Here is a 57,303-nt window from a genome sequence, read left to right on the forward strand (position 1 = left end):
CGGTTTTCTCGCCGTGGGGACTTCGAGAAAAGGTACAAAAGCCCGATGAAGGCAGCATCCAAGTTTCTGAGCGCCGCGTCCGCGGTGGCCCTGTCCGCCGCCCTGGTCGTACCAGGTGCGCTCGCAGTGCAGTTCGTTGCCACATCGGCGGCCGAGGCCGCTGTTGTTTCAAGAGTTGAAGTCAGCGGCAATCAGCGTGTCGACGCCGAGACGATCCGCAACTACGTCACGATCAAGCCCGGCAGGCCGTTTTCCAGCGCCGATATAGACGAGGCGGTCAAGGCGCTGTTCGGCACCGGGCTGTTCTCGGACGTCCAGATCAACCAGGTCGGTTCGACGCTGGTCATCAAGGTTTCCGAATATCAGGTCGTGAACCAGGTGCTGTTCCAGGGCAACAAGAAGCTCAAGGACAACGCGCTGGCGGCCGCGGTCCAGTTGAAGCCGCGTGGAACGTTCTCGCAGCAGGCGCTCGATGCCGATGTCGAGGCGGTCAAGGCCGCCTACAGGCGTATCGGCCGCGACGACGCCGCCGTGACCACCCAGATCATGGATCTCGGCGACAACCGCGTGAACGTGGTGTTCAACATCAACGAAGGCGGCCGCACACAGATCGCCGCGATCAATTTTGTCGGCAACAGCGCCTACTCGAGCCGTCGCCTGTCCGATGTCATTTCGACCAAGCGCTCGACCATCCTTTCGTTCGTGCTGCGCGACGACGTCTATGACGAAGACAAGCTCAACGCCGACCAGGAATTGCTGCGCCGTTTTTATTACAATCACGGCTATGCCGATTTCCAGGTGATTTCCGCGGTCGGCGAGCTCGACGAAACCACCAATAAATACACGGTGACCATCACCGTGCAGGAGGGCGAGCGCTACACCTTCGGCGACATCAGCGTCGAGAGCACGATTCCCGAAGTCGACGGCGCATCGCTGCAGTCGGTGGTCGAAACCCACAAGGGCGATGTCTACAACGCCGAGAACGTCGAAGACACCATCATTGCGTTGACCGAGAGGGTCGCCGGTTCCGGCTATCCCTTCGCCCAGGTGACGCCGCGCGGCGACCGCAATTTCGAGAACCACACCATTTCAGTGGTCTATACGATCGACCAGGGCACCAAGGCCTATGTCGAGCGCATCGAGATCCGCGGCAACGACCGGACACGCGACTATGTCATTCGCCGAGAATTCGACGTGAGTGAGGGCGATGCATTCAACCAGGTTCTCATCCAGCGCGCGAAGAAACGGCTGGAAGCGCTCGATTTTTTTGAGAAAGTCGAGGTTTCGACCGTGCCCGGCTCTGAGCCTGACCAGGTGGTGCTGGTGGTCGACGTGGTCGAGAAGTCGACCGGCGAGTTCTCCGTCGGCGCCGGCTATTCGAGCGGTGGCGACACCGAAGGCCCGACCATCGAAGGATCGATCAGCGAACGCAACTTCCTCGGACGCGGCCAGTTCATCAGGCTTTCGGCGGGCGGCGGCAAGAATTCGCGCGACTACAGCTTCTCCTTCACCGAGCCCTATTTCCTCGGGCGGCGCATTGCCGCCGGTTTCGATGTCTTCAACCGGACCAGGGAATACGACGACTACAAGAGCGAGACGCTAGGCGCGACAGTGCGTTTCGGCCTGCCGATCACCGACGACATCTCGACGCAGCTGGCGTATAATATCTCGCAGGAGAAGTACAAGCTCGACGATGATTGCGATCTCCCTGGCTGCACCGTCTCTACGGCTATCCTAAATGGCATTGCGGAAAGCCCGTGGCTCAAGTCGTCGGTCAGTCTCGGCCTGGTCTACAACACCATCGACGACATGAAGAACCCGCATGAAGGCATCTTCGCCAATGTCACCACGGAATTCGCCGGCCTCGGCGGCGACGCCAAATTCGTCAAGGTGACAACGCGCGGCAGCGTCTATCAGACGTTGTCGGAGCAGCTTGATCTGGTTGGTTTGATTTCGGGCGGGGCTGGCCATATCCAGGGCTTCGGCAACGACGACCTGCGCATCTTCGATCATTTCCAGAGCAGCGACCGCATGATCCGCGGCTTCGCCTATGGCGGCATCGGTCCTGTCGACAACCAGGGCTTTGACGACCATCTCGGCGGCACCACCTATTTCAACGCCTCGGCGGAAGCTCAGTTTCCGATGCCGATCATTCCGGAGAGCTTCGGCCTGCGCGGCGCGGTCTTTGCCGATGCGGCGACACTTTATGGCAACGATGTGGCGGGTGTTGATCCATCGACAACCAGCATGGAATGGCGTGCCTCGGCCGGCGTCGGCTTGATGTGGGCGTCGCCTTTTGGCCCGATCCGCATCGACTATGCGATCCCGGTCCTCAAGGAGGACACCGACGACGTGCAGGAATTCAACTTCGGCATATCGTCCCGGTTCTGATCGGCGGGCAACGATACGTCCGGGCCGTAGCGGTCCGGAAGAAAGTAATTCGACACTACGGCGCCGCGTGTCCTCCTGGACGCGCAAAGGACGCTGCAGGACTTTGATTTTGCGCATTATCCTTTCCGAAAATCGATTCCGATTTTCGGGGTCGTGCGCTAGCTGGATATAGCTTCTGGAATGACCGATCCGGTGTTCTTCGCGCCATCACGCCGGTATACGGCTGGCGAAGTCGCGAATCTGACCGGCTCGGTGCTTGTCGATTCCGACCTCTCCGATAGATCGATCGAAGCCTTGGCGCCGGCAAGCGAAGGCGGCGAGCACGCTCTTGTCTTTGTCGATGGCAGACGCAACTTCGCGCTAATGCAATCGCTGCGAGCAGCGGCGGTTCTATGCCCCGCCGAATTTGCCGGCAAAGCGCCGGCGGGTATCGCGGTTCTGATCCATCCGCGCCCGCAACAGGCTTTCGCGATGGTCGGCCGCCTGCTTTTCCCGGCGGCTGCGACACCGGCGCCGATGACCGGCGAAATCGGTATCTCGCCGCATGCCCATATCGATCCATCGGCGCGCGTCGAGGCCGGCGCGATCGTCGAGGCCGGCGCGATCATCGGCCCTCGCGCTTCTATCGGCAGCGGAACCGTCATTGCTCCTCATGCCGTTATCGGTCCCTCCTGCCAGTTCGGCCGCGACGGCTATGTCGGCCCAGGCGCCAGCATCCAGTACGCGCTGATCGGCAACCGCGTCATCATTCATGGGGGCGCCCGCATCGGCCAGGACGGTTTTGGCTTCGTGGCCGGCGCCAAGGGTCCGGAGCGCGTGCCGCAAATCGGCCGGGTCGTCATCCAGGACGACGTCGAGATCGGCTCCAATACCACGGTCGATCGCGGCGCCATGTCCGACACGATTATCGGTCAAGGCACCAAGATCGACAATCTGGTCCAGATCGCTCATAACGTCCGCATCGGCCGCAATTGCATAATCGCCGGCCTTTCGGGTATTTCCGGTTCCGTAACGGTGGGCGACAACGTCACCATGGGTGGCGGTGTCGGTCTTGCGGATCACTTGACGGTAGGGACAGGGGCCAAGCTTGCTGCAAGAAGCGGGTTCATGAGCAACGTCCCCGCAGGCGAGATTTGGGGAGGGTACCCGGCGCAGCCGATGGCGGAAGCCATGCGGGAGATCGCAGCTCTGCGAAGACTGGCCAGGGCGCGCAAATCGGGCGACGGAGGGAAGAGCTGAGATGGTTGCGGCGACAACGCTCGAGGCGGTCGACATATTGGGGCTGATGAAGCTCCTGCCGCATCGCTATCCGTTCCTGATGATCGACCGCATCATCGATATCGATGGCGACGAGTCCGCCACCGGCATCAAGAACGTGACCATAAACGAGCCGCATTTCCAAGGTCATTTCCCGGATCAGCCGGTCATGCCCGGCGTGCTGATCGTCGAGGCGATGGCGCAGACGGCCGGCGCCATCTGCATCCGCAGCCTAGGCACCGAAAAACCGTCGCTGGTCTATTTCCTGACCATCGACAACGCCAAATTCCGTAAACCGGTCGTTCCCGGCGACCAGTTGAAGATCCATGTGAAGAAAATCAAGAAACGCGGCAACCTTCTCAAATTCGCCTGCGAGGCTCTCGTCGACGGCGTCAAGGCCGCGGAAGCCGAGATCTCGGCGATGATGGTCGCGAGCGACTGACGATCGAATGCTTATGAAAATCCAGACAGTCATCCATCCATCGTCGGTCATCGAGGCCGGCGCAAAAATCGGCGAAGGCGTCCGCATCGGGCCATTCTGCCACATCAGCGCCGACGCGGTGCTCGGCGACCGCGTCGAACTGGTCAGCCACATCTCGGTGATGGGCGCGACCACCATCGGTGCGTCGACCAAGGTGTATCCGATGGCGACACTGGGCGCGCCGCCGCAGAATACCAAGCACAAGGGCGGCCGCACCACGCTGGTCGTCGGCGAGAACTGCACGATCCGCGAAGGCGTGACCATGCACCTCGGCACCGATTCCAGCCGCGGCGAGACGACGATCGGTGACAACGGCAACTTCCTTGCCTACGCCCACATCGCCCATGACTGCATCGTCGGCAAGAACGCCACCTTCGCCAATCAGGCGACGTTGGGCGGCCATTGCGAGATCGGCGACAACGTCTATATCGGTGGTCTCAGCGCCGTTCATCAGTTTGTCCGCGTCGGCGACAACGCCTTTCTCGGCGGTTGCTCGGCATTCGTCGGCGATGTCATTCCCTACGCCATCGCCGTCGGCAATCGCGCCAGCCTTCGCGGCCTCAACATCATCGGCCTGAAGCGCGCCGGCCTGCCGCGCTCCGAGATCCACACGCTGCGCAAGGCCTACAAGACGATCTTCGATCGCTCCCGAACCGTCGGCGAAAACATCGAGTTCGCCAAGGCGGAATTCGCCTCGTCACCGACCGCCATGAAGATCATCGATTTCATCGCCAGTCGCGGTAAGCGGCACTATGCCGTCCCGTCGCTCAAGGCTGGCGGCGGCGACGATGCCGATGACGAAGATTGAGGGCACCCGGACGGGCCTTGATCTCGCGCCAGACGCCAGGGTCGGCATCATCGCCGGCGGCGGCAGTTTGCCGGTCGAAGTCGCCAAGGCGCTTGCTGGGCAAGGCAAGTCTCCCTTCGTGGTAATAGTGGCGGGCGAGGTCGACCGGATAGCCGACTTCGACGCCTATGAGCAGGCGACGTTGAGGCTGGAGGATGTCGGCTCACTGCTGCCGACGCTCAAAAATAGTCATGTTACCCATTTGGTGACAGCGGGCCATATCACACGCCGCCCCAGGCTGAGCGCCATGCGCCTCAATCTCGGCCTGCTCGCCTGGGTGCCCAGCCTTCTTGTCGGCGTAACCCAAGGCGACGACACCGTGTTGAAACTGTTCGTGCGAAGGGTCGAGCGCAGCGGCATCAAGGTGGTCGGCGCCCATGAGATCGTGCCGGAACTAGTCGCCGCCGAAGGCGCGCTGACCAAGGCAGCGCCGCGGAAATCCGACTGGCGCGACATCAAAGCGGCCCACGCAGCGGCAATGGCCATCGGCGCGCTGGATATCGGCCAGGCGGCTGTTGCGATCGGCGGCCGCGCCATCGCGCTGGAAGGCATCGAGGGTACCGACGGATTGCTCGATCGAACACGGCAGTTGCGCGGCCATGGCAGGCTGGCCGGCAGAACGCGCGGCGTCCTGGTCAAATGCGCCAAGCCTGGCCAGGAGTTGCGCGCCGATCTGCCCTCCATCGGCCCGCAGACGATCGAGGCGGCGCATGCCGCCGGACTTGCCGGCATTGCCGTCGAAGCCGGCCGCTCGCTGGTTCTCGAAGGCCCGACAGTCGTCGCTCGCGCCAACGCGCTCGGCCTGTTCGTGATCGGCCTGCCTGCTGCGGAGCCGGTGCATGGCGACTGAGCGACCGCTGAAGATCGCCATCGTCGCCGGCGAGGAATCCGGCGACCTGCTTGGCGCCGACATCGTAGAGGCGCTCAAGCGCGTGACCGGCCGCGAGGTCCGGCTCGTCGGCATCGGCGGCCGGCATTTGCAGGCGCTCGGCCTCACGCCGCTGTTCGACGGCGGCGAGATCGCGCTGATGGGATTGAGCGCCATTCTGCGCGATCTGCCGCGCCTGATACGACGGATCAGCCAGACGGCCGGTGCGGTCGCCAATGAAAAGCCGGACTGCCTCATCACCATAGACAGCCCGGATTTTTCGCTGCGCGTGGCGAAAAAGGTGCGTGCCGCCGATCCGGCAATCCCGATCGTCCACTATGTCTGCCCGAGCGTCTGGGCATGGCGGCCGGGCAGGGCGGTGGCGATGAAACCGTATGTCGACCACATCCTCTGCATCCTGCCTTTCGAAGTGAGGGAACTCGCCCGCCTCGGCGGTCCGACCGGCACCTATGTCGGCCATCGCCTTACCCACGATCCGGGCGTGCTCGGCGCCGCCAAGGCGCAAAGCCTGCCGCGCGACCTGTCCGACGATCGTGTGAAGACACTGCTTGTGCTGCCCGGCTCGCGTCGCGGCGAGGTGCGACGGCTGGCCGGCCCGTTCGGCAAGACGATCTCGATCCTGCGTGCTCGCGGACACCGCTTGCGCCTGCTGTTGCCGACGGTGCCGCATGTCGCCGACCTGGTCAGGGCTTCGGTGGCAAGCTGGGACGAGAAGCCGGAGATCATCCTTGATCCCGAGCGCAAATGGCAGGCCTTCGGCAAGGCCGACGCAGCGCTGATCGCATCGGGAACGGTGTCGCTGGAACTGGCGCTGTCGGGTGTGCCGATGATCTCCTGCTACCGGCTCGATCCGGTCATGCGGATGGCCCAACGCCTGGTCACCGTATGGAGCGCCTCCTTGCCCAATCTCATCGCCGACCGCCCGATCGTGCCGGAAAGCTACAACGAATATGTGCGACCGCACTATCTGGCGCGGCAGTTGGAGGCGCTGTTTTCCGACACCGCCTATCGCGCATGGCAGAAGGACGGTTTTGCCGAGGTGGCCAGACGCATGGCCGTCGACAGACCGTCTGGCGACATCGCTGCAGGGGTCGTGATGAGGTGTATCAAGCGGTGAATGGTGAAGTGGTGAATAGTGAATGGTGAATGGTCAAAATCGTGCTTGAGCATAGGCCACAAAGAGACCCTGCTTCACTATTCACTATTCACTATTCACTATTCACTATTCACTATTCACTATTCACCGTTTAGCAATCGGCACGTAGTCGCGTTCCGGCGCACCTGTATAGAGCTGGCGCGGGCGGCCTATCTTCTGGTGCGGATCCTCGATCATCTCCTTCCACTGCGCGATCCAGCCGACGGTGCGGGCGACCGCGAACAGCACGGTGAACATGGTGGTGGGGAAGCCCAGCGCCTTCAGCGTGATGCCGGAATAGAAATCGACGTTCGGATAAAGCTTCTTCTCGATGAAATAGGAATCGGTCAGAGCAATCCTTTCCAGTTCCATGGCGATGTCGAGCAGCGGATCGTCCTTGATGCCGAGTTCGCCCAAAACCTCATGTGCGGTCTTCTGCATGATCTTGGCGCGCGGATCGTAGTTTTTGTAGACGCGATGGCCAAAGCCCATCAATCGGAACGGATCGTTCTTATCCTTGGCGCGGGCGATGAATTCCGGGATGTGGTCGACTTGGCCGATCTCGCCCAGCATGTTCAAGGCTGCCTCGTTGGCGCCGCCATGGGCCGGTCCCCACAGGCAGGCGATGCCGGCGGCGATGCAGGCGAACGGATTGGCGCCGGACGAGCCGGCGAGGCGAACGGTCGAGGTCGAGGCGTTCTGCTCGTGATCGGCGTGCAGGATGAAAATGCGCTCCATCGCACGCGCCAGCACCGGGTTGATCTTGTATTCCTCGCACGGCACGGCAAAGCACATATGCAGGAAGTTGGCCGCGAAATTCAGCTCGTTCTTGGGGTAAATGAATGGCTGGCCGATGTGGTATTTGTAAGCCATCGCCGCGATCGTCGGCATCTTGGCGATCAGCCGCATCGATGCGACCATGCGCTGGTAGGGGTCCGAGATGTCGGTGGAATCGTGATAGAAAGCTGACAGCGCACCGACCACGCCGCACATCACCGCCATCGGGTGGGCGTCGCGGCGAAAGCCGGTGAAGAAGCGCGACATCTGCTCGTGCACCATGGTGTGGCGCGTGACCCGGTAGTCGAAATCGTCCTTCTGCGCCTTGGTCGGCAGTTCGCCGTAGAGCAGGAGATAACAGACTTCGAGGAAGTCGCCGTGCTCGGCCAACTGGTCGATCGGATAACCGCGATGCAAAAGGATGCCGGCATCGCCATCGATGAAGGTGATTTCCGACTCGCAACTTGCCGTCGAGGTGAAGCCGGGATCGTAGGTGAAGGCCCCGGTGGTGCTGTAAAGCGCGCCGATATCGATGACGTCAGGTCCGACCGAGCCGCTTCGCACCTTGAGTTCGTGAGTTTTGCCGCCGAATTCAAGTTTCGCGGTCGACGCATGGGTTTTGCCGCCAAATTCCATTTTTGTCGCAGCTTCGGACATTGCAAACTCCTTTTTGTTTTCTCATGTCGGCAAAGGCAAAATTTCTGCAACGCAACACGTCGAAAGTATCGGAGTTCGCGCGTTTGCGCCCGCAATTGGATTGCGTGCCAAATTGGGCCAAGACCTAATGTTGCACTGCGAAACCCACCTTTCAATGCCAATCTTCTTGGGCGCCAGTTTTGCTAATCGATTTGATCCGCGACGCGCGCCAGGCTTTCCTCGCGGCCAAGCACGGCAAGCACGTCGAACACGCCGGGCGAGGTGCTTTTGCCGGTGAGCGCGGCGCGCAAAGGTTGGGCCACTGCGCCAAGCTTATGGCCGCCGGCGAGCGCATATTCGCGGATCGCCGCTTCCGCCGCTGCGGCCGTCCAATCCCCTGAAATCGCCTTCAGCGCCGCATGGGCGCCCCGCAGGATCTCGCGCGCCTCGCCGCCGAGCAGCGCCGCCGCCTTCTCGTCGATCGGCAGCGGCCGCTCGGCAAACAGGAAGGCGGCACCGTCGACCAGCTCGACCAGCGTCTTGGCGCGCTCCTTCAAGCCGGGCAGGGCGGCCAGCAACTGCGCCTTGCGTGTGTCGTCGAGGCGCGCTGCGATCGCCGGGCCGCCTTCGAGATAGGGCAAGGTGTTGATGAAGATATCGAGCAATTCGGCGTCGTTCATGCGCCGCATATGCACGCCGTTCAGCGCCTCGAGCTTGGCGAAGTCGAAGCGGGCGGCCCCCTTGTTGACATCGCCGATGTCGAACCACGCAATCATATCGGCGATCGACATGACCTCGTCGTCGCCGTGGCTCCAGCCGAGCCGCGCCAGGTAGTTGAGCAGTGCCTCGGGCAGATAGCCCATGGCGCGATAGGCTTCGACGCCGAGGGCGCCGTGCCGCTTCGACAGCTTGGCGCCGTCGGCGCCATGGATCAGCGGGATATGCGCCATTGACGGGACCTCCCAGCCCAAGGCTCGATAGATCACCATCTGGCGGGCGGCGTTGGTCAGATGGTCGTCGCCGCGGATGATGTGGGTGATGCCCATGTCGTGGTCGTCGACGACGACGGCATGCATATAGGTCGGGTTGCCGTCCGAGCGCAGGATGATGAAATCGTCGAGGTCCTTGTTGGGGAAGCGGACTTCGCCCTGCACGCGGTCATGCACCACCGTCTCGCCTTCGGCCGGCGCCTTGATGCGGATCGCGCCCCTGGCGCCAACCGGTGCCTCTGACGGGTCGCGGTCGCGCCAGCGGCCGTCATAGCGGGGAGGCAAGCCCTTGGCCCGCGCACTCTCGCGCATCGCCTCCAGCTCGGCCGGCGTCGCATAGCAGTAATAGGCTTTGCCGAGGCGCACCAGCTCCTCGGCAACCGCGCGGTGGCGCGGCGCGCGCTCGAACTGCGATACCGGCTCGCCGTCCCAGGTGAGGCCAAGCCAGGAGAGCCCATCGAGGATGGCAGCGGTTGCCGCATCGGTCGAACGCTCGCGATCGGTGTCCTCGATGCGCAGCAGCATCCTGCCGCCGGTGTGTTTCGCATACAGCCAGTTGAACAGCGCCGTGCGCGCCCCGCCAATATGCAGGAATCCGGTGGGCGAAGGGGCAAAACGGGTGACGACCTTGTCGGACATGGAACTCCTGGGCAAGCGCAGAAAACGGATGTGGTGCGCGGACTTTCGCGCGTCGCGCGTTCATGTAGCATAGGAGGTCAAGGGCGCAAGGGGCGAACCCTATGGCTGGACCAGGCCGCGGCGTGGACGAGAGCGAGGGCGCGACCGCAAGCGTCAGCGAACGATCGCTGTTTGCCGACGTTCCTCACACTGAGGCGCTACCCGTTTCGCTGCCTGCGTCGCCGCTGAGCATCCAACCTCTTTCGCCGGATCGCCCGGCGCCGATACCGGCTTCAGCACCCGGCCCTGTCATTCGTTTTCGCCGACAGCTCAGCCATCTTTCACCATCCGGTGTCCGCAACAGCGTGGCCGCGGCAGCCGGCCTGGAACTCGACCGGGGCGTCGCCTTCCTGCTGGTGCCGGTTTTCCTGGCATGCGGGGTGATCGTCTATTTTTCGCTTGCCGTCGAACCGGACTTTGCCCAGCCCATCGCCGTCGTGGTCCTTACGGCATTGTGTGCGGCCGTCACGCGCTCACGCCGCAAAACGCACCTGTGCTTCATGGCAGCGTTGCTGTGCGCGCTTGGTGTGCTCGCCGCCAAGGTTGAAACCTGGCGCGCCGGAACGAAGATGCTCGGTTCGGAAATCCAGACCCGGCTGACCGGCCGTGTCGTCAGGCTCGACCAGATGGCGAACGGCCGGATCAGGCTGACCATCGATGTGATGTCGACCGCCCGGCCGACACTGCGTTATGCACCCGAACGTGTCAGGGTGTCGGCACGCAAGATTCCCGCTGAGATGACCGCAGGCTCGGTGGCAACCGGCTATGTGAGGCTTCTGCCTCCGACTGGCCCGGTCAGACCGGACAGCTTTGACTTTTCCTTTGACAGCTATTTCGCCGGTATCGGTGCCAGTGGCTTTTTCCTCGGCAGTCCAAAGATCGTCGTCTCCGAAGATGCACCGTTAACCGCACGCCTTTCTTCGTCGATCGAGAAGGCGCGCGAAACCATCGCCGACCATATCAGGGACAGCATCGGTGGTGCCGAGGGGGAGATTGCCGCTGCGCTGATCGTCGGCGTGCGTGCCGGCATCCCCGAAGAGATAAACGAATCGATGCGGCGCACCGGCATCTACCACATCATCTCCATTTCCGGCCTGCACATGGCGCTTGTCGCCGGCACCGTCATGGGATTGCTGCGCGGCGCCTTTGCGCTGTTTCCCGACTTTTCGTCGCGCCGGCCGGTCAAAAAATATGCGGCTGCTGCCGCACTCGTCTCCATCGCTGCCTATCTGATCTTTTCCGGTATCGTGGTCGCGGCTGAACGCAGCTTCATCATGCTGGCGGTAATGCTTGTCGCCGTGCTGTTCGACCGGGCGGCACTCACCATGCGCAACCTGGCGATTTCGGCCATCGCCGTTATCGTCGTGTCGCCGCACGAGGTGGTCGGCGCAAGCTTCCAGATGTCGTTCGCCGCGACTGCGGCTCTCGTGGGCGCCTATGCCGGTTGGTCCGACTATCGTGCCGACAGGGCCAAGGCGCCGCGACAGCGACGGTCACCGGTCGCTTTCGTCACGCGCAAGCTCGTCGCCGGGGCAGGCACCATCGCAATGACCTCCATCATTGCCGGCAGCGCCACCGCGCTCTTCGCCATCTGGCACTTCCAGCGCGTCTCGCCGCTCAGCCTGTTCGCCAATCTGGCCGTCATGCCGATCGTCACGATCGTCATGTTCCTGGCCGTCCTCAGCGCCTTGGCAATGCCTTTCGGCCTCGACGGCCCTTTCCTCTACATGATGGGCAAGGGCCTGACGGCGATGATTGCAATTTCGGGATGGATATCGGAGCGTTCGCCCGTCGATGCAGTCGGCCTGATTTCGTTGCAATCGGTTCTGCTGGTGACGGTCGCCTTAGTCATCGCCACGATGGCGACGACATGGCTGCGGCTTGCCGCACTTCCCTTTGCGCTCGCCGGCCTGCTGACGATTTCCGAGACGCGCACCCCCGACGTGCTGATCTCGGAGGATGCGCATCTGGTGGCGCTGCCGATCGGCGGCGGCGAACTTGCCGTCAACCGGATGCGTTCGAACGAATTCACCACCGACAACTGGAAACATGCGCTGGTTTCAACAACGATCGTCGAGCCGGAGACATTCGAAAAAGGAGATGTGCGGTTCGACATCGCCGATCCGGCCGACCTGCCGCCGGGAGCGCCTTTCACCTGCACTGCCGGCCTGTGCCTGGCCCGGCATCCGTCCGGCGCGCTCATCGCGCTCGCCGACAACCGCAAAACCGCGCGGCCGGCCTGTGCCTTTGCGGATTTGATCGTCATCGACGATGCCACAGCCTATTACAAACTCTGCCGCAACCCGCTGGTTCTCGTCGTCACCAAACGGCAGCTCGCTCGCATGGGCAGTGCCGCCGTCTTCTTCGATCCGCTATCGGCGAAGACGCGCGCAGAAATCCGTTTTGCCGTCAGACAGCCATACAGGCCTTGGCATGAGCAGCGGCGATTTTCGCGCGAGGCGAGGGGCCTGCCGCCATACCGCAGGGCCGAGAAACCCAAGAAGCCTGCCGTTCAGTAACGCCGGATCAGTCCGACGAGCTTGCCCTGCACCTTGACCCGGTCCGGCCCGAAGATGCGCGTCTCGTAGGCCGGATTGGCGGCTTCCAGTGCGATCGAGGCACCTTTGCGGCGGAATCGCTTCAGCGTCGCTTCCTCCTCGTCGACCAGAGCGACAATGATCTCGCCAGGCTGGGCGGTGTCGGCGTTGCGGATGATAACCGTGTCGCCGTCGAAGATGCCGGCCTCGATCATCGAATCCCCCTTGACCTCCAGCGCGTAGTGCGTGCCGCCGGTGATCATGTCCGGTGGCACCGAGATCGAATGCGTCTGGTGCTGGATGGCGTCGATCGGCACACCGGCAGCGATGCGGCCCATCACCGGTATGGAAACGGTGGCAACGACGTCGTCGTCATTGCCGGCCGCACGCATGCGCGAAGGCGCCGGCTTGATCTGGCGTCCGAGGCCGCCCTGGCCAAGGCTGCCTTGAATGACGCTCGGCGAGAATTTGCGCGCCGCATTGAGGCCCGGCGCGATCGAATCGGGCAGGCGCAGCACCTCCAGCGCGCGGGCGCGGTTGGGCAGGCGGCGAATGAAACCGCGTTCCTCCAGCGCCGTGATCAGCCGGTGGATCCCCGATTTGGAGGCGAGGTCGAGCGCTTCCTTCATCTCGTCGAACGAGGGCGGAATGCCGCTTTCCTTCAGTCGCTCGTGGATGAACATCAGCAGTTCATGTTGTTTGCGTGTTAGCATCGCGACCCCCAACAGAATCAGAAAAACAAACCCAGAACAAACACTATCTGTTCCAGTTGTGTTCCGCAACCATTTAAAGTTTAATGAATGTGTTGACGTTTTGTTCAGCGTAGCATCAGCACGCTGCAGGCGGCGCCCGCTGCGGCCGCGGGAGCGAATGGCTCGCGCACGACCAATCCGTTGGCGTCGGCCAGCATTCTGAGCATCGAGGAATCCTGGACACTGAACGGCGTTGCCTCAAGCGTGCCAGCTTCTTCCTTCACCACCGCGCGTACATAGTCCTGCCTGAGATCGTTGGCCGGCATGGCGGCGCCGAGCCGCGCCTGACGCATGTCCTGGCGAAACGCGCGGCCGCCGAGCCGCGCCAGCAGCGGCTTCAGAAAGAGCTGCGTGCAGACCAGGCTGGCCACCGGATTGCCGGGCAGGCCGATGCAGCGGATGGCGCCCAGCCGCCCGAACATCAATGGCTTGCCGGGCCGCATGGCGATTTTCCAGAAATCGAGCGCCATGCCTTCGCCGGTCAGCACGTCATGGACGAGGTCGTGGTCGCCGACCGAGGCGCCGCCCAGCGTAACGATGACGTCCGCGCCTGCGGCGACGGCTTTTTTCACCAGCGCGGCGATCGCCTCCTTGCGGTCGGGGGCGATGCCGAGATCGAGTGCGCAGGCGCCAACCGAGCGGGCCGCGGCGGCGACGCCATAGGCATTGGAGGAGATGATCTGGTCGGGGCCAAGGTCGCTGCCCGGCGGCAGCAATTCGTCGCCGGTGGCGATGATGGCGACCAGCGGCCGTTTCACCACGCGGACCTGCTGGTGGTTGGCCGACGCCGCCAGCGACAATGCCGCGGGATCAAGCAGGCGGCCTTTCTCCAGCAGCATGTCGCCCTGCAAGAAATCGAGCCCGAGGCGGCGGATGTTGCGGCCTTCAACCGTCGGCGCGGTCACTTCGACCATGCCGCCGCCGAGGTCGCGGACATTCTCCTGGATGACGATGGTGTCGGCGCCTCCGGGAAGCGGCGCGCCGGTGAAGATGCGCACGGCCTGCGCCGCGCCGACTGTTCCGGCAAAGCCTCGTCCGGCCGGCGCTATGCCGATCACCGAAAGTCTCGCGGGCACGGACGCGACATCGTCGGCCCGCACGGCATAGCCGTCCATGGCCGACGCGTTGAATGGCGGCTGGGTGCGGAGCGCCATGAGCGGCTCCGCCAGCACGCGGTCGGCGGCATCCATCAGGGCGACGCTTTCAGCCTGCAAGGGCGCAGCATCCGCAAGCAGGTGCTCGAGCGCCTCGGCGACCGCAAGCAGCGCCATTATTGGCCTGCCCCCTGGGCATCCGCCTTGTAGTCGCCGGATTTGCCGCCGGTCTTTTCCACCAGCCTGATGCCGGAGATCGCCATGCCGCGATCGACCGCCTTGGCCATATCATAGATGGTCAGGCAGGCGACCGAGACGGCGGTCAGCGCTTCCATCTCGACGCCGGTCTTGCCGGTGACACGGGCCAGCGCCGTGACCTTCAGGCCGGGCAGCTTCGCGTCAGGTTCGATGTCTACCGATATCTTGGTCAACAGCAGCGGATGGCAGAGCGGGATCAGCTCATGCGTCCTCTTGGCCGCCATGATGCCGGCGATGCGCGCCGTGCCCAGCACGTCGCCCTTCTTGGCATCGCCGTCGAGAATCATTTTCAGCGTTTCGGGCCGCATCGAGACAAGACCTTCGGCGATTGCCGTGCGGGTCGTCTCCGCCTTGTCGCCGACATCGACCATATTGGCTTCGCCTTCCGCGCCAAGATGGGTGAGGGCGGCCGACATCGTCAGGTCACCCTGGAGCGACGTGCGTCCGTTTGGACGCACAAACTACACTCTGACGCTTTGTATCTATGCATCATGCTCTCCGAACATCGATTGCGATTTTCGGGCAGATGCATTGGCGGGCGCCTTGCCCGTCAAAAGCAGGTGCGTCGCAGTGGCCACGTCCTGTTGCCGCATCAGGCTCTCGCCGACGAGGAAAGTGCCAATGTCGCTCCGTTCCAGCCTGCGGCAGTCCTGGTGCGAGAAAATACCGCTCTCGCTGACCAGCAGCCGGTCGGCCGGCACCATCGCCGCGAGCCGCTCCGATGTCTCGATGCTGGTTTCGAACGTCCGCAGATTGCGGTTGTTGATGCCGATCAGCCGCGACGACAGTTTCAGCGCGCGTTCCGTCTCGGCCTCGTCATGCACCTCGACCAGCGCGTCCATGCCGAGCTCGAACGCCGTCGTTTCGAGTTCCCTGGCCACGGCGTCATCGACGCTCGCCATGATGATCAGGATGGCGTCCGCGCCCCACGCACGGGCCTCGAACACCTGATAGGGCTCGAACAGAAAATCCTTGCGCAAAGCCGGCAATGTCACGGCGCTGCGCGCATCGGTGAGGAATTCAGGCGCCCCCTGGAAAGACGGCGCATCGGTCAGCACCGAGAGGCAGGCAGCCCCACCTTTGGCATAGGCCGTGGCCAGCGCCGGCGGATCGAAATCGGCGCGGATCAGGCCCTTGGACGGGCTCGCCTTCTTGATCTCGGCGATCAGCGCGAAACTGCCGGATTTGCGTTTGGCTTCAAGGGCCGAGAGAAAGCCGCGTGGTGCGTCGGCATCCTTTGCCCGCGCCTTGATTTGGGCAAGCGGCACCCGCGCCTTCGCCGCCGCGATCTCGTCGCGCTTGTAGGCTTCGATCTTGCGCAGGATATCAGACACGGCGCTATCCGTTCGAAATCTCGACCAGCCGGTCAAGCACCTTTAGCGCCCGGCCGCTGTCGATGGCTTGCGCCGCCGTCGCCATGCCATCGGCAAGCGTCGTCGCCTTTCCCGCCACCACCAGTCCGGCGCCGGCGTTCATCAGCACCGTATCGCGAAAGGCACCGGCAGCGCCGCCCAGCATGTCGCGCAGCGCCTGGGCGTTGTAGGCGGCATCGCCGCCGCGCAATTCGTCCTTGGTATGCCGCTTCAGCCCGACCGCTTCCGGGGTCAGCGTAAAGCTGCGGATCTCGCCGCCGACCAGTTCGGCGACTTGGGTTTCGCCGGTGGTGGTGATCTCGTCATAGCCGTCGCCATGGGCGACCCAGGCGTGGTCGGCGCCCAGTGCCTTCAACGTCTCGGCCACCGGCATGATCCATTCCGGCAAGAAGACGCCAACCATCTGCCTGACGACACCAGCCGGATTGGAGAGCGGGCCAAGCAGGTTGAAGATTGTGCGGGTGCCGAGCTCGGCGCGGATCGGGCCGACATGCTTCATCGCCGGATGATGCGCCGGTGCGAACATGAAGCCGACGCCTGCGTCGTGGATGCAGCGGCCGATCGTTTCCGGCGGGATGTCGAGCTTGACGCCAAGCGCGGTCAGCACGTCGGCGGCGCCGGTCTGCGAGGACAGTCCGCGATTGCCGTGCTTAGCCACCGGCACGCCGCAGGCGGCGATGACGAACGCGGATGCGGTCGAGATGTTGACGCTGTGCGAATTGTCGCCGCCGGTGCCGACGATGTCGATGGCGCCAGCCGGCGCGTCGACGCGCAGCATCTTGGCGCGCATGGTGGCGACGGCGCCGGAAATCTCGCTCACAGTCTCGCCGCGCACGCGCAGCGCTATCAGGAAGCCGCCGATCTGGCCGGGCGTAGCGTCGCCCGACATGATGATGTCGAAGGCATCGCGCGCTTCCTCGAAGGAAAGGGAGCTACCAGCGGCGACCTTGGCGATATGGGTCTTGAGCGCGCTCATCTGGTCAGGGCTTGGGCAACGGCGGTTTGGTCGATGCGAACGTCATATTGCGTCTGCAGCTGCGCCACCAACTGGTCGAGCAGGTCGTCGGACATGCCGGCGGTGAACGATTTCTGCTCGTCGTCCGGCACCGAGCTGGCGTCGGCTCCGGCAGGCTCGAACACTTCGGCAATCCTGAACAGGATCTGTCCGTCGCCGGTGGGCGAGGGGATCAATCCGGTCCCGCCTTCGCCTTCGCCGAACATCGCAGCCGCCCCTTCCTTGCCGAAATCGGCGTCGTCCGCCCCGCGCTTGACGCCGCGCTTGGTCTGCTTCTCAAGCTTGAGCTCGCTCGCGATCACGTCGAGCGTAGTGCCGGCCTCGAGACGCTTTTCGAGCTCCTGCGCTTTTGCGGTGAGCCGCTTGGTCGTTTCCGCCGCCGTCCAGTCGGCCACCACCTTCTGGCGGACTTCATCCAGCGTGCGGTCGCGGGCCGGCGTGACCGAATCCACCTCGTAGAACACGAAGCCGTTGTTGGCAGTGGTGAGGTCGGGATTCTCGGTGCCGGGTTCGGCATCGAACACCGCCTTGATCAGCTCCGGCGATTCCGGCAGATCCTTGACGATGGCGCCGTCCGGCCTCAGGCCGGTGCGATCGATCGCGTCGACGGTGACGACCTTCAGCTTCAGTTTTTCGGCCGCTTGCTCGAGCGTGCTGCCCGAAGCGCGGCTGTCTTCGTAACTGTCATGCACGTCGAGCAGAATGCGGCTTGCCTCGCCCAGCGCCAGGTCCTTGCGGATGTCGGCGGCCACTTCGGCCAGCGGCTTCACCACTTCGGGCTTGATCTCGGTGACGCGCAGCAGCACCGGACCGAAGGCACCCTGAACGACCGGGCTGACTTCGTTGACGTTGAGCGCAAACGCCGCATCCGCCACCGCCTTGTCGGCGATCTTGTCCTTGGACAGCGTGCCGAGCAGCGTGTCGGCCTGCGTCTTGCCCTCGGCGGCGACGAGTTTGTCGAAGGTCGCGCCGGTCTTGAGTGAATCGAGCGCGGCCTTCGCGGCATCGGGCGTTTTGAACACGAGCTGTTCGATGGTGCGCGTTTCCGCCGTGGTGTAGCGCCCCTTGTTCTTGTTGTAGTCGTCGCTGACCTGCTGGTCGGTCACGGCACTCGCATCCATGATGTCTTCCGGCTCGAGCCTGACATAGGAGAATTTGCGGTATTCGGGCGCCGCATAGGTCTTCTTGTTTTCCTCAAAATAGGCCGAAAGCGTAGTGTCGGATGGCGCTTCGATCGGCTCGACCAGCGATTTCGGCAACGTCAAATAGTCGATGGTGCGGTCTTCGCCACGATAGAGCGCGACCGCCTTCAAGAACGTATTCGGGGCCTTGAGGCCGTCCGAAACCGCCTCGACGATCTGCTGGCGCACAGCCACCTGGGCGCGATTCCTGAGATAGTCTTCCGGCCGCATGCCGACCTGTTGCAGTATGTATTCGAAAGTCCTTCTGTCGAAGTTGCCGCCGGGACCCTTGAAGGCCGGGTCTTCATGCGTGAGTTGGGCCAGCCGGTCCTTGGACAGCCCAAGCCCGAGCTTGCGGGCCTGCTCATCGAGGACTGCCCCCGACACGAGTTGCGCCAGCACCTGGTTGTCGAGGCCGAGTGCCGTCGCCTGCTCGCGGCTGATGCGCTGGCCGAATTGCTGCGACATCACGCTGATCTGCCGGTCATAGGCCAGCCGATACTCGTTGATCGACACTTTGGTGCCGCCGGCCGTGACAACCGCGTCGTGGCCTGCAAAACCACCGACCATCTGTCCGGAAATGCCCCAGACGGCGAAGCTCAACACCAACAATATCAGCAGCGCTTTCGCGATCCAGGTCCCCGCGGCGCTTCTCAAGATACCAAGCATGGTCACTTCCGATTTTTTCGCGCATTTTCGCATGCGCCGAGTCTGAAACAAGCGCAATAGCGTCCTTCCGGCCCACTGTCGATTGCTTTGTGGGCTGAGTTTGGTAGTGAGGAGGCAGCCGAATATTGCCCGGAGAAGCAAATCCCATGACGCCTGGAATCCGCCCGCTGGTCGCTGGCAACTGGAAAATGAACGGCACCAGCGCCTCACTCAACGAACTCAGGATGATCGGCAACGGCTTCATGAGCGGGCTCGATGCCGAGACCGAAGCGCTGGTCTGCGTTCCGGCGACGCTGCTTGCGCATGCCGCGGAGATCTTGTCGCGCACGCCGGTCCGGGCCGGGGGCGAGGATTGCCACAGCAAGGAGAGCGGCGCCCATACCGGCTGTATTTCGGCCGAGATGCTGAAAGATGCGGGCGCCAGTCACGTCATCGTCGGCCATTCCGAACGCCGCGCCGATCAAAACGAGGACGACGCCATTGTCCAGGCAAAGGCGTCCGCCGCGTGGCGCGCCGGGCTGGTTGCCATCATCTGCATCGGCGAGACGAGAGCCGAGCGCGAGGCGGGCGCCACGCTCGACGTGCTGTCGCGCCAGGTCGCCGGCTCGGTGCCGCCGAATGCAACGGCATCGAATACCGTCATGGCCTACGAGCCGGTATGGGCGATCGGCACGGGGCTGACGCCGACTGCCGCCGACGTTGCTGAGGCGCATGCGCATATTCGCGAAAAACTGTCGGAAAGGCTTGGCGGCGCGGCGGCGAAGATGCGCATCCTCTATGGCGGCTCGGTCAAGCCGTCGAACGCGGTCGAACTGCTTGGCGTAAAAAATGTCGACGGCGCGCTGGTCGGCGGCGCCAGCCTGAAGGCGGCGGACTTTCTCGGCATTGCCGAAGCCTATCGAAATATCTCCTAAAGCGCGTCGCGTTTGGCCGGCCTAATGCGACGCGCTTTAGGTTGTTGTTTTTACGCATGTCGTTATCGCAAAACCGCTGCACAACGTCGGGTCAGGCCCAAGGGCATGCTTTTGCGCGACTTGCTTTAGCATCGAAAGGCTGTCGGGCACTTCGGATACTGTGCCGCAGCGGAAAATGTTGCAACGGCCGCATTGCTTCCCATATTCCGGCCACGGGCTTGGAATTGCCGTCAAAGCATTGTATTGAGCCGCCTCCAAATCACCGGTCGTATCAGCGGCCGCGCAAGGCTTTGCCAGGATAAATTATGGAAACCGTACTGATCGTCGTCCACCTCATGGTCGTGCTCGCTCTTGTCGGCGTGGTGCTGCTGCAGCGCTCCGAAGGCGGCGGCCTCGGTATCGGCGGCGGATCGGGCTTCATGACCGCACGCGGCGCCGCCAACGCGCTGACGCGGGCGACGGCGATCCTGGCGGCGGCGTTCTTCGCCACCTCGCTGACCTTGTCGATCGTCGCCCGGTACGGCGAGAAGCCGATCGATATTCTCGATCGCGTGCCTGTGACGAACGGTGGGGGCGGCGTGCTCAACCAGTTGCCTGGCACCACGACGCCGACACCGCCGTCCGGCAGTACGGCGCCAACACCGCCTTCCGGCAATGATGCCGCAGCCCCGGCCCCCGCCGCACCGCCAGCGGCGGGAGCGACCACGCCGCCGGCCACAAACGGCGCTACCCCGCCAGTAACACCGCAGGTTCCAAACCAGTAATCAGCAGACGTCCGGCGCCGCGATCTGTTGTTGTTTGAACACAGTCGCGGCAAATGCCGCACGATCACGAGGATTCGACCGGGCGCGGCACGCCAGGGCGCTTGAGGCGTCTCCGATTAATCGATTATAGATTGCGCGCGGCACATTCGGGGTCCTTGGGGGACGCCGGGCGACGCCGTGGCAACAAGCATTGAACGATCGGATCTTCGCCATGCAGCTTCGCAGCTTCATTTTAGCCGGCCTTTGGGCCGTGCTCAGCCTTGGTGCGCCCGCTTACGCGGCCATGCCGGCGGGCAATTCGGCCCCTAAATCCGCAGTCACAACTGACGTCGTCTACGTCGCCGCCAAAAGCGACACGGCGCAACTCAAGCTCCTCAAGAAGAAAAAAGACCCGAGCGCGGCAGATCTTGCCCAGATCAGGAAGATCGAAGCCAAGATCGCGGCTGACAAGCAGTCTGCTCGAGTAAAGGCGATCGAGGCAAGGAAGCTGGCGATGCGCGAGGCGGCCAAAGCCAAGTCGGACTTGGAACGGCAGGCGTTTCTTGCCAGGAAGGGCCTCGTCAAGAAGGATAAGTCCGCTGGCAAGGCCAGGCTGGCCGATGCCAGGCCGGTCAAGATCATCGACCCGATTCAACCCATCGCCGCAATCCAGTCGGCCGAGGCAATTCCCGCCGAGGCCATGAACGTCGCGCTGACCGGCAACAACGGCGAATTGCGCAGCGAGCCGGTCGGACAGAAGCCCCAGCGCGTCGGGCTGTTCGCCGGCCTGTTCGGCGGCACGTCCTCGTCGATGTCGCTGCTCCCCGAGACCCGCGCCCTCGATGCCGCGCTCGCCAGCAAGGAAGCCAGGAAGCAGTTCAAGGTGAAGCCGGAGTTCGTGCCGCAAGAGGTCGAGTTCACCGGCTATAGCCCCGGCACCATCGTCATCGATACGAGTGCGCGCCGCCTCTATCTCGTCGAATCCTCCTGGACCGCCCGCCGTTATGCGATTGCGGTCGGTCGTGACGGCCTGCAGTTCAAGGGCACGGTCGCCGTCGGCGACAAGCAGGAATGGCCCCGCTGGATCCCGACGCTCGACATGCAGAAGCGTGAGCCGAAGAATTACGGCCGGTACAAGGACGGCATGCCCGGCGGCGGCGATAACCCGCTCGGCGCGCGCGCCATCTATCTCTACGACGGCAAGAAGGACACCCATCTGCGCATTCACGGCACCATTGCGCCGCAGTCGATCGGGACGAACTCCTCCAACGGCTGTTTCCGCATGATCAACGAGCACGTCATGGACCTTTATCGCAGAGTGAAAGTGGGCACCAAGGTCGTCATCATCTGACGCCTTGACGGGTCAAACAAAAGGGCCGGCCTCGCCGGCCCTTTTGTTTTGGTTCGAGCATCACCAGGGCGCCTTCTTGGGAAAAAGCCTTCGCGGCGGTTTTTTCTCTGGCGGAATCAATTCGGCCGCGTTAAGCGATGACTCCCATGGCGCGATATGTATTCATCACAGGCGGCGTGGTTTCCTCACTCGGAAAAGGCATCGCTGCAGCGGCCCTTGGGGCTCTCTTGCAGGCGCGAGGCTATCGCGCGCGCATCAAGAAGCTTGATCCCTATCTCAACGTCGATCCCGGCACGATGTCGCCATACCAGCATGGCGAAGTCTTCGTGACGGATGACGGCGCCGAGACCGATCTCGATCTTGGCCATTATGAGCGCTTCACCGGCCGCTCGGCCAACCAGCAGGACAACATCACCACGGGTCGCATCTACAAGAACATCATCGAGCGGGAGCGACGCGGCGATTATCTTGGCGCCACCGTGCAGGTCATTCCGCATGTCACCGACGAGATCAAGAATTTCATTCTCAACGGCAATGACGATTATGACTTCGTCCTGTGCGAGATCGGCGGCACCGTCGGCGACATCGAGGCGATGCCGTTTCTGGAGGCGATCCGCCAACTTGGCAACGACCTGCCGCGCAACAACGCCGTCTACGTGCACCTGACGCTGATGCCCTATATTCCAACGGCGGGCGAATTGAAGACCAAGCCGACCCAGCATTCGGTCAAGGAATTGCGCGGCATCGGCATCGCGCCCGACATCCTGCTGGTCCGCGCCGACCGCCCCATCCCCAGGGAAGAGCGCCGCAAACTGTCGCTGTTCTGCAATGTGCGCGAGAGCGCCGTCATCCAGGCGCTCGATGTGCCGCACATCTACGACGTGCCGATGGCCTATCACAATGAAGGACTGGATTCGGAAGTGCTCGCCGCTTTCGGCATCGATCCGGCGCCGAAGCCGCGGATGGAGCCCTGGCAAGCGGTGTCCAAACGCATCCACAACCCGGAAGGCGAGGTGACCATCGCCGTCGTCGGCAAATATACCGGCCTCAAGGACGCCTACAAATCGCTGATCGAGGCGCTGTCGCATGGCGGTCTCGCCAACCGCGTCAAGGTCAAGCTCGACTGGATCGAGAGCGAGATATTCGAGAAGGAAGACCCGGCGCCGTGGCTGGAAAAGGTCCACGGCATTCTGGTCCCCGGCGGTTTTGGCGAGCGCGGCGCTGAAGGCAAGATCCTTGCGGCGAAGTTCGCCCGCGAGCGAAAAGTGCCGTATTTCGGCATCTGCTTCGGCATGCAGATGGCCTGCATCGAGGCAGCGCGTTCGCTGGCCGGCGTCAAGCATGCCTCGTCGACCGAATTCGGTCCTACCGAGGAACCGGTCGTCGGCCTGATGACGGAATGGCTGAAAGGCAACATGCTGGAGAAGCGCAGGGAAACCGGCGACCTCGGCGGCACCATGCGGCTCGGTGCCTATCAGGCGGACCTCGCCAGGGGCTCGAAGATCGCCGAGATCTATCGCGACACGCAGATTTCCGAGCGCCACCGCCACCGCTACGAGGTCAATGTTGACTACAAGGAGCGGCTCGAGGATTGCGGCCTGGTTTTTGCCGGCATGTCGCCGGACGGCGTGCTGCCGGAAACAGTCGAATATCCCGACCATCCCTGGTTCATCGGCGTGCAATATCATCCCGAGCTGAAAAGCCGGCCGCTTGACCCGCACCCGCTGTTTGCCAGCTTCATCGAGGCGGCGGTGGAGCAGAGTCGCTTGGTCTAAATCGACAGGCTATCGTGAGATATCCGGGCTAGCATGCAAACCTACGTCGCTTTGCTTTACAGCATCGTCCTGGGCGAGGGGCGGCGCGTCGTCATGTCCGATCTCAGGGCCATGACAGAGGGCCTGGGCCTGAACAACCCGCGCACGCTGGTGGCGACCGGCAATCTGGTTTTCGAAACGAAAGAAACAGAGATTGCCGCGCTGGAGCGCCGATTGGAGACGGCGTTCCAAAAGACCTTCGGCCGCCATGTCGACATCATCGTGCGCCGCGCAGATGACTGGTTGAAGCTTGCGGCCGGCAACCCGTTTCCCGCCGAATCGGCTGCCGCCGCGGATCAGGTAGCGGTGCGCGTGATGCGCAAGCCCGTTCCCGCTGAGGCCGTCGCGGCGCTGGAGGCCTATATCGGCAAGGATGAGCGGATGCAGGCCGTCGGCGGTGACATCTGGATCTTCTTTTCGCGCGAGACGCCAAGCTCGCGTCTTGTGGCGGCGATAAGCCATAAACGGCTCGGCATCGGCACCTCGCGCAACTGGAACACCGTGCACAAATTGGCCGAGATGGTCGGGGCATAGATCTCCCCCCAAACAAGGGGAGACTTGTGTCAAGCCTTCGCGTGCCGGCTCCGGCGGAACTCGCCGTCTTCCCTGTCGAGCGCCTTCACGCGAGGGAATTGGCAACTTGGCCCAAAAGGCATTCAATGACAGTCGCGCCTATCGGCGCGTAACGGTTGATCGCTTCGCTTGTCACGTTTGGTGATTCGATTTCGGTCGAGTGATGTGAAAGACTTCGTTTTTGGCCCGACTTTTTTCACCATCGGGCCCTGTTTGCCGGAAACCACATGGTCAACAGTAAATTTAAAAGGTTCGATCAGGCACATAGCGATCGACCGGGAGGAAACAATGGATCGCCTGCAATTCTTTACGCCTGTGCGGATTTCGCGCGGGCAGGAAAGTCCTGCCGAAGAAATTGATAGCGTAGCCGAAGCGATGGAGTTCTTGCGTAGATGGCCAGTCGGCCGGCGTGGGCCAATCTACCAATGCGCGGTGAATTGCTGCTCCGCGGCTCTGGCGGGCAGGATGTCGGCAGAGGAAGCAAGGAAGGCTTTTACCGGCTTCGCCCGCATCACGCGCTTGCTCGACGACGACATGGCTCTGCCGATAGGCGGCGGCAATGTTCATAGCGTGCATGCGCTGAGGCGATGAACGTTCCTATTTGGCCCCTGTCGACCGGGCCGGCCGTGATGATCCTCGTCAGCACGTCAACGATCGGCAAGCCGATCACCGGGGAAAGCAGGCATTCTGATCCTCCGTCAGCCGATGCGATGCAGCATTTCCTGAAGACCGCCGCGGCATATGGCTACTGGAACGCAACGCCGGAAGAGAATGCGAGTGTAGGTCTTTCACCGACACCCCGCTGATCTGGACGGCGCCGGCAAAGCCATCTCCACGGCAGTAGGCGCAGTCGCTGCGGCGATCTGTCAGGGCGCGGTGAATCGCTGCGCCGTGGCTTGGCTCGGCGGCTCACGGGCCTGCTTCGAGGAAAGCCCGGGCAAACCCGGGTTGTGCTGCTTCTATCGTTCCATCGGGCAGCCTCAAAAGCCGGTCGATTGCGATGCCGTAGAGCCGCAGCCGATCGTCAAGCAGCCGCGCCGCTTCGTCGATATTGCCTTGCTCGGCCTTCAGCAGGGCGCGGTGCATTACATCCCGAAAGATCAGCCGCAGCTGCAAGAACATCTCGGCGAAGGCTTCCGGATCGGGCACGTCGAAGATGCCTTCGTCGCTGCCTTTCCTGAGCAGATCGGTAATTATCGGCATGGCCAATTCCCTGGCCGCCTGGTCGACCCGATGGAAGAGGGCAAGGTTTTCGGGCCGGAACAGGACGAAAAACGTCTTGCGCATGTGCGGGGCAAGCTCGACGTTCAGCCGCCGCGAGCCGGCAAACAGGGCATTGAGCCGGCCAAGCCCATCGAGTGAGGGATCGTTGAGCACCGGCTGCAACTCGGTGAAGCTGTCGCGGGCGAGACGTGTGGCGAGCGCCTCCAGCAAGGCCTCTTTCGATGCGAAATAGTGGTAGAACGCGCCCTTCGACAGGCCGGCCTCGCGGATGATGTCGTTCACCGTCGTGTTGTCGTAGCCGCGCTCGAAGAAAAGCCGCTGGGCGCAGTCGAGGAGCTCGGCGGATCGTATCTCCGGCGACTTTATCACTCGGGGCAAATCGAACCTCACAAAGTGCAGGTGGGGCAAGAGGAGCACGAACCGGAGCTTTATGCAACTTTTATAGACCGACGGTCGGTCTAGTGCTATTATCTGTCACCGCAGGACATTCGGATTCGATCATGAAGGAGAGTCTCTTGCGACGGATACGCTGGACGGCCAGCATCGTTGTTGTCGCGGCCGCGGCTGCTTTCGGCGCCTGGTATCTGTGGCAACCGGCCAAGGTTTCGCTGGTGACGCCACAACGCGGCGACGCGGCGCAAATCGTTTACGCGAGTGGCTCCGTCGAGCCGCGAACCTGGGCCAAGGTAACTCCGGTGGTTCGCGAAAGGATCGTCGAGCAATGCAATTGCGAGGGGTCGAGGGTTGCACAAGGCGACGTGCTCGCCAGGCTCGACGACAGCGAGGCCCGGGCCGTGCTTGGCGAACTCGAGGCGCGTCAAGCGCTTGCCCAGGAAGAGCTCCGGCGGCTGACGGTGCTTGCCGAAAGGCGTGCGGCGAGCCAGCAGGCTCTCGATCGTGCGCAGAGCGAGCTCGGCCAGATCGAAGCGCTGGTCGCCGGACAGAAGGCGCGACTTGATTCCTACGTGTTACGCGCGCCGAGCGCCGGCGTCGTGCTCAGGCAGGACGGCGAGGTGGGTGAGGTCGCCGAACTCGGCACGGTGTTGTTCTGGGTCGGCGAGCCGAAGCCGCTCCTCGTCGTCGCCGAGGCCAACGAGGAGGACATACCCCGGGTCGAGGTCGGCCAGCGCGCGCTGCTTAAATCCGACGCGTTCCCCAGGCAGAACCTGGAAGCCGTGGTCGACAGCATCACACCCAAGGGCGATTCGGTGACGAAGACCTATCGCGTCCGTTTCCGCCTGCCGGACGATACGCCGCTTCGTATCGGCATGTCGACCGACGTGAACATCGTCATCCGCGTTTCGAAAAATGGGCTGTTGATCCCGCCCGTTGCTGTGGACGGGAATAAGGTGTTCGTCGTCGAAGCCGACAAGGCCTGGCAACGTGAAATCCGAACCGGCATTCGCGGCACCAATGGCATCGAGGTTCTGTCGGGGCTCGATGAGAGGGCTCGCGTCGTCTCGCCCTATCCCGCCGACCTCACCGACGGCGCGCGTGTGAGCATCATCGGCGCCCAGGAGCGATGAAGCACGATGCCGCTCATCTTCGACATCGCCCTCACGCACATTGCCGGCCGCGGTCGCCAGACGCTGGTTGCCGTGATCGGCGTTGCGGTCGGTGTCGGATTCTCCATCGCCATGGCGGCGCTGATGCAGGGTGGGCAGGACGATTTCGTCAGGCAGCTCGTCGACACGATGCCGCATGTCGACATCACCGACGAGCAGCGCACAGCCCGCCGTCAACCGGCCGAGGATGCTTTTGCGACAGTGGCGATTTCCGGGCTCAGGCCGCGTGACGATCGACGCGGCATCATCAATCCGACCGCCGCGACCTCCTGGCTGGAGAGCTGGATTCCCGGTCGGTTCGCGGCAAGCCTCAAAACGCAGGGTGTGATCCGTTTTTCCAGCCGCGAAGTCGGCGCGGCGATCATTGGCATCGAACCAGAGCGCGAGTCCGGCGTGTCGCCGATTGTCGGAAACTTCGTCGAAGGCAGCTTTTCGGCGCTTGCCGCGGGCGGCAACAACGTGCTCATCGGCGACACGATGGCGAGCCAGCTCGGCGCCGGGTTCGGCGACACGATAACGGCGGTTTCTGCCGAGGGACTGTCGCGCAACTTCAAGATCGCCGGCCTGTTCCACACCGGCACCACCGCGCGCGACGAAGGCGAGGCCTATGTGCTTCTGAAAAACGCGCAGATCCTCTCGGCGCGTCCGAACGCCATCAACGAGATCCGCATCAAGCTCGACGATCCTGACCGCGCTCCGGCGGTGGCGCAGCGTGCCGAGGCCGAACTGGGCTACAAGGCGGTGGCGTGGCAGGAGGCGAATGAATCGATCCTCGAAGCGCTCGTCGTACGCAACGTCATCATGTACACCGTTGTCGGCGCGATCATGCTGGTCGCTGGCTTCGGCATCTACAACATCATCTCCACCATCACGCACGAAAAGGCGCGCGACATCGCCATCATGAAGTCGCTTGGCTTCCCGGAGTCCGACATGCGCCGGCTCTTTCTGCTGGAAGGCGTCGCGATCGGCGCTGCCGGCTCCGTGCTCGGCGGGCTGCTCGGCGTCTCCATGACCTATGCGCTGTCGCTGGTGCGTTTCGAGATCGCCGCGACCGGCCAGGAGATGACCCGGCTGCCGATCGCCTGGAGCTTGATGCACTACGTCATCGCGTCGGCCTTCGCGCTGGGCTCGGCCGCAGTGGCCGGCTACCTGCCGGCGCGTCGTGCGGCGCGCCTGAACCCCGTCGAGATCATCAGAGGCGCGTCATGAGCGCACTCATCGAGACCGAGAAACTGACCCGCGTGTTGCCCGAGACGGTTCCCGTCACGCTGGTCAAGGACATTACGCTGGCGATCAACGAAAGGGAATTCGTCGCCGTCACCGGTCCCTCCGGCTCCGGAAAATCGTCATTGCTCTACCTGCTCGGGCTGCTCGACCGGCCGACCGCCGGGACGTTGACAATAGGCGGCCGCGACGCCGAGCCGATGAATGAGAGGGAGCGCGCGCGGACCAGGCTTTCGATGCTGGGCTTCGTGTTCCAGTTTCATTTTCTGCTGCCGGAGTTCACGGCGCGCGAAAATGTCGAAATCCCAATGCGCAAGCTTGGCCGGCTGGCACGACCCGAGATGCGCGAACGGGCCGGTGAGCTGCTTTCATCCCTGGGGCTCGGCGAACATCTCGACAAGCGGCCCGACCAACTCTCGGGCGGCCAGCGTCAGCGCGTCGCGGTAGCACGCTCGCTCGCCAACGACCCGCCGCTTATCCTCGCCGATGAGCCGACGGGGAGCCTCGACAGCAAGAGTTCCGAGCAGGTCTTCGCAATCCTGGAGAACCTGGTGCGCGAGCGCGGCAAAACCGTCGTGGCAGTTACGCATGATCTCGACATGGCGGCGCGCATGGATCGCCGCATTCACATCGTGGACGGGAAGATCGGCTGAACCGGAACCAATCGGCGTTCATCCGATCAGGCATGACGCGAGCCTGTCCAATGATCACCGGGGATCGCGATCAGGACACCCGCGCCGCGCCGAAATTGGCCTCGATCCAGGCTATTGCCTCGGTCACGTCGTCGAGAGCATAGCTTGCAACCGTCGGCCCGCGCGGCTTCACGCGGATAGAGATGCCGTTGGCCTCGTTTATTGCCTCGAAACCGTTTTCGTCCGAGGTGTCGTCGCCGAGGAATACGGGCCGCCGGCCGGCAAAGGGCTGGATTTCCATGAAACGCCGGATGGCAGCTCCTTTGACAGCTTCCAGCGGCATGAGTTCAACGCCAGCGTTTCCCGCAATCACGCGGTATCCGGGTGGAAGCTGCGTCAATGCCTGTTCGACAAGCTGCGTTGCCCGGGCAAGCAGTTGCGGCGCAGCGCGGGTATGGATGGCCAAGACCGGTCCCTTGCGCTCGACGTAGACCTTGCGTCCACCCAGTTCGGCCTCAATCTCGTCGGCAAGAGCCGCGATATCCGCCGGAGCGTCGGCAATGTCGACTTGACCGTCCGCCGTCAACCGATGCTCGAGCCCGTACAGCCCTGCAATGCGCAGCTTCAGGGGATGAAACAATCTGTCCACGGCAGAAACCGAACGTCCGGTGATGAAGGCGAGGGAGCCGCCCAGCCTTCGCTCGATATTTCCGAGAAGCTGACGCAGTTCATCACCGACGAAGACAGCGTCGGGATGAGCGGCATGTTCCAGCAAGGTGCCGTCGATATCGAGAAAAAGCGCCCATTGCTCTTCCGGCAGGTTGGGGGCCAGCGGCAGTCTCAGGTCCGTCACGACGCCGCCTTTCGCGCCCGCTCGAAGATGGAAACGACGTTGTTGCTGTTCCGCTCGCCGTTGCCGGTCACCCCGCGCTTGCGAAGGCGCGCAGCGTCCAGCAGCATGCTGCCGGCCCAGCGATAGACGTTGTTGTCGCGGACCATCTCGCGCATGGGCCGCATGCGCTCGCGCTGCTCGTCCGGCGTCATGGTCAACGCCTGCAGCAGCGCCTCGCTCATCATGGTCGCATCATAGGGGTTGACGATCAGTGCCTCCAGGAGCTCGCGCGAAGCGCCGGCAAAGGTGCTGAGCAGCAGCACGCCCTGTTCGTCGTCGCGCGCCGCGACGAATTCCTTGGCGACCAGGTTCATGCCGTCATGCAGGCTGGTGACCATGCATATGTCGGCGGCGCGATAGATCTCGTAGACCTGCTCCTGCGAGTGATGTTCGGCGAGCAACAGGACGGGACTGTAATTCTCGCCGCCGTAGCGCTGGTTGAGCTCTTCGGCATAGCGAAGGCATTCGTCATGAAGCTGCTGGTAGGCCGGCAATGTGCCTCGGCTCGGCGCCGCGACCTGCAGGAAAACCACTTTGCCTACCCATTCGGGATATCGCGTGAACAATTCGTCCAAGGCCTGAAAGCGATCGGGAATGCCTTTGGTGTAGTCGAGGCGCTCGACGCCGACGCACAGTTTGACGTTCGCCGGCAGCCCGAATCTTTCGCGGAGACGGGCACGGCATTCCTCGACAGCCGGCAATCTTGCCAGCAGTTCGGCCGGCCATTCTATGGAAATGGGGTAAGCGTGGACCAGAGTCGTTTGCCCGCCATGGGAGATCGCCGCGTCCGCCCGTTCTATCCGGCTTTCCAGGGTGCGATCGACGCTTTCGGTGAAATTATTGGCATGAAACTGCGTATGGAAGCCGATGATGGAGCTGCCGAGCAAACCGTCCAGGATCCGTTCACGCCATGGACAGATGCTGTACACTTCCGAGTTGGGCCATGGGATATGCCAGAAAGTAATGATGATCGCCTCGGGCAGGCGCTCACGGATCATGCGCGGCAAGAGCGCGAAGTGGTAGTCCTGAACCAGCACGATCGGCCGCTTGTTGCGCGCTTCGGCAATCACCGTATCGGCGAACTTCCGGTTGACGGCCTCATAGACCTGCCAATCCGAGGCGCGAAAAATCGGGCGGGTGAAGGCGATATGACAAAGCGGCCACAGACCTTCATTGGCGAAGCCCAGATAATAGGCCTGGTATTCTTCCTCAGTCAGCCAGACCCTGCGCAGCGTGTAGGACGGATTGCCAGGCGGCACCTCGACCCGATCGTTCTCGTCGACGGTGAAACGGTCCGCTGATCCGCCGCCATACGCAATCCAGGTGCCGGCACAGGCGCGGGTGATCGGCTCAAGTGCCGAAACCAGCCCGCTAGCCGGCACCAGGAGCTCGATGCCATCATCCCTGGTGTTGTGGATGTAGGGCTCGCGGTTGGATACGACGATCACCTGCGTCTCCGGCAGATCGTCGGCCAGGATCTTGCGCAAGGTGTCGGGCGACCATGTGATCAGCGCTGCATCGGCCGAGTGGCCATTCTTTTCAAACTCCCGCAGCACCGTGCGAGCCGCTTCCGAAGCCAGGTCATCGCCTGCGGAGGATGCGGCCGCAGGTATGTGGCGCCGGCGGGATATCGAGAACACCAGGGCAACAGCGGAAAGGCCAAGGCTTGCAATGATTAGAACCCAGAGCACCTCTATGCCAAAGTCTGACATGGGAACAACGATCTTCTCCGGCCGGTCGGTGGCCATTTTGTTAGTTTTTCGAATTCGCGGCCGCCAATCAGCTGCCGTGCGTCGGAACGCTCGGACGGGCCATCGGTTCCGCTAATTTGCAGCCCGGCGGCTGGTTCCATGCGTAAGCCACACTAGGTCCGCACGATGAGCGGCACCAACCCCTCATGCCGGTCGGCGAGAAAGGCGACGACCCTATCGCCGACACGCTGGAATGTCAGATCCACCTTCCTGGTGCCAACGCCAAGATGCCTCAGCGTGAGCGTGTCGATACCAATCGGCAGCCTGGGACGGGTGACGTGGATTTCGCCGTCCCAGCCGTCGATCTCGAGGCCGAGGCAGGCCTGCATCAGCATGAAGGCAGACCCAGCCGACCACGCCTGCGGCAGGCAGGCGACGGGATAGGCGATCGGCGCTTCGCCCGGCGCGCGGGTAAAGCCGCAGAACAGTTCGGGCAGCCGCATGTTGAAATGGACAGCCGATTCGAAGGTGCTGCTCATCAGCCGAATCACGCTTTCACGCTCGCCAAAGCGTGCCAGACCGGCGCCGCACATGGCGGTGTCATGCGGCCAGATCGAGCCGTTGTGGTATGACATCGGGTTGAAGAACACAGCATCGTCCGCGAGCGTCCTCAGCCCCCAGCCCGAATGGAAGGACGCCGAAAGCAGCTGGTCGGCGACCATCTGCGCCCGTGCCGGCGCGGGGAGGCCGACATAGAGAAGGTGCCCGACATTAGACGTCCGCACCTTGCAGGGCTCGCCGGCGCCGTCGATCGCCAACGCATAGAAGCCGAGATCGTCCAGCCAGAAATGGCGTTCCACAGCGGCGCGCATGGCCTCGGCGCTGCTCTCCCAATGATCGGCCCTGTCGATCTCGCCGCGGCGACGGGCGAGCGCCGACAACCCCCGGAACGCGGCAAAGGCATAGCCTTGCACCTCCACCAGGGCGATCGGTCCCCTGGGGGTTCGGCCGTCGGCATGGAAGACGGAATCGCTGCTGTCCTTCCATCCCTGGTTGGCGAGGCCGGACTCGGCGGCACGCTGATAGGTGACGAAACCGGTCGGCCGGCTTGCCTCCTCGATCCATTCAGCCGCAGCGCAGAGCGACGGCCACAGGCTGTCGACGAACGCCATGTCACCGGTACGGTCCGCATAGGCGCAGGCGAGATGGATGTAGAGTGGCGTCGTGTCGACACCGCCATAGTAGCGGCCGAAGGGGAGCTCCCGCAGCGCCGCCATTTCGCCTTTGCGGGTCTCGTGCATGATCTTGCCCGGCTGCGAATCGCTGAACGGCGATGTCTCCGTCGCCTGGTGCTGGGCAAGGAAGGCCAGCACGCCTCGCGCCAAGCCCGGGTTGAGCCACAGCATCTGCAAGGCGGAGATCACGCCGTCGCGGCCGAACGCCGTCGAAAACCAAGGGATGCCCGCATAGGGGTAGGGTCCGGTCGTAAGCTCGGTGGTCAGCAGCGCCACATCCGCGCGGGCGCGCGCGACCCAATCGTTGAAGACGCGCCCGGAACTGTGCACCGTACCACCATGGCGGCGCTTGGCCCGCATGCCGAAGCGAGCCCGGGCCGCGGCGGCGCGGAAGCGATCGCGGTTCGGCGTTTCCGCCGTTTCGGGACCGACTTCGACATACAGCACCTTGCCGCTGCGCCTCGTCACGGCAATCAGGAAATCCGCTCGGTCGCCCGTCAGCTGGTCTGGCGCCTGCGAGAACGATATCGCCGATATCCGCGCAAGCCCGTCCAACCCGTCGTAGCGCAGCAGCACGCAGGTCGCATCCGTCTCGGCGGCATGGGCCATGCCGCGCTTCAGTCTTGTCGAGCCGCGCACTTCGAACATGTCGCGGAAATCTGCGGCAAAATGCAGCGAAACGCGGATGGTGGGCTGTTCCTGGCTGTAGTTGGAAAGGGTGATGCGTTCAAACAGCCGGTCCTGCCAAAGCAGCCTGACGCGTTCGATATGGATCGCGCCCTGCGGAATGTCCCGGCCGCGGACGCTCTGCATCGGCAGATTGGTCAGGTTGGAGGTGAAGAGCACATTGTCCTGGCTGAGCGACGCACCGAGCAGCGATGTCTGCCGCTCGCCGACGGTCAGCCGGAATTCGGAAAGCACGCGCGTGTCGTCACGGAAGAAACCGTCGCCGGCGCCGCGGATATCGCCGTAGGCGTCGGCCACGGCAAAACAATCGCCTTGCTTGAGGGCGAACAGCCGATGCGGCTCTCGAGGTGCGGTGGCGTCCAGGGACGCAAGTGCTACCGCGGGATCAAGCTGGCGCTCGTCGAGTTGGGCCATTCTCTACATATCCTCTCGTTTCGCCCCCTGAGGTAATGCCGCTCACGACGCTCTTGCTTCGGCCGAGGCGCCGATCAGGCGCGCATAAGCGGAAACATAGTCGCGGGTCATTCTTTTGGCAGAAAACCGCCTTTCGAAGACAGTTCGCACCTTCCGCCTGTCGAGCCGCAGCAGGTCGGGCACCGAGGCAACCGCGCCTTGCATGGAATCCACGATAAAACCGGTCACGCCTTGATCGACGATTTCCGGCAAGGCGCCGGATCTCCAGGCGATCACCGGCGTGCCGCAGGCCATCGCTTCTATGACGGCAAGACCGAACGGCTCCGGCCAGTCGATCGGGAATACGAGGCCGGCCGCTTTGCCGAGGAATTCCGCCTTCTTGTCTTCCTCGATCTCGCCGACATAGTCGACACGATCACCATCGACCAGCGGCTCGACCATTTTGCGGAAATAAGCCCGGTCGTCGTCGCCGATCTTTGCTGCAAGCTTCAGTTTCAGCCCCGAGCGCAGCGCGATCTCGATGGCACGATCCGGACGCTTGTCGCGCGACATCCGGCCAAGGAAGGCGAGGTAGGGCTCCCCTGGGCTCGGCTCGAAAACCGGCTTGTAGAGTTCGGTCGGCAGCCCGTGGTGGATCGTCGCCAGCCAGTTGGCGTCGGCCAGCCCCGTCCTTTGGCTGCCGGACACGGAGATCATCGGAAAGCGCGGAAAACGCTCATAGGCCGGCGCCAGATCGACGTAGTCGAGCCTGCCATGAGGCGTCGTCACCGTCCGCTCATGGATGTGCTCGAAGAAGGAAAAATGCAGGAAATGGCTGAGGTGGAAGTGAATGATATCAAATTCTTGAGCTCGTTTCCTCACCTCGGAAAGCATCGAAAGGTGCGCGGCTGTCTCGGATTTCAGCGGGCTTGGGTCAAGACGCAGCGCACGCTCGCGGCACGGCACTAATTTTGCCGAGGTCCTTGTATCGCCACTGGCGAACAAAGTTACGTCATGGCCTAGCTCCACCAACCCTTCAGTCAGATAGGAGACAATGCGCTCCGTGCCTCCATAGAGCCGAGGCGGCACGGATTCGTGGAGCGGCGCCACATGGGCTATTTTCATAGGCTGGCATTTCCCAGAAAGATCATCGCTGATGTCGAAATGCACCACTCCCCCGAACGTTCCGCAGCGGCAAGAAGTCGGGCGATGACTGGCGATTCACCCAGCCGGCCCGCTGCCGTTTATCAAGGCCGTGGGGTTTTTTCCGGGAACCAATTGGCTGGCCGTGAATTTAACTGGGTTCGATCGAACGCATCGCGATCGACGGGAGGAAAAAATGAATCGCCTGGAATTCTTTACGCCGGTGCGAATTGCGCGCGGGCACGGAGAACCTGTGGAAGAAATCGACAATGTCAGCGAAGCGATGACGTTTTTGCGCCACTGGCCGAAGGGTAGGCGCGGCCCGGTGTATCAATGCGCCCTGAACTGCTGCGCTGCGGCACTGGCAGGTCAGATGTCTGCCGAGGAAGCAAGAAAGGCTTTTAAGGGCTTTGCCCGGATCACCCGGCTCCTGGATAACGACATAGCGCTGCCGATACGCGGCGAAAGGATAGACAGCGCATACACGCCGAGGCGATAGACGCCTGCGCTCCCAGGTGCCAGTTTACCGACCAGCCCAGTCGGCGAGCAGCATTACCGCGACACCGGCGATCTGCGTCGGTGCGCAGGATGCCCGGGCGCCCAGATCCAGGCCGACCCCAAAATCATGGCAAGACCGAAATGCGCCCCAGAAGAGCCACCAGTTCCGCCTGACGTCTCGTTTCGGTCTTGGCGAACAGCGAGGCAAGCTGTGAGCGGATCGTGGTGCGGCTGAGCCGCCAGCTGCGGGCGATCTCCAACGGCGCATCGCCCTGAGCCAAACGCAGAGCCAGATGCGTTTCCGCGCTCGTCAAGCCAAACATCCTTTGCAGTGTCTGAGGATTTGGCCCCGACCTGTTCACACGGCCAAGCAATGCCACGATGCTGGTTCCGTCGGGGGCGATAAGACCGTTCTCTTTCAGTACCACCGGCCTGTCACCTGTGCTGCGGATCACCACCCAGGAAAGGGAGCCCGGCAGGAAAGGCGCCGGAACATTTGCGACCAGCCGCCTTAGGGCTGCCGACAGCGCACTGGCTGTATCAGCCGCTTCGCCTTTGTGCTCCAGAGTGGGGCGCTCCGGTGTGGGGCGCTCCAGCGTGGTTAGAGCGGCCGCGTTCCATTCGATTACTTTTCTGTCGCGGTCTAGTACGAGATAACCACAGCCAAGGCGATCAAGCATGCCGGTGACGGATTCCAGGCTGCGTCTCCTTGGTTCGTCGCCCCCTGTCTCCGGCCGATCTGATGCACGAGCTGAAGGATAAGCATAGGAGGGCCGCGTCACCTGCGCGTCAGGGTTATACTTGGTTCCTGTCGTGATGTACCGGTCGCCCGCAACGGCATCACTGTATCTATCGATCATAGCCATTTTCCAACCTCCCCAAAGGTCCATCAGCCCGTAGTAACTTGCCCGGGATTTACGAACAGTCTTCTTGCGCAGGGCTCGCAAAAAATGCGCTCCCTGCTGTCTTGAAACTCGTTATATTCTGATGAGTTCTGTTCGCCCCTGTTGGATAAAATGCGCGCTGTGATAGTGGTATGGCAATCCCGCAGTCGGACTAGGTTGTACGTTTTTTGCTCTAGTCTCGATGGCCTAGTCAAAAGGTAGTAGTCGATGTCGATGAACTGGCAGTCGCGCAGGTCGGATTTGAACCCAACGAGCAGACTGCTAACTCACATTGCCTCCGCATCGGTGCTGGCTGCTACGCTGATGTTTGAAACAAAAGCGTCAGCATACATCGGAGAAGGGTCGAGTTTCCTGGAATTTATTCCAGCTATTATTATCATTTCCTACCTTGAAGACCGTGGTCCTGCGCTTGCGGCAACGGTCCTGATGGTGGCTGCCGGCTTGTGGACACGAAGCACCCTGCATGGTCAGATCTCCGGCGAAGATTGGGCGCGCGCCATTCTGCTTTTGATTTCCGGTTGCGTGATTGCCATGACATTCCATCGGCTGCGGCAGGACGTGCGTGAGCTGCTGGAGGTAGCCGAAGCCAGGCTCGCTGCCGTCGAAGCAACCGAAAGCCGCTATCGTTGGGCGTTCGAACGCGCCGCCATGGGGTTCGCAAACATCAACGAGAAAGGTGAGCTGCTGCAATCCAACAGACGCCTCAGCGAGATGACAGGCTACGAGGAGGACGAGCTTGCCCAAATGCAGCTGGAGACACTCGTTCATCCGGACGACCGTGATGCCTTGGCGCAATTGCTGGGTGGCCTGGGCAAAGACTCCGCTTCGTTCGCGTCGGAGGTGCGTCTGTCAAGAAAGAACGGTTCGGCATTCTGGGCGCGGCTAACGCTCTCTTTGTCCGTGCCCGACGGGGTTCTCTCAGAGACCATTTTCGTGGTGGTCGACGATATCTCGGGACGACGAGCCGTGCACGAAGCGCTTCGGGCTCAGAAGGAGTGGCTGGACCTCGCTTTGTCTGCTGGACGCCTGGCCACGTGGCGGATCGACCTTAAAGACGGCATCGTCACCGGTTCGGGCGCGTTCTGGGACATTCTTGGACTGCCCCCGGCCGGCAGCCGCCGGTTGGAGGAACTGTCGGCCGTCGTTCATCCGGCGGACTGGCCAAAGCTGGCGGTATCGAGAAAGCTCGCATCGGTCACCAACTACGACGTCGAGATTCGCGTCCGACGACCGGACGGACATATCCGCTGGGTTGCTCTGCGCGGAAGGGAAGAGAAATACGATGATCGTCTCCAGCGGCTCGGCGTGGCCGCCGACCTGACCGAGCGACGGCAAACCACGCTGCTGCGTGCCGCGGCAAAGAAGCGGGAGCGCATCATGCTCGAGCAACGCCACAGGTTCATCAACCTGTTCCCGGTGATCACGGCACTGGTGAACATGGTCAATGTTCCCGAGAACAATGTCGCCAGGTACAAGGAGACGCTCATCGACAGGATTCGTTCGCTCGAGGCAACGCATCTGCTCCTTTCGGGCAACAGCAGCGGGTCGGGGATGCTTCACGATCTCGTTGCCCAGGAGTTGCAACCGTATATGGGGACACGCGAAATATCTGTCAGCGGTCCCTCGGTTACGATGTCGGGAGGTGCCGCCGAGAGCTTTGCGATGATTGTTCACGAGCTTGCGACCAATTCCTTGAAACATGGAGCCCTTGGCGATTCAAAGGGCCGGGTCGAGGTAAATTGGACGTTCGCATCGGAAGATGCGGGCGGTGACATCGTGTTCGATTGGATGGAATCAGGGCGGCGGCGGCCTGCAAAAGTTGTCCGCCATGGTTTCGGTTCAATGATAATCGGAGTGGATGGGGCGCCGCTTGTCGGTCACTCTCCCAAGTTGGAAATGACGGATCACGGGCTGCGCTATTCGCTGCGGCTGTCGCGCAAGGAAATCGGCCCTTGACGCCAGCGGGCCAAGCCCCTTGCGTATCAAAAGAACGTGGTGCTCTAGTTAATTGATATCCCTCGTTAACCACGTCTTCAGCATAACGGCAGCCTCCGTCCGATTCCGCACCCCAAGCTCACGCAAAACCGCAGCGGCATGGATTTTCGTCGTCGCTTCGGCGATCTCCAGATCGCGCGCGATTTCCTTGTTCGAATACCCTTCCGCCATCAGCTTGAGGACCTCCTTTTGCCTCGAGGTCAGCCTGCCAAGATTGCCGGTGTTGGTGCGTCGCTGCGGGACAGGCTCGGCGGGAGCAGGTACGTGAGTTGTTTGCGCAGCACCGGGGCGCGACAGAAGTGCAGGGACGTAGATGCGGCCCGAGAGGATTTCGTTGACGGCCATGACGACCTCCTCGTCTTTTTGCGACTTTACGATATAGCCGTGGAGACCGATCGACAGAGCCGTGAGTATCTCCGAGCGTGAATCGTTTCCGGAAACGATGGCAAATCGCGTATCCGGATAAGCCGATAGAATGCCGCTGAGCACTTCCTGATTGAACAATCCCGGCATGTTCAGGTCCAGGATCGCAAGATCAACGGACGCCTGCTCGGCCAGCAGACTGAGCGCGGCGTCGAAACACGACGCCTCAAATATCTCCACACCTGGAATGCCTGCGCTCAGAGCCAAGCGCAGGCCACGACGATACAGGCCGTGATCGTCGGCGATGACGATTCGATACATTGAACTACCCCAACGAAACCTGAATGGATTGAACGGTCACCGGCCTTTGGAGTCGCGGCCAATCACTCGTCAATTCACCAGTCAACGCCAGCGGTGCCCCAACACCGCAAGCCCAGCTTGCTAATATAATCCTAAAAGGCGGGTAAGGCTCCTCTTTTTTTGAACCCTGTCGACGGGAGCCGCTGAGCACGTCGAATCTTCCGTTCCTATCCTCCAGGACCATGTGCCAACGCCTTTGAGACGATGCCGATAACTCGCGATCGCAAATGCCCATGGCGAGGCGTGTTTTTCGATTGTCGATCGGCAACTTAGTGATTTAACTTCCACTCAATTGTCGGGCACTGCGACCGGCAAGACAGGGAGGGAGCTGTCGTGAGCGAAGAGATCAGTGTCGCCGAAGCCTACCGCAAAGGCCGCACCATCTTCATGGGGCTGGAGTTGCTCATCGCGCCCGGTGCGCTCGTTCCCCGGCCGGAGACGGAGTTGCTCGGCATGACAGCACTTGATGTTCTGCGGCAAATGAACCTGTCGGCGCCGCGGGTTGTCGACATGTGCTGCGGGGCCGGCAATCTGGCCTGCGCCATCGCGCATTACGCCCCTGCCGCGCAAGTCTGGGCGAGCGATCTCACCGATGGATGCGTCGAGGTCGCGCGCCGCAACGTCGCCCATCACGACATGGCAGATCGCGTGTCGGTGCTGAGGGGTGACTTGTTCAGTGCTTTCTCGGGTTTGCAGCTTGATGACACGATCGACGTGATCACCTGCAACCCGCCTTACATTTCGGAAAAGCGGCTCGAGGGCGACCGCGCGCATCTGACCGAGCTCGAGCCGCGTGAAGCGTTTGCAGCCGGCCCCTACGGCCTGAGCATCCATATGCGGGTGATCAAGGACGCGCCGCGCTACTTGCGGCGCGGAGGCATCCTGCTCTTCGAGGTCGGTCTCGGCCAGGACCGGCAGGTCATGCGTTTGCTGGAGCGCTCCAAGTCCTTCGAGGGGATCCGGGCGGTCACGAACCAAGCCGGCGAGGGAAGGGTGGTTGTGGGACACACCAGGCCGTGAGCGTCAGCCATGCCGCAACTGCTCGCTTGGCTCAATTCGCGGTGTTCACGCCACCTTTCTTGCTTTTTGCTGGAGCGCGCCAGAACCGCTTACTCGCGTCCCTGATCGGCTTTTTGGGCTTTTCTTGATCTATTCGGTGCTATTGCAAGCCCGCTGTTGTCTGGGTTTGCGTCGGAGACAAAGCTGTATGCAAAGATGTGTCCCCGGTTCTCGTCGGTCACTCGGATCCAATCCTTTTCCCACCTTCGCAGCGTAACATGTCGATCTGTCGACATGGCGGCGGCTTTGAAGGGGCTCGGCGCGTTGATGACACGCACCGTAATCACGTCATCGCCCTCCATTTGTTCGACGAGGTACGTCTGCATAAAGGCCTCCCCACTGCAACCTTAACGTCAGCCAAAAAGTTCGGTTGCAGCGTAGCAAAGAGATTTTGGACAAATGTGACGGACCGAAGAGGCGTGTGGGCCGAGGGTTAGCCCTGGATCGACCAACCGGCGCGCAGATCGTTGGCTTGGGCGATCCTGACGCCGCAACCAGTCAGAGCGCCTTTGGTCGCTGTTACGAGCGCGGCATTGTCCTTGGCAGTCGTGCCGTCGGCCAGGGTAAAATTGTTCTCGAAGCCGACGCGGGCATGACCGCCCAGCAGCGCACCGGCCGTAACGCAATCGGTTTCCTGCCGACCGAAGGCGCAGACCATCCAGTGCGCGAAGCGCGGGCGGTCCTGCGCAAGGAAGGGCAGCAGATCGGCCGGTCGCGAAAACTGTCCCGGCGTGTAGCGGCCGAGCACATAGAGCACCGGGATGTCGTTGAAAGGCACCAGCCCGCGCTGCTGCATGGCGGCCAGGGCCGACGCCTCTTCGGGCGTGTAAAGGATGATCTGAGGGGCGATCCGCTCGCTCTTCAACCACGCCAGGAACTGCGCGAAATCGGTCTCATGGGCAGCGTCCGGCACCAGTTCACGCAGCGCCAGCGAAACCGCCTCAGGGCGGGCAGCGCGCACCACCGCCATCTGCTCGGCCGGCTGGTAGCGGCCGATCGCTTCGCTGGTGATCTGGATGATCAGCCGCTCGCCCACCGCATCACGTATCGCTTTCGTCGTCTCACGATAGGCGTGCGCGTCGAGCAAATGGCGGCCGTCGCGGTCGCGGACATGGGTATGGATCATGGCGGCGCCGGCCTCGAGGCAGGCGGCGGCAGTCCGGGCCAATTCCCAGGGGCCGATCGGCAGGGCAGGGTGGTCTTGCTTGCCACGCCGTCCACCATTCGGCGCAACGGCGATTGCCGTCGGTGCGATAAGTCCGGAGCCGGTCGCGTCCCTGTTGGCGGTCATAAGCTCAGTCCAATTGTTTCAGTATTGCGCAGTGTGTAACATATGTTGCATGATAGGTTCGCTGCAAATCGCGCCATCGTCAATCGGGGAAGGCATGACACACATCCTGCACCGCCAGATCCATGTGAGCCTGCCCGTCGCGGCGGGCGGCAAGGGCATCGAACTGTTCGACCGCGATGGCCGCGCCTATATCGATGCGTCAGGCGGTGCGGCGGTTTCCTGCCTCGGCCACGGCAATCCCGAGGTGACGGCCGCGCTCCATGCGCAGGCCGACAAGCTCGCCTATGCCCACACCAGCTTCTTCACCAATGAGCCGGCCGAGACATTGGCCGACAAGCTCGTCGCCGGCGCGCCACAAGGTATCAGCCACGCCTACTTCGTGTCCGGCGGCTCCGAAGCGGTGGAGGCGGCGCTCAAGATGGCCCGGCAGTTTTTCGTCGAGACCGGCAGGCCAGAACGGCGAAACGTCATCGCCCGCCGCCAGAGCTATCACGGCAACACGCTCGGCGCACTCGCTGCCGGGGGCAATCAGTGGCGCCGCGCCCAATTCCGCCCTTTGCTGATCGACACGCATCACATCGACCCATGCTATGCCTACCGCTACCAGAAAGCCGGTGAGAGCGAGGCGGCCTACGGACTGCGCGCCGCCCAGGCGCTCGAGGATAAAATTCTCGAACTCGGTCCGGACACTGTCATGGCCTTCGTCGCGGAACCTGTGGTCGGCGCGACAGCAGGAGCTGTGCCCGCGGTTCCCGGCTATTTCAGGCGCGTTCGCGAAATCTGCGACCGCTACGGTGTGCTCCTCATCCTCGATGAGGTGATGTGCGGCATGGGCCGCACCGGGACGCTGCACGCCTGCGAGCAGGACGGTGTCGCGCCCGACCTGATGACGATCGCCAAAGGCCTCGGCGGCGGCTACCAGCCCATCGGTGCGGTGCTGCTTTCGCGCCGCATCTTCGACGCTTTCGCCGAAGGCTCCGGCTTCTTCCAGCACGGCCACACCTATATGTGCCATCCGATGGCCTGCGCGGCGGCGCTCGCCGTCCAGGAGGTGATCGCTCGCGACGATCTGCTTGCCAATGTCCGGGCGATGGGAGCGCATCTTTCGCGGCGACTGGGCGAACGATTCGGCAACCATGCCCATATCGGCGACATTCGCGGCCGTGGCCTTTTCATGGGTGTAGAACTCGTCGAGGATCGCTCGACCAAGGCGCCCTTCGAACCGAAGCGGAAGCTCAATGCGAAGATCAAGCGCGAGGCGATGGCGCGCGGACTGCTGGTCTATCCCGCAGGGGGCACGATCGACGGCGTGCGCGGCGATCATGTGCTGCTGGCGCCGCCCTTCATCATAGACGCCGCTGCAATCGACGCGGTTGTTGAACGGCTCGGCGACGCGATAGACGCTGCAGTGGCATAGCGCCAGCGCTCTTCATTCCGGCAGATAGGCCCCGAACGCCTGTAACTCCAGTTCCGTCTCCCTGACACGAGCCGCGGCTGCCGGCCCGCTGCGCGCCAGCATCGTTGCGGCCAGCGCTTCCACGATAGCCATGGCTGCGGCTACCGACGGGAAGAAGGACGGGCTGTCGGTAGAGAATCGCAAGACAACCTGCGCATGCCGCGCGATCGGAGCAGCCATGCTGTCGACGATCGCGACAATCGGAACGCTGTGTCGTTGCGCAGCCTCCACCACGGGCCCGAGTTCACGCGAATAGGGCGAAAAGCCGATCGCGACGACCGCTTCCTTCTTTCCAAGCGCTGCGAGTTCCGCCTCGATCGCACCGCCGTCGCCGCCGAGCAGCGTGATCTCGCGCCGAAACATCCGGCAGAGATAGACAAGCGCGTGGGCGGGCGCGCGGCAGCTTCGGAACCCGGCGACACGTATGCGCTGAGCCTTCTCCAGTATCGCGCAGGCCCTTGCGATTTCTTCGCTGCCGTTGACGGCTTCGGCCGTCGCCAGATTGGCCACCGTCGTCCTCAGCGATTCGGCGAAGATCGTCTCCGACCTGCGCCTGACAAGCGCATCGGCCCTTGCCGCGAAAGGCGCCTTGCCGGAGCGCAGCCGGTCTTCGAACGGCTTGCGCAGCGCCGCCCAGTCGCCAAAACCCAGTCGCCGCGCCAGTCGCACGAAGGTCGTCGGTGTCACCTCTGATCTCGAGGCCAGCACCCGCATGGACACCAGCGCCACCTCGTCGGGATGATCGACCAGGAAACGCGCCGCCTTGCGCAGTTCCGAGCTCAATTTTGGGAGTTCGGTCAGTATGCGCGCCAAAAGCGCGTCGAAACCCATCTCCCGACTGTCCATTGTAACAAGCATTTCCCTTGATTGATAAAGCGCAACAATCGTAGCATGCATCGACGTGCCTTGACACCAAAACACCGGACGGCCGCGACGGCACGCAAAGTACCAAGGGAGAACCAGATGAAACATGCCCGGACTGCACGCCTCGGAGCGCAGATCGCCGCCTTGTCGGCGGCGCTGCTGTTTTCGGCCAGCGCAATGGCGCAGCAGAATTTCGTTACCATCGGGACCGGTGGCGTCACCGGCGTCTATTATGCCGCCGGCGGCGCTATCTGCCGCCTGCTCAACAAGGATCGCAAGACACACGGCATCCGCTGCTCGGTCGAATCGACCGGCGGATCGGCATTCAACGTGAACACGATCAAGGAAGGCGAACTCGACTTCGGCATGGCGCAGTCGGACGTCCAGTACAACGCCTACAAGGGGCTGGAATCGTTCAAGGAGGGAGGCCCCCATACCGACCTGCGCGCGGTTTTCTCGATCCATCCGGAGCCGTTCACGGTGCTGGCGCATCCCAATGCCGGCGTGACGAAATTCGAGGACTTCAAGGGCAAGCGTTTCAACGTCGGCAATCCCGGTTCCGGGACGCGCTCCTCCATGGAACGTCTGCTCGGTGCGATGGGTTGGACGTTGGCCGACTTTTCGCTCGCATCGGAGCTGAAGGCCGACGAGCATGGTCCGGCGCTCTGCGACGGCAAGATCGACGGGTTCTTCTACGGCGTCGGCCATCCTTCAGCCAACATCCAGGATCCGACGACAACCTGCGGCGCGAAGCTGGTGCCGCTGACTGGAGAAGTCGTGGACAAGCTGGTCGCAGAAAATCCCTACTACGCCAAGGCGGTGATCCCGGGCGGGCTCTACGCCAACAATCCCAACGATACCGAGACTTTCGGCGTGCTCGCCACGTTGGTCACCTCGGCCAAGGTTCCCGATGAGAGCGTCTACCAACTGACCAGGGCGGTGTTCGAGAACTTCGACGAGTTCAAGTCGCTGCATCCGGCCTTCGCCAATCTCGATCCCGCCAAGATGGTGGCGGAAGGAAATTCCGCGCCACTGCATCCGGGCGCTGAAAAATACTTCAAGGAGAAGGGCTGGTTGAAGTAGGCTTCGTGACCTGACGACGGTCCGGCGGGTCCAGCTGATCCGCCGGGGCCATCCGCAACAGGAGACGACGTCATGAGCGAAGTGAAGGCACAACCCGCCGGCGTCGATCTCGAAGAGCTCGAACAACTTGTCGCGGAGGCCGACACGGGTGGCCGACATCCGGCTGGCACGGTCGGGCGAGTCCTGCTGTGGGTTGCAGTCGCGTGGTCGCTTTTCCAGCTCTGGTACGCTTCGCCTTTGCCGTTCGTGTTCGGTTTCGGCATCCTCAACGACACGGAAGCGCGCGCCATCCATCTTGGCTTTGCGCTGTTCTTGACCTTCCTCGCCTATCCGGCGCTGAGATCCTCGCCCCGCGATCGCGTGCCGCTGCTCGACTGGGTGCTGGCCGTGGTCGGTGGATTTGCCGGCGCCTACCTCTTTCTCTTTTACGTCGTGCTTTCCGGACGGCCGGGCCAGCCGACCACGCTCGATCTGGTGACCGGCACCGTTGGCATCCTGTTGCTGCTCGAGGCGACGCGCCGTGCGCTCGGCCTTCCGATGGTGGTCGTGGCCTGTACCTTCATCTTCTACACCTTTGCCGGCCAGTACATGCCGGACGTGATTCAGCATCGCGGCGCATCGCTCACCAAGTTTCTCAACCATCAATGGCTGACAACCGAAGGCGTCTTCGGCATTGCCCTTGGCGTGTCGACGAGCTTCGTCTTTCTGTTCGTCCTGTTCGGCACGCTTCTGGAAAAGGCAGGCGCCGGCAACTGGATGATGCAGATCTCCATTGCGCTGCTCGGCCATCTGCGCGGCGGCCCGGCGAAAGTCGCGGTGGTCTCGTCGGCCCTCAACGGCGTTGTGTCCGGCTCGTCCGTCTCCAACGTGGTTTCAGGCGGCATCTTCACCATCCCGCTGATGAAGCGCACCGGCCTTTCCGGCGTCAAAGCGGGCGCCATCGAGGCTTCAGCTTCGATCAACGGCCAGATCATGCCGCCGGTGATGGGCGCGGCCGCCTTCCTGATGGTCGAATATGTCGGCATTCCCTATGCGGAGATCGTCAAGCACGCGCTGCTGCCTGCGGTCTTCTCCTATATCGCGCTGCTCTACATGGTTCATCTCGAAGCGATTAAGACGGGCCTGAAGACGATCCCGCAGCGTCCGACGCCGGCAAGAGAACGGATGCTGCGGATGGGACTGGGACTGTCGGGCAGCGTTCTCGCCGTCTGTATCGTCTATTACGGCATCATTGCTATCCAGGCTGTCTTCGGTGGGGCCGCGCCGCCGCTGCTCGCGCTCGCCGGCGTCGCTCTCTACGTCGCCTCGGTCTGGTATTCCTCGCGCTATCCGGACCTCGCACTCGACGATCCGAACGCCCCAATCCTGGAACTGCCGCGCGCCTGGGACGTCACGCGGACCGGGCTCGATTTCCTCATCCCGATCGCCGTGCTTCTGTGGTGCCTGATGGTCGAGCAGATGTCGCCCGGCCTTTCGGCGTTCTGGGCGACCGTTTCAATCCTCGCTATTGTCGCCACCCGCAAGCCGCTGATGGCGCTGTTCCGCAAAGGAAATCTCGCCGCCTCAGTGCGGGCTGCCTGGGACGACCTGATCGACGGGCTGGCGCTCGGCGCCCGCAACATGATCGGCATCGGTATCGCCACCGCCACCGCCGGCATCGTCGTCGGCACGATCACGCTGACCGGTCTCGGCCTGATGATGACGGAACTCGTCGAGTTCATCTCCGGCGGCAATGTCATCCTGATGCTGATCCTCATCGCCGCGATCAGCCTTGTGCTCGGCATGGGCATCCCGACCACCGCAAACTACATTTTGGTCGCCACGCTGATGGCCCCGGTCGTGGTCGATCTCGGCGCGCAGGCCGGATTGCCGATCCCGCTGATCGCGGTCCACCTGTTCGTCTTCTACTTCGGCATCATGGCCGACATCACCCCGCCCGTCGGGCTGGCCGCGTTCGCGGCGGCGGCGATTTCCAAGGAGGATCCGATCGCCACCGGCTTCCAGGGCGCGCTCTATTCGCTGCGCACGGCGATCCTGCCGTTCGTTTTCATCTTCAACCCGGCGATGCTGCTGATCGGGGTCGACACCTGGCCGCAGACGATCTGGGTGGCGACTGTCTCGTTGATCGCCATCCTGCTGTTTTCAGCCGCGACAATGAACTGGTTCGTGACCAAAAGCCGACTTTGGGAAAGTGCGGCGCTGCTGCTCATCTGCTTCACGCTGTTTCGGCCGGACTGGTGGCTCAACCAGGTGTCACCGCCTTACGAGGAGTTGCCGGCAAGCGAGTTCCTGTCGGCGGTGGCGCAGACGCCGGCGGATGGCCGCATCAATTTCGTCGTCGAGGGCGTCGACCTCATGGGCGAAGATGTCCGCAAGACGGTCAACGTGCCGCTTGGCGAACCGGGCGAGCCACTGGAGCGGCTGCGCGGCATCGGCCTTACCATCACGCAAGCGGGCGACGCGCTGATGATCAGCAATGTCGATTTCGGATCCTACGCCAAGCGCATCGGGCTGGATGTCGGGTATGACGTGGTGGCGGTGCTCAGAAAGGCCGACCAGCCCTCGAGCCTCATTCCGATCGGCCTGGCGCTGGCTGCAACCGCCGGCGTCGCCGGGCTGCAGTTTGCGCGGGCGCGCAAGCAGGCCGACAGGAAGGAAACCGGGCCGGCAGGCTGAAACCGGAACGGTTGATACAGTTGGGAGGCGCCGGGAAAAACGCCTCAGTCGGCGGTCAGCACCACCTTGACGCTCTGCGAGCGGTCGGCGGCCAGGGCAAACGCATCGTAGGCCGAGGAGAGGGGGCGTTCGGCGGTCACCAGCTTCAGGACGTCGATATCCCCGCTGACGATGAGGGCGACCGCCTCGTTGAATTCTGCGCCGAAACGAAACGTGCCGTTCAGATTGATTTCCTTGGCCATCACCGCATTGGCGGCCACCGGGATCTGACCACCCGGCAGATTGCCGACCTGAACCACCGTGCCGCCGCGCCGGACGCTGGCGATCGCAGCTGCGAGACCCGCGGCGGTGCCTGAAATCTCGAACACGACATCGATCATCTTGTCGGCCGCGAGCGCCTTGAGCTCGTCGTCGCCGCCGAACAGGTTGATCGTCCTGTTTGCTCCAAGTTTGCTGGCGAAGGCGAGCGGCGCCTCGGCTATGTCGGCGACGGTGAGCTCGCCACAACCCTTGAGCCTGGCGGCGAGCATGGTCAGGAGCCCGATGGGGCCGGCGCCGATCAGGATGACGTTGCGGCCGGCAATGTCGCCGGCCCGCGCCACGGCATGCAGGCTGACGGCGAGCGGTTCGGCGAGCGCCGCCGCCTTGTAGGCGACAGCATGCGGAACCTTGACGCATTGCGCCGGCGTGGCATCGAACACGCTGGCAAAACCGCCTTGCATGTGCGGCGTTTTCGACGCCGAGCCCATGAAATAGATGTTTTCACAGAGATTGGCGCGGCCCTCTGCGCATCGGGCGCATTGTCCGCACCAGCGCGACGGGTTGACCGCCACGCGATCACCGACGGCGAGTCCTGGCGCGTCCGCGTTGATTTCGACGATCTCACCGGCGACCTCGTGGCCGAGCACGAGCGGCGATGTGACGACAAAATCGCCGGTCCGCGCGTGGCGGAAATAGTGCAGGTCGGAACCGCAGATGCCGCCGGCGCCGAAGCGCACGCGCACCATTCCGGGCGCGAGCGGGCCGAGCGGGTGCTCGACGACGCGCAGATCCTCAGGGCCGAACAGCGTCGCGGCGATTGCACGGTCGATCAACGGATCAGCCCCATTTGCGTCGGCAGCCACAGCGAGATGGCGGGGACGAAGGTGATCAGGATCAGCGCGACGATCAACGGCACCAGCCAGGGCAGGATTGCCATGGTCGTACGCTCGACCGACAGCTTGGCGACCCGCGAGAGGACGAACAGCACCATGCCGAGCGGCGGATGAAGCAGACCGATCATCAGATTGAGCGTCATGATCAGACCGAAATGCACAGGGTCGATGCCGTAGAGGACCACGATCGGCAGGAGGATCGGCACGAGGATCGTGATGGCGGCGATCGTGTCGAGAAAACAACCGACTACCAGCATCAGGATGTTGACCAGGATCAGGAACACCCATTTGTTTTCGGTCAGCGATGTGATGAAGACCGAGAACAGCTGCGCCGCCTGGCTGACCGTGAGCAACCAGGCGAAGATCGACGCTGCGGTGACGATGAAAAGGACCGACGCGGTCGTCTCGATCGTATCGAAACTGGCCTTGGCCAAGGCTGCGAGTGTCATCGTGCGATAGCGCACGAGCCCGAGAAACAACGACCAGATGACGGCGGCCATGGCCGCTTCGGTCGGGGTGAACCAGCCCATGGTCATGCCGCCGATCAGGATGATCGGTGTCATCAGCGCCATGACGGCGGAAAAGTCGAAATACCAGTCGCAGGCGATCAGGACGACGAGCACGATGCCAACGGCGATGTTGAGCGACAGTCCCATCTGGACAAGGACATAGACCGCCAGCGGAAAGCAGCACACGACGGCGACCTCGATCGAGGCGGCGGCGAGCCGGTTCAGTTTGAACGGCGTGTCCGAACCCCAGCCCCGGCGGTGGGCGAAGATCGCGACCGTCACCATCATCAGCGCCGTCATGACGACGCCGGGCAGGATGCCGGCCATGAACAGCGCGCCGATCGAGACGTTGGCCATCATGCCGTAGATGACGAAGGGCAGCGACGGCGGGAAGATCGGGCCGAGCGTCGAGGAGGCGGCGGTGACGCCGACCGCCGCCTCGACGGGATAGCCGTGGTCCTTCATCGCCTTGATCTCGATGGTGCCGATGCCGGCGGCATCGGCAAGGGCTGCTCCCGACATGCCGGCGAAGACCACCGATCCGATGATGTTCACCTGCGCTAGGCCGCCCTTCATCCAGCCGACAAGCGCCAGCGCGAAGGAATAGATCCGCCCGGTGACACCGGCGATGTTCATGAGGTTGCCGGCGAAGATGAAGAACGGCACGGCAAGCAGCGGAAAGCTCTCGACACCGGCGATCATGCGCTGCGCGGCGATGATGTCGGGCGCCACGCCATAGAAGACGAGATAGAGCAGCGACGACACCGCCATCGACACAGCGACAGGCACGCCGACCAGCATCAGGACGAGAAAGGCTCCGATCAGAAGCAGCATGGCCTATTCCCCCAATCCGTCGAACGCGGCGGGGCGCTCCAGCGCCGAGTAGCCACGGCGAATGTTGCCGATGAAGACCTGGATGGCGCGCAGCATCATCAGCACGAAACCGGCGAAGACGGCGTAGAAGACGACGTTGCGCGGCAGGTTGATGGTGACCATCCGCTCGCGGTGGACGATCCCGACATAGCGCCAGAGGAGCCAGGACATGTAGGCGAAGAAGCAAATGGTAATCACATTGACCGCGAGCGCCAGGTAGCGCCCGGCCCCAGCGGGGAGATAGTGATAGAGCACGTCGACGTGGATGTGGCGCGTGGTGCGCGTGCACATGACCGAGCCCAGGAAGACCACGACGACGAGGCAGTTGATGGCGATCTCCTCGGTCCAGGCAAAACTGTTGTTCATGACGTAGCGCGTAAAGAACTGCAGGAACACGCAGAACGACATGCCCCAGAACACGGCGAGCGTGACCCAGTCCTCCACCGCGTATCGCGACAGATCGATGGGCGGCGCTTCTTCCTCGAAGGCATGCGCCAGTTCTTCTGGGGTAACCTGGGTGTGGACCTCTTGGGTCATCGGCAAGCTCCGGGCACTGTTGGACAGCGGGCTCGACAGACCCGACGCGCTTGTCGCGCCGGGCCCGGATCGATGCGGGTTATTTGACGGCGCGGATCGCCTCCCAATCCTCCTTGCGGTAGCCGAACTCGTCGAACGTCACCTTCTCCATCACGTTCTTTTCGAAATCGGCGCGATCGACTTCGGTGACGGTGAGACCGCGCTCCTTGAAGGTTTCAACCAGCGCCTTCTCGCGATCGACGATAATCTTTGTCGCTCGCGCGGCGGCTTCCTGCATCACCTCGGTGAAGATCGCCTTGTCCTCGTCCGACAATTGCGACCAGCGCGATTGCGACACGATCGTGTTGAGATGATCGACGATGTGCCCGGTCAGGATAATGTGCTTTTGCACTTCGTAGAACTTCTTGGCGTCGATCGTCGTCAGTGGGTTTTCCTGCGCTTCCACCGTGCCCTGCTGCAAGGCGAGATAGACCTCGGCGAAGGCGATCGGCGCGGTGTTGGCGCCGCAGGCGCGCGGCATGGCGAGATAGGCCGGCACATCGGGCACGCGGATCTTCAGGCCCTGCATGTCGGCGCATTTCTCGATGGGCCGGTTGGAGGTCGTGTGACGCGTGCCGTAGTAGGTGGTCGCGGTGATGTGATGGCCGGAGGCCTCTTCGAAGCCGGCGGTCAACTCCTTGTATTTGTCGCTCTTGGTGTAAGCGAGCAGGTGATCCGCGTCGCGGAAAGTGAACGGGAAGTAGGTCACGCCGATCGGCGGGTATTCGCGGGCGGCGAAGCTCGATCCGGAGATGATGATGTCGACCGTGCCGAGGGTCAGCCCCTGGTTGATGTCGGCTTCCTTGCCGAGTTGCGAAGCCGGGAAGACGTCGATCGTATAGCGGCCGTCGGTGCGCTTTTTGATCTCTTCCGCCGCCCATACCGACTCGGTGTGGAAGGGTTCGGACGTTTCGTAGACATGGGCCCATTTCAGCGCGGTTTGCGCAGAGGCCGAAGCCATGGGCAGAGCGATTGCAGCGATCGTGCCGAGCAGAACGGCGTATTTCCTCAACATCATATTCCTCCCTGTGAATGGATTGACGGTGCCGACAGGACCCTCCCGGTCGGCGGACTCCTATCCCGCGACCTCCCTGGCCGCGGATTTCTCACCGAAATTGCGTGAGAATCTCAGTTGCGACTGACGCAGATGTTCCTGCATCGCGGCCTTGGCCCGTTCAGGGTCGCGCGCCGCGATCGCGTCGCGCACCGCGCGATGCTCCTCCGCGGCGGCCCGCCAGGACTCCCTGTTCTCGAAATAGCTCGACAGGCGTTCGAAATATGGGTTCATGCGCTGGTCGAAGAGCTCGCCGATGCAGCGCACCAGAACGGCGTTTCCGAGAATGCCCGCCACCATCGTATGGAATTCGCGGTCGAGCGCGATCGTCATCCTGGTCGGGCGAGGTATGTCCTCCATGCGGCGCAGCACGTCGTCCATATGTTCGATGTCGATCGGCCGAGCATGGAGGGCGGCTTCGGCGGCGATCGCCCCTTCGATGAACTCGCGTGCCCGCAACAGCTCGAACGGGCCTTCATCCATTTCTGCCGTCAAAATTTCGGCACGCGGCGGTTCGGTGACGTAGATGCCCGAGCCGACGCGAATGCGTATGCGCCCCTCGACCTCGAGCGCGATCAGCGCTTCACGGACGGTCGGGCGGGAGATGCCAAGCTGATCGGCCAGCTCGCGCTCGGTCGGCAGCCGATCGCCGACTGCGAACTCGCCCGCGTCGATCAACTGCCTGAGCTGATCGGCGATCTGTCGGTAAAGACGACGCGGTTCAACGGCCTGGATCGGCATTGTTACCCAGTTCTACTTCAACGGAATCATCTGGCTGATCCCGGATCGGTAAATTGGTCTGACCTATTGATCGAAACCTGCCGCGAAAAAGGCTGAGAGTCAAGCAGCAGAGAACGCCCATGGAACCCATTCTCCGTGACTTCTTGGAAACGACCGATCGGCCATGGCTGGACGGCAACTCTTGAACTTCCAGCAGTTGGAAGGATTATCGCGTGGTTTCCGCCGGCGAACAGCCGAATTATTTCACCATCAACGGCCGCGCCTATCCTTCGACGGACACGATCAGGATGAAAATCGGCGAAACTCTGACAGTGCGCTTCATCGGCACCAATGTGCCACTTGTGGCAGCGGATCATGCTGCGGCGACTTCCGGCACCGTAGCATATCTCACCTGCGCAATGAGTATGGACTGAGAGGGGGCGCCAGGGCAGCTAGGGGAGCCGTGTCATCGAGCCAGTGGATAGGTCTGCGGCGACTTCCGATATGCCTCTTCACAACGCGGCGAACAAAACCATGGCCCTCCTGGGGCGGCCCGTCGATAGGATGCATAAGGAGCATGCATCTTGCACACTGGATCGATCCAGGCCGGGTCAGGCGAGGGAGCAAGTTCGATCTCGTAAAGAGGGATTTCATCAGCTACCGACCGCAGCGCCACCTCTCCGAGATCCCGCACCAAGATGCCTTTGGCGGCAGCGGCGTCGGCAATGGGTTGAGTCGCAAGCAATTGACCGGGGGACGCAAGCGCAGCAATACGTGCCGCTATGTTGACGGTCGATCCAAACAGATCACCTGCCCTGCGGATGACCGGTCCATGATTCAGCGCCGACCGGGTGAGCGGGAGGCGCGGTTCTTCCCGGCATGCCTGCAACAGCGTTCCAAGCGCCTGGATCGCTAACTCCGGCTCCGGAAACGAGAGCATCGCTTCATCCCCGATCCACTTGATCGGAGGCTCGTAGCCAGCAAGCGCCTCGCGGACCATGCTCTCGAAAATCTCGAGCACATCGATTGCCGCTGCATCTCCATAAACGTCCGCGATGGCGCTAAAGCCCGCAAGATCGATGAATGCCACCGTAGCCGAAGCGCCGACGGAACTCTGCGTCTGGCTCATATCCCTGTCCATGCGAAGTTATTTAACGCCTGTAACACGGTTTCGCGAATCTCGGACGCGATCGTCAGAGCTCCAGGGCGTCGGTACGCCACACCGCAGACCTCCCTTCGAGTGAAATTGGAGAAGGCGTTAGCCGCCTGTTTCCTCGGGAACACTTTGGTCTCGCAAAGTGTTTTGCCGCGTGGCAAAGGCGAAAGGGAGCGTGAACATGCGCGCAGTCATCATTGGTGCAGGCATCGCCGGACTTGCAGTTGCCAAGGGCCTGCGACTCCTCGGATGGGAGACCGAGATTTACGAGCAGGCGAGCGAACTGAAACCTCTGGGTGCGGGTCTCAGTCTCAGCGCCAATGCGCTTCGTGCCCTTCGTACGCTCGGGCTCTACGAAGCGGTTGTGGCCGAGGCGCAGCCAATACACAGGCTCGATCTTCTCGACGACAAGGGACAAGTTCTCCAATCCACGGATTTTCAGCGCTTCAGTCAGAACTATGGTCACCTCAGCATGGCCGTGCTGCATCGTGGCGATCTCCACAAGGCCCTTCTTTCGGAACTACCACGTTCTATCATCCGCACCGAAATGGAATGCGTGGATGCTCGGCAGGTTGGCGACAACATCGCCCTGCGCTTTGCGAATGGGGAGATCGTGGAAAGCGAGCTGGTGCTCGCTTGCGATGGCATTCACTCCGCGGTTCGTAGAGCGTTGTTTCCCCAATCGCGCGAGCATTTCGCTCGCTACGCTTGCTGGCGCGCGATCGCGCCCGGTTTCCTGCAAGGAATGGACCCGGCGCGTCTTAGCGAAAGCTGGGGGGCCGGAAAACGCATCGGTCTGGCCGCGATCCCCGGCGAAAGGGTCTACTGGTTTGCCTGCTGTGGCGCAGACCAACGGGACGACCCCAGGCTGGCTCGGGCCGATCTTGCAGAAGTGCAGGCGATGTTTTCCGGATTTCACGAGCCAGTCCCGGAGGTTCTTGATCGGACCACGGAGGACTCGCTGATCTGGACGGACATTCTTGATCTCGATCCAATGCCCTCGTTCACGCGCGGAAGAGCGGTTTTGCTTGGCGACGCCGCGCATGCCGTGACGCCCGATCTGGGACAAGGAGCCGGACTTGCGATCGAAGACGCGGCCGTTCTTGCAGCGTTGTTCGGGCGGCTTCCGACCGACCGGGCCATCCGCGAGTATGACAAGCGCCGTCTCAGCAGGGCACATAGGGTTGCGGCTGAATCGCGCCTCTATGCGAAAGTGGCGCAGTGGCAGAACCCGCTTGTCGTCCCGCTACGCAACTTGCTGGTAAAGAGCATACCGGAGCGTTTCATGGACCGGCAGCTCGAGGCGGTTCTCGATATCGATTTCGAGCCTGTCAGGAACGCCGCCTAGCGCCGGCGATTAAACGCACACCAATCATCCAATTTTTCTTGTCGGCGGCATAGTGGCCAAGGCCCTGGCGGCAGGTGAAGGGGCGCCCATCTCATCCTGCGGCAGCCCACAGGGGGACACGCTGGCCATATCGCGGCGGAAGTAAGCGATCATTTTGCAGAAAGCCACTTGACCTTCCAGTAACTGGAAACCGTAGGTGGAAGGGGAGTTGCCCATTTAGGAGTGCCCCATGATCGACCGTCACGATGATGCCATCCACACCGACGCATCGCATGGCTCGTGCTGTTCCTCGCACGCGCCGGCCGGTGCCTCAATCGTCGTCACTCGCGATCCAGTGTGCGGCATGACAGTCGATCCAGCGGCGGGAAAGCCGTCAGCGACCTTGGGCGGCCACAGCTATCATTTCTGTTCGGAAGGCTGCCGGACCAAGTTCCAGAAGGAGCCAGAAGCCTTTCTGAATGCGACCGATCCGGTTTGCGGGATGAAAGTCGAGCGCGCCACGGCGAAGCATTTCGTGCGGCATGAGGGCAAGGGTTTTTACTTCTGCTCCGCCGGGTGCAAAGCCAAGTTCGAGGCCGATCCTCAGAAATATCTGAGCGGCCAGCCAGCGCCGGAGCCGATGCCGAAGGGCACGCAATATACTTGCCCGATGCATCCCGAGATTGTCCGCGACAAGCCCGGCTCCTGCCCGATCTGCGGCATGGCGCTGGAGCCGATGGGCGTGCCGACCGGCGACGAAGGTCCCAATCCGGAACTCGTCGACTTCACCCGCCGCTTTTGGGTAAGTGCCGTCCTGTCGATCCCGCTGCTTCTGATCACCATGGGACCGATGCTGGGCTTGCCGTTCCGCGACTGGCTCGGCGAACATCCGGCAGCCTGGATTGAGTTGGCGCTGGCGACCCCGGTGGTGCTCTGGGCGGCGATCCCCTTCTTCCATCGCGGCTGGGAGTCGATCGTCAACCGCAGTCCGAACATGTGGACGCTGATCTCGATCGGCGTCGGCACCGCCTATGTCTACAGCGTCGTGGCGACGTTGTTCCCGGATATCTTCCCGCACCAGTTTCGCGGCCACGGTGGCACGGTTCCGGTCTATTTCGAGGCAGCCGCAGTAATCGTCGCGCTGGTCTTTCTCGGCCAGGTGCTGGAACTGAAGGCAAGGGAGCGCACTGGCTCCGCCATCCGCGCACTGCTCGACCTGGCGCCGAAGACGGCACGGCGGATCGGGGCGGACGGTTCTGAGACGGATGTGCCGCTCGAGGAAGTGCAGGCCGGCGAGCGGCTCCGCGTGCGGCCCGGCGACAGTGTGCCGGTCGACGGCACGGTGCTCGAAGGCCGCTCCTCGGTCGACGAATCGATGCTGAGCGGCGAACCTGTCCCCGTCGAGAAGACGCAAGGCGACTTTGTGACCGGCGGCACGCTCAACAAGAACGGAACGCTCGTCATGCGCGCCGAAAAGGTCGGCGCCGATACGATGCTGTCGCGCATCGTCGAAATGGTTGCCAAGGCGCAGCGCAGCAGAGCGCCCATCCAGGGACTTGCCGACCGCGTCTCCTATTACTTCGTGCCTACTGTCGTTCTGGTCGCCATCGTCGCCTTCATCGTCTGGGCCATCTATGGGCCTCAGCCGAGCATGGTCTTCGCCATCGTTTCGGCCGTCTCGGTGCTGATCATCGCCTGTCCCTGCGCGCTTGGGTTGGCGACGCCAATGTCGATTATGACCGCCACGGGACGCGGCGCGCAGGCTGGCGTGCTGATCAAGGAGGCCGAAGCGCTGGAGCGCTTCTCCAAGGTCGACACGCTGATCGTCGACAAGACCGGCACGCTGACCGAGGGCAAGCCCAAGTTGACCGACGTCGTCGGGTTCGATGGCTTTGACGAGGCCGAACTTCTCGGCCTTGCCGCCAGCCTCGAGAAGGGTTCGGAGCACCCGCTTGCCGAGGCGATCGTCGATGGTGCGCGGGAGCGCGGCGCGACCGTCGAAGACGCAGCGGATTTCGAGGCCGTCACGGGCAAGGGCGTCACGGGAACGGTCAAGGGCCGCGCCGTTTCGCTCGGCAATCAGGCGCTGATGGACGATCTGGGCATCGGCCTGGAGGTGGCGAAGGAGCGTGCCGACGCGCTGCGTTCCGACGGCAAGACGGTGATGTTCGTCGCGGCCGACGGCAGGCTTGCCGGTTTCGTCGCCGTCGCCGATCCGATCAAGGCGACAACGGTGGAAGCGATCCGCGCGCTGCACGACAGCGGGCTCAGGATCATTATGGCGACGGGCGACAACGAGCGCACCGCGAAGGCGGTGGCGGCGAAGCTTGGCATCGACGAGGTG

50 protein-coding genes (1 of these 50 only partly in view) are annotated in these 57,303 nt (G+C 62.7%); 26 read left to right on the top strand and 24 right to left on the bottom strand.

All coding sequences use genetic code 11. The features are described 5' to 3' along the window. Positions 1-45: 45 nt before the first annotated feature. The 6 genes from bamA to lpxB all read left to right on the top strand — a co-directional run bounded on the left by bamA (position 46) and on the right by lpxB (position 6,982). Complete coding sequence (bamA, locus tag AC0L2C_RS08650; RefSeq protein ID WP_023801226.1) at positions 46-2,391, top strand: outer membrane protein assembly factor BamA; 2,346 nt, start codon at positions 46-48, stop codon at positions 2,389-2,391. Between the two features lie 180 nt (positions 2,392-2,571). Next, positions 2,572-3,630: a UDP-3-O-(3-hydroxymyristoyl)glucosamine N-acyltransferase gene (lpxD, locus tag AC0L2C_RS08655; protein WP_473523168.1), complete on the top strand. Its 1,059-nt coding sequence runs from the start codon at positions 2,572-2,574 to the stop codon at positions 3,628-3,630. A 1-nt stretch (position 3,631) separates the two neighbouring features. Continuing rightward, entirely contained in the window at positions 3,632-4,090 is a 459-nt protein-coding gene (gene fabZ, locus AC0L2C_RS08660; RefSeq protein WP_023801228.1) for a 3-hydroxyacyl-ACP dehydratase FabZ, read from the top strand. A 13-nt stretch (positions 4,091-4,103) separates the two neighbouring features. Then, complete coding sequence (gene lpxA, locus AC0L2C_RS08665) at positions 4,104-4,937, top strand: acyl-ACP--UDP-N-acetylglucosamine O-acyltransferase (RefSeq protein WP_023801229.1); 834 nt, start codon at positions 4,104-4,106, stop codon at positions 4,935-4,937. After that, positions 4,924-5,826: an LpxI family protein gene (locus AC0L2C_RS08670; RefSeq protein ID WP_128244898.1), complete on the top strand. Its 903-nt coding sequence runs from the start codon at positions 4,924-4,926 to the stop codon at positions 5,824-5,826. The genes lpxA and AC0L2C_RS08670 overlap by 14 nt, the downstream gene beginning before the upstream one ends. Beyond that, entirely contained in the window at positions 5,816-6,982 is a 1,167-nt protein-coding gene (gene lpxB / locus AC0L2C_RS08675; RefSeq protein WP_128168157.1) for a lipid-A-disaccharide synthase, read from the top strand. Before AC0L2C_RS08670 ends, lpxB begins: the two co-directional genes overlap by 11 nt. A gap of 123 nt (positions 6,983-7,105) precedes the next feature. On the opposite strand, the gene gltA is transcribed toward lpxB, so the two are convergent. Together gltA and gltX are read right to left on the bottom strand one after the other, a co-directional pair. Next, positions 7,106-8,434, bottom strand: coding sequence for a citrate synthase (gene gltA, locus AC0L2C_RS08680; protein WP_031255684.1), 1,329 nt, complete (start codon positions 8,432-8,434; stop codon positions 7,106-7,108). A 182-nt stretch (positions 8,435-8,616) separates the two neighbouring features. Continuing rightward, on the bottom strand, positions 8,617-10,041 hold the full coding sequence (gltX, locus tag AC0L2C_RS08685; protein ID WP_128244900.1) for a glutamate--tRNA ligase: 1,425 nt from the start codon (positions 10,039-10,041) through the stop codon (positions 8,617-8,619). Positions 10,042-10,142: 101 nt separating this feature from the next. Here gltX and AC0L2C_RS08690 point away from each other — a divergent pair, with 101 nt between their 5' ends. Beyond that, positions 10,143-12,599, top strand: coding sequence for a ComEC/Rec2 family competence protein (locus AC0L2C_RS08690; RefSeq protein WP_473523169.1), 2,457 nt, complete (start codon positions 10,143-10,145; stop codon positions 12,597-12,599). Here AC0L2C_RS08690 and lexA read toward each other — a convergent pair. The 6 genes from lexA to AC0L2C_RS08720 all read right to left on the bottom strand — a co-directional run bounded on the left by lexA (position 12,593) and on the right by AC0L2C_RS08720 (position 18,959). Continuing rightward, positions 12,593-13,330, bottom strand: coding sequence for a transcriptional repressor LexA (gene lexA, locus AC0L2C_RS08695; protein WP_023801235.1), 738 nt, complete (start codon positions 13,328-13,330; stop codon positions 12,593-12,595). The genes AC0L2C_RS08690 and lexA overlap by 7 nt on opposite strands. A gap of 104 nt (positions 13,331-13,434) precedes the next feature. Further along, positions 13,435-14,640, bottom strand: a complete 1,206-nt coding sequence (locus AC0L2C_RS08700; protein WP_473523170.1) for a molybdopterin molybdotransferase MoeA — start codon at positions 14,638-14,640, stop codon at positions 13,435-13,437. Further along, the gene (gene moaC / locus AC0L2C_RS08705) at positions 14,640-15,137 is read right to left on the bottom strand and encodes a cyclic pyranopterin monophosphate synthase MoaC (RefSeq protein ID WP_287238163.1); all 498 of its coding nucleotides are present in this window, start codon (positions 15,135-15,137) and stop codon (positions 14,640-14,642) included. The genes AC0L2C_RS08700 and moaC overlap by 1 nt, the downstream gene beginning before the upstream one ends. Before the next feature lie 66 nt (positions 15,138-15,203). Next, the gene (gene trpC, locus AC0L2C_RS08710; RefSeq protein ID WP_287238164.1) at positions 15,204-16,055 is read right to left on the bottom strand and encodes an indole-3-glycerol phosphate synthase TrpC; all 852 of its coding nucleotides are present in this window, start codon (positions 16,053-16,055) and stop codon (positions 15,204-15,206) included. A 4-nt stretch (positions 16,056-16,059) separates the two neighbouring features. Next, a complete protein-coding gene (gene trpD / locus AC0L2C_RS08715; protein ID WP_473523171.1) occupies positions 16,060-17,070 on the bottom strand; it encodes an anthranilate phosphoribosyltransferase in 1,011 nt (336 codons plus the stop codon). Beyond that, on the bottom strand, positions 17,067-18,959 hold the full coding sequence (locus AC0L2C_RS08720; RefSeq protein ID WP_027151883.1) for a SurA N-terminal domain-containing protein: 1,893 nt from the start codon (positions 18,957-18,959) through the stop codon (positions 17,067-17,069). Before AC0L2C_RS08720 ends, trpD begins: the two co-directional genes overlap by 4 nt. 146 nt (positions 18,960-19,105) lie before the next feature. Here AC0L2C_RS08720 and tpiA point away from each other — a divergent pair, with 146 nt between their 5' ends. From tpiA to AC0L2C_RS08755, 7 genes are all read left to right on the top strand, one after another. Continuing rightward, a complete protein-coding gene (gene tpiA / locus AC0L2C_RS08725; protein ID WP_473523172.1) occupies positions 19,106-19,873 on the top strand; it encodes a triose-phosphate isomerase in 768 nt (255 codons plus the stop codon). Positions 19,874-20,178: 305 nt separating this feature from the next. After that, positions 20,179-20,637, top strand: coding sequence for a preprotein translocase subunit SecG (gene secG / locus AC0L2C_RS08730; RefSeq protein ID WP_027151881.1), 459 nt, complete (start codon positions 20,179-20,181; stop codon positions 20,635-20,637). A gap of 211 nt (positions 20,638-20,848) precedes the next feature. Further along, positions 20,849-21,967: a L,D-transpeptidase gene (locus tag AC0L2C_RS08735; protein WP_473523215.1), complete on the top strand. Its 1,119-nt coding sequence runs from the start codon at positions 20,849-20,851 to the stop codon at positions 21,965-21,967. 137 nt (positions 21,968-22,104) lie between these two features. After that, entirely contained in the window at positions 22,105-23,742 is a 1,638-nt protein-coding gene (locus AC0L2C_RS08740) for a CTP synthase (protein WP_473523173.1), read from the top strand. Positions 23,743-23,775: 33 nt separating this feature from the next. Continuing rightward, entirely contained in the window at positions 23,776-24,315 is a 540-nt protein-coding gene (locus AC0L2C_RS08745) for a DUF1697 domain-containing protein (RefSeq protein ID WP_128182966.1), read from the top strand. A 327-nt stretch (positions 24,316-24,642) separates the two neighbouring features. Beyond that, positions 24,643-24,945 (top strand): DUF982 domain-containing protein, encoded by a 303-nt coding sequence (locus AC0L2C_RS08750; RefSeq protein WP_128183164.1) that lies wholly within the window; start codon positions 24,643-24,645, stop codon positions 24,943-24,945. Positions 24,946-24,983: 38 nt separating this feature from the next. After that, a complete protein-coding gene (locus AC0L2C_RS08755) occupies positions 24,984-25,160 on the top strand; it encodes a hypothetical protein (RefSeq protein WP_473523174.1) in 177 nt (58 codons plus the stop codon). A gap of 103 nt (positions 25,161-25,263) precedes the next feature. On the opposite strand, the gene AC0L2C_RS08760 is transcribed toward AC0L2C_RS08755, so the two are convergent. Next, positions 25,264-25,947 carry a TetR/AcrR family transcriptional regulator gene (locus AC0L2C_RS08760; RefSeq protein ID WP_473523216.1) on the bottom strand — a complete coding sequence of 228 codons (684 nt, stop codon included), beginning with the start codon at positions 25,945-25,947 and terminating at the stop codon, positions 25,264-25,266. Positions 25,948-26,078: 131 nt separating this feature from the next. On the opposite strand from AC0L2C_RS08760, the gene AC0L2C_RS08765 reads away from it, so the two are divergent. From AC0L2C_RS08765 to AC0L2C_RS08775, 3 genes are read left to right on the top strand one after another with little or no spacing between them, the layout of a single operon-like run. Then, entirely contained in the window at positions 26,079-27,104 is a 1,026-nt protein-coding gene (locus AC0L2C_RS08765) for an efflux RND transporter periplasmic adaptor subunit (protein WP_473523175.1), read from the top strand. Positions 27,105-27,110: 6 nt separating this feature from the next. Beyond that, positions 27,111-28,352, top strand: a complete 1,242-nt coding sequence (locus AC0L2C_RS08770; protein WP_473523176.1) for an ABC transporter permease — start codon at positions 27,111-27,113, stop codon at positions 28,350-28,352. Further along, the gene (locus AC0L2C_RS08775; RefSeq protein WP_473523177.1) at positions 28,349-29,020 is read left to right on the top strand and encodes an ABC transporter ATP-binding protein; all 672 of its coding nucleotides are present in this window, start codon (positions 28,349-28,351) and stop codon (positions 29,018-29,020) included. The genes AC0L2C_RS08770 and AC0L2C_RS08775 overlap by 4 nt, the downstream gene beginning before the upstream one ends. 70 nt (positions 29,021-29,090) lie before the next feature. On the opposite strand, the gene otsB is transcribed toward AC0L2C_RS08775, so the two are convergent. From otsB to AC0L2C_RS08795, 4 genes are all read right to left on the bottom strand, one after another. After that, positions 29,091-29,852 (bottom strand): trehalose-phosphatase, encoded by a 762-nt coding sequence (gene otsB, locus AC0L2C_RS08780; RefSeq protein ID WP_473523178.1) that lies wholly within the window; start codon positions 29,850-29,852, stop codon positions 29,091-29,093. Then, positions 29,849-31,603 (bottom strand): alpha,alpha-trehalose-phosphate synthase (UDP-forming), encoded by a 1,755-nt coding sequence (locus tag AC0L2C_RS08785; protein ID WP_473523179.1) that lies wholly within the window; start codon positions 31,601-31,603, stop codon positions 29,849-29,851. The genes otsB and AC0L2C_RS08785 overlap by 4 nt, the downstream gene beginning before the upstream one ends. Before the next feature lie 152 nt (positions 31,604-31,755). Next, positions 31,756-33,918 (bottom strand): amylo-alpha-1,6-glucosidase, encoded by a 2,163-nt coding sequence (locus AC0L2C_RS08790; RefSeq protein WP_473523180.1) that lies wholly within the window; start codon positions 33,916-33,918, stop codon positions 31,756-31,758. Positions 33,919-33,960: 42 nt separating this feature from the next. Further along, positions 33,961-35,022 (bottom strand): glycosyltransferase family 4 protein, encoded by a 1,062-nt coding sequence (locus AC0L2C_RS08795; protein WP_473523181.1) that lies wholly within the window; start codon positions 35,020-35,022, stop codon positions 33,961-33,963. Positions 35,023-35,236: 214 nt separating this feature from the next. Here AC0L2C_RS08795 and AC0L2C_RS08800 point away from each other — a divergent pair, with 214 nt between their 5' ends. Continuing rightward, positions 35,237-35,539 (top strand): DUF982 domain-containing protein, encoded by a 303-nt coding sequence (locus tag AC0L2C_RS08800; RefSeq protein WP_287064485.1) that lies wholly within the window; start codon positions 35,237-35,239, stop codon positions 35,537-35,539. 124 nt (positions 35,540-35,663) lie between these two features. Here AC0L2C_RS08800 and AC0L2C_RS08805 read toward each other — a convergent pair whose 3' ends face one another. Next, the gene (locus tag AC0L2C_RS08805; protein WP_287183258.1) at positions 35,664-36,404 is read right to left on the bottom strand and encodes a helix-turn-helix transcriptional regulator; all 741 of its coding nucleotides are present in this window, start codon (positions 36,402-36,404) and stop codon (positions 35,664-35,666) included. Positions 36,405-36,650: 246 nt separating this feature from the next. On the opposite strand from AC0L2C_RS08805, the gene AC0L2C_RS08810 reads away from it, so the two are divergent. Further along, the gene (locus tag AC0L2C_RS08810; protein WP_473523182.1) at positions 36,651-38,399 is read left to right on the top strand and encodes a PAS domain S-box protein; all 1,749 of its coding nucleotides are present in this window, start codon (positions 36,651-36,653) and stop codon (positions 38,397-38,399) included. 48 nt (positions 38,400-38,447) lie between these two features. Here the strand turns inward: AC0L2C_RS08810 and AC0L2C_RS08815 are convergent, their stop codons facing one another. Further along, positions 38,448-39,122: a LuxR C-terminal-related transcriptional regulator gene (locus AC0L2C_RS08815; protein WP_128168176.1), complete on the bottom strand. Its 675-nt coding sequence runs from the start codon at positions 39,120-39,122 to the stop codon at positions 38,448-38,450. 372 nt (positions 39,123-39,494) lie between these two features. Here AC0L2C_RS08815 and AC0L2C_RS08820 point away from each other — a divergent pair, with 372 nt between their 5' ends. Continuing rightward, entirely contained in the window at positions 39,495-40,181 is a 687-nt protein-coding gene (locus AC0L2C_RS08820) for a N5-glutamine methyltransferase family protein (RefSeq protein ID WP_473523183.1), read from the top strand. Positions 40,182-40,270: 89 nt separating this feature from the next. On the opposite strand, the gene AC0L2C_RS08825 is transcribed toward AC0L2C_RS08820, so the two are convergent. Continuing rightward, positions 40,271-40,546, bottom strand: a complete 276-nt coding sequence (locus tag AC0L2C_RS08825) for a hypothetical protein (protein WP_473523184.1) — start codon at positions 40,544-40,546, stop codon at positions 40,271-40,273. Between the two features lie 107 nt (positions 40,547-40,653). Further along, positions 40,654-41,511, bottom strand: a complete 858-nt coding sequence (locus AC0L2C_RS08830; protein WP_473523185.1) for a beta-keto acid cleavage family enzyme — start codon at positions 41,509-41,511, stop codon at positions 40,654-40,656. Between the two features lie 94 nt (positions 41,512-41,605). On the opposite strand from AC0L2C_RS08830, the gene AC0L2C_RS08835 reads away from it, so the two are divergent. Next, positions 41,606-42,928, top strand: a complete 1,323-nt coding sequence (locus AC0L2C_RS08835) for an aspartate aminotransferase family protein (RefSeq protein WP_473523186.1) — start codon at positions 41,606-41,608, stop codon at positions 42,926-42,928. 12 nt (positions 42,929-42,940) lie between these two features. Here the strand turns inward: AC0L2C_RS08835 and AC0L2C_RS08840 are convergent, their stop codons facing one another. Further along, the gene (locus AC0L2C_RS08840) at positions 42,941-43,813 is read right to left on the bottom strand and encodes a MurR/RpiR family transcriptional regulator (protein WP_198032801.1); all 873 of its coding nucleotides are present in this window, start codon (positions 43,811-43,813) and stop codon (positions 42,941-42,943) included. A 117-nt stretch (positions 43,814-43,930) separates the two neighbouring features. Between AC0L2C_RS08840 and AC0L2C_RS08845 the strand changes: the two genes are divergently transcribed. Together AC0L2C_RS08845 and AC0L2C_RS08850 are read left to right on the top strand one after the other, a co-directional pair. Further along, positions 43,931-44,914: a TAXI family TRAP transporter solute-binding subunit gene (locus tag AC0L2C_RS08845; RefSeq protein WP_473523187.1), complete on the top strand. Its 984-nt coding sequence runs from the start codon at positions 43,931-43,933 to the stop codon at positions 44,912-44,914. Between the two features lie 72 nt (positions 44,915-44,986). After that, a complete protein-coding gene (locus AC0L2C_RS08850; protein WP_473523188.1) occupies positions 44,987-47,590 on the top strand; it encodes a TRAP transporter permease in 2,604 nt (867 codons plus the stop codon). Positions 47,591-47,634: 44 nt separating this feature from the next. Here the strand turns inward: AC0L2C_RS08850 and AC0L2C_RS08855 are convergent, their stop codons facing one another. The 5 genes from AC0L2C_RS08855 to AC0L2C_RS08875 form a co-directional block, all read right to left on the bottom strand. Next, positions 47,635-48,684 carry an L-idonate 5-dehydrogenase gene (locus AC0L2C_RS08855; RefSeq protein WP_473523189.1) on the bottom strand — a complete coding sequence of 350 codons (1,050 nt, stop codon included), beginning with the start codon at positions 48,682-48,684 and terminating at the stop codon, positions 47,635-47,637. Next, entirely contained in the window at positions 48,681-50,087 is a 1,407-nt protein-coding gene (locus AC0L2C_RS08860) for a TRAP transporter large permease (RefSeq protein ID WP_091593867.1), read from the bottom strand. Before AC0L2C_RS08860 ends, AC0L2C_RS08855 begins: the two co-directional genes overlap by 4 nt. A gap of 3 nt (positions 50,088-50,090) precedes the next feature. Beyond that, positions 50,091-50,663: a TRAP transporter small permease gene (locus AC0L2C_RS08865; protein ID WP_091593869.1), complete on the bottom strand. Its 573-nt coding sequence runs from the start codon at positions 50,661-50,663 to the stop codon at positions 50,091-50,093. A gap of 79 nt (positions 50,664-50,742) precedes the next feature. Beyond that, positions 50,743-51,717 carry a sialic acid TRAP transporter substrate-binding protein SiaP gene (locus AC0L2C_RS08870; RefSeq protein ID WP_027151856.1) on the bottom strand — a complete coding sequence of 325 codons (975 nt, stop codon included), beginning with the start codon at positions 51,715-51,717 and terminating at the stop codon, positions 50,743-50,745. 60 nt (positions 51,718-51,777) lie between these two features. Next, positions 51,778-52,497 (bottom strand): FadR/GntR family transcriptional regulator, encoded by a 720-nt coding sequence (locus AC0L2C_RS08875; protein WP_091593871.1) that lies wholly within the window; start codon positions 52,495-52,497, stop codon positions 51,778-51,780. Positions 52,498-52,709: 212 nt separating this feature from the next. Here AC0L2C_RS08875 and AC0L2C_RS08880 point away from each other — a divergent pair, with 212 nt between their 5' ends. Then, on the top strand, positions 52,710-52,910 hold the full coding sequence (locus tag AC0L2C_RS08880) for a hypothetical protein (RefSeq protein WP_473523190.1): 201 nt from the start codon (positions 52,710-52,712) through the stop codon (positions 52,908-52,910). 32 nt (positions 52,911-52,942) lie between these two features. On the opposite strand, the gene AC0L2C_RS08885 is transcribed toward AC0L2C_RS08880, so the two are convergent. Continuing rightward, complete coding sequence (locus tag AC0L2C_RS08885) at positions 52,943-53,605, bottom strand: hypothetical protein (protein WP_287299147.1); 663 nt, start codon at positions 53,603-53,605, stop codon at positions 52,943-52,945. Between the two features lie 208 nt (positions 53,606-53,813). Between AC0L2C_RS08885 and AC0L2C_RS08890 the strand changes: the two genes are divergently transcribed. Both AC0L2C_RS08890 and AC0L2C_RS08895 read left to right on the top strand, forming a co-directional pair. Next, complete coding sequence (locus tag AC0L2C_RS08890; RefSeq protein ID WP_287299148.1) at positions 53,814-54,980, top strand: FAD-dependent monooxygenase; 1,167 nt, start codon at positions 53,814-53,816, stop codon at positions 54,978-54,980. Positions 54,981-55,209: 229 nt separating this feature from the next. Further along, a protein-coding gene (locus AC0L2C_RS08895; protein ID WP_473523191.1) for a heavy metal translocating P-type ATPase crosses the window boundary here: on the top strand, positions 55,210-57,303 show its 5' portion. 423 nt of this gene lie beyond the right edge of the window; 2,094 of the gene's 2,517 nt are visible here — the first part of the coding sequence; the start codon lies at positions 55,210-55,212; its stop codon lies beyond the right edge, outside the window.

The organism is Mesorhizobium sp. WSM4845, assembly GCF_055811455.1.

Bases quoted from the DNA above. Each gene is read 5' to 3' on its own strand.
- bamA (WP_023801226.1), top strand. From the start codon at position 46: ATGAAGGCAGCATCCAAGTTTCTGAGCGCCGCGTCCGCGGTGGCCCTG.
- lpxD (WP_473523168.1), top strand. From the start codon at position 2,572: ATGACCGATCCGGTGTTCTTCGCGCCATCACGCCGGTATACGGCTGGC.
- fabZ (WP_023801228.1), top strand. From the start codon at position 3,632: ATGGTTGCGGCGACAACGCTCGAGGCGGTCGACATATTGGGGCTGATG.
- lpxA (WP_023801229.1), top strand. From the start codon at position 4,104: ATGAAAATCCAGACAGTCATCCATCCATCGTCGGTCATCGAGGCCGGC.
- AC0L2C_RS08670 (WP_128244898.1), top strand. From the start codon at position 4,924: ATGACGAAGATTGAGGGCACCCGGACGGGCCTTGATCTCGCGCCAGAC.
- lpxB (WP_128168157.1), top strand. From the start codon at position 5,816: ATGGCGACTGAGCGACCGCTGAAGATCGCCATCGTCGCCGGCGAGGAA.
- gltA (WP_031255684.1), bottom strand. From the start codon at position 8,434: ATGTCCGAAGCTGCGACAAAAATGGAATTTGGCGGCAAAACCCATGCG.
- gltX (WP_128244900.1), bottom strand. From the start codon at position 10,041: ATGTCCGACAAGGTCGTCACCCGTTTTGCCCCTTCGCCCACCGGATTC.
- AC0L2C_RS08690 (WP_473523169.1), top strand. From the start codon at position 10,143: ATGGCTGGACCAGGCCGCGGCGTGGACGAGAGCGAGGGCGCGACCGCA.
- lexA (WP_023801235.1), bottom strand. From the start codon at position 13,330: ATGCTAACACGCAAACAACATGAACTGCTGATGTTCATCCACGAGCGA.
- AC0L2C_RS08700 (WP_473523170.1), bottom strand. From the start codon at position 14,640: ATGGCGCTGCTTGCGGTCGCCGAGGCGCTCGAGCACCTGCTTGCGGAT.
- moaC (WP_287238163.1), bottom strand. From the start codon at position 15,137: ATGTCGGCCGCCCTCACCCATCTTGGCGCGGAAGGCGAAGCCAATATG.
- trpD (WP_473523171.1), bottom strand. From the start codon at position 17,070: ATGAGCGCGCTCAAGACCCATATCGCCAAGGTCGCCGCTGGTAGCTCC.
- AC0L2C_RS08720 (WP_027151883.1), bottom strand. From the start codon at position 18,959: ATGCTTGGTATCTTGAGAAGCGCCGCGGGGACCTGGATCGCGAAAGCG.
- tpiA (WP_473523172.1), top strand. From the start codon at position 19,106: ATGACGCCTGGAATCCGCCCGCTGGTCGCTGGCAACTGGAAAATGAAC.
- secG (WP_027151881.1), top strand. From the start codon at position 20,179: ATGGAAACCGTACTGATCGTCGTCCACCTCATGGTCGTGCTCGCTCTT.
- AC0L2C_RS08735 (WP_473523215.1), top strand. From the start codon at position 20,849: ATGCAGCTTCGCAGCTTCATTTTAGCCGGCCTTTGGGCCGTGCTCAGC.
- AC0L2C_RS08740 (WP_473523173.1), top strand. From the start codon at position 22,105: ATGACTCCCATGGCGCGATATGTATTCATCACAGGCGGCGTGGTTTCC.
- AC0L2C_RS08745 (WP_128182966.1), top strand. From the start codon at position 23,776: ATGCAAACCTACGTCGCTTTGCTTTACAGCATCGTCCTGGGCGAGGGG.
- AC0L2C_RS08750 (WP_128183164.1), top strand. From the start codon at position 24,643: ATGGATCGCCTGCAATTCTTTACGCCTGTGCGGATTTCGCGCGGGCAG.
- AC0L2C_RS08755 (WP_473523174.1), top strand. From the start codon at position 24,984: ATGATCCTCGTCAGCACGTCAACGATCGGCAAGCCGATCACCGGGGAA.
- AC0L2C_RS08765 (WP_473523175.1), top strand. From the start codon at position 26,079: ATGAAGGAGAGTCTCTTGCGACGGATACGCTGGACGGCCAGCATCGTT.
- AC0L2C_RS08770 (WP_473523176.1), top strand. From the start codon at position 27,111: ATGCCGCTCATCTTCGACATCGCCCTCACGCACATTGCCGGCCGCGGT.
- AC0L2C_RS08775 (WP_473523177.1), top strand. From the start codon at position 28,349: ATGAGCGCACTCATCGAGACCGAGAAACTGACCCGCGTGTTGCCCGAG.
- AC0L2C_RS08785 (WP_473523179.1), bottom strand. From the start codon at position 31,603: ATGTCAGACTTTGGCATAGAGGTGCTCTGGGTTCTAATCATTGCAAGC.
- AC0L2C_RS08790 (WP_473523180.1), bottom strand. From the start codon at position 33,918: ATGGCCCAACTCGACGAGCGCCAGCTTGATCCCGCGGTAGCACTTGCG.
- AC0L2C_RS08795 (WP_473523181.1), bottom strand. From the start codon at position 35,022: ATGAAAATAGCCCATGTGGCGCCGCTCCACGAATCCGTGCCGCCTCGG.
- AC0L2C_RS08800 (WP_287064485.1), top strand. From the start codon at position 35,237: ATGAATCGCCTGGAATTCTTTACGCCGGTGCGAATTGCGCGCGGGCAC.
- AC0L2C_RS08805 (WP_287183258.1), bottom strand. From the start codon at position 36,404: ATGGCTATGATCGATAGATACAGTGATGCCGTTGCGGGCGACCGGTAC.
- AC0L2C_RS08810 (WP_473523182.1), top strand. From the start codon at position 36,651: ATGTCGATGAACTGGCAGTCGCGCAGGTCGGATTTGAACCCAACGAGC.
- AC0L2C_RS08815 (WP_128168176.1), bottom strand. From the start codon at position 39,122: ATGTATCGAATCGTCATCGCCGACGATCACGGCCTGTATCGTCGTGGC.
- AC0L2C_RS08825 (WP_473523184.1), bottom strand. From the start codon at position 40,546: ATGCAGACGTACCTCGTCGAACAAATGGAGGGCGATGACGTGATTACG.
- AC0L2C_RS08830 (WP_473523185.1), bottom strand. From the start codon at position 41,511: ATGACCGCCAACAGGGACGCGACCGGCTCCGGACTTATCGCACCGACG.
- AC0L2C_RS08835 (WP_473523186.1), top strand. From the start codon at position 41,606: ATGACACACATCCTGCACCGCCAGATCCATGTGAGCCTGCCCGTCGCG.
- AC0L2C_RS08840 (WP_198032801.1), bottom strand. From the start codon at position 43,813: ATGGACAGTCGGGAGATGGGTTTCGACGCGCTTTTGGCGCGCATACTG.
- AC0L2C_RS08845 (WP_473523187.1), top strand. From the start codon at position 43,931: ATGAAACATGCCCGGACTGCACGCCTCGGAGCGCAGATCGCCGCCTTG.
- AC0L2C_RS08850 (WP_473523188.1), top strand. From the start codon at position 44,987: ATGAGCGAAGTGAAGGCACAACCCGCCGGCGTCGATCTCGAAGAGCTC.
- AC0L2C_RS08860 (WP_091593867.1), bottom strand. From the start codon at position 50,087: ATGCTGCTTCTGATCGGAGCCTTTCTCGTCCTGATGCTGGTCGGCGTG.
- AC0L2C_RS08865 (WP_091593869.1), bottom strand. From the start codon at position 50,663: ATGACCCAAGAGGTCCACACCCAGGTTACCCCAGAAGAACTGGCGCAT.
- AC0L2C_RS08870 (WP_027151856.1), bottom strand. From the start codon at position 51,717: ATGTTGAGGAAATACGCCGTTCTGCTCGGCACGATCGCTGCAATCGCT.
- AC0L2C_RS08875 (WP_091593871.1), bottom strand. From the start codon at position 52,497: ATGCCGATCCAGGCCGTTGAACCGCGTCGTCTTTACCGACAGATCGCC.
- AC0L2C_RS08885 (WP_287299147.1), bottom strand. From the start codon at position 53,605: ATGAGCCAGACGCAGAGTTCCGTCGGCGCTTCGGCTACGGTGGCATTC.
- AC0L2C_RS08890 (WP_287299148.1), top strand. From the start codon at position 53,814: ATGCGCGCAGTCATCATTGGTGCAGGCATCGCCGGACTTGCAGTTGCC.